Annotated in this window: 44 protein-coding genes and 2 pseudogenes (2 of these 46 running past the window's edge); 27 read left to right on the top strand and 19 right to left on the bottom strand. The window is 62.9% G+C overall.

Going from position 1 to position 57,671, the window contains the following annotated elements; translation table 11 throughout:
• The 5 genes from RA167_RS06930 to RA167_RS06910 all read right to left on the bottom strand — a co-directional run.
• On the bottom strand, positions 1-888 hold the 5' portion of the coding sequence (locus RA167_RS06930) for a glycosyltransferase (RefSeq protein ID WP_076784993.1). Its footprint begins 168 nt before the window's first position; only the first 888 of its 1,056 coding nucleotides appear in the window; it begins with the start codon at positions 886-888; its stop codon lies off the left edge, out of view.
• Positions 885-2,033: a DegT/DnrJ/EryC1/StrS family aminotransferase gene (locus RA167_RS06925; RefSeq protein ID WP_076784992.1), complete on the bottom strand. Its 1,149-nt coding sequence runs from the start codon at positions 2,031-2,033 to the stop codon at positions 885-887. Before RA167_RS06925 ends, RA167_RS06930 begins: the two co-directional genes overlap by 4 nt.
• Positions 2,034-2,072: 39 nt before the next feature.
• Entirely contained in the window at positions 2,073-2,444 is a 372-nt protein-coding gene (locus tag RA167_RS06920) for an SMR family transporter (RefSeq protein ID WP_076784991.1), read from the bottom strand.
• Positions 2,445-2,455: 11 nt separating this feature from the next.
• Complete coding sequence (locus tag RA167_RS06915) at positions 2,456-4,225, bottom strand: glycosyltransferase family 39 protein (protein WP_083705951.1); 1,770 nt, start codon at positions 4,223-4,225, stop codon at positions 2,456-2,458.
• 111 nt (positions 4,226-4,336) lie between these two features.
• Positions 4,337-4,726 carry an Mth938-like domain-containing protein gene (locus RA167_RS06910; protein WP_076784990.1) on the bottom strand — a complete coding sequence of 130 codons (390 nt, stop codon included), beginning with the start codon at positions 4,724-4,726 and terminating at the stop codon, positions 4,337-4,339.
• A 325-nt stretch (positions 4,727-5,051) separates the two neighbouring features.
• On the opposite strand from RA167_RS06910, the gene RA167_RS06905 reads away from it, so the two are divergent.
• The 6 genes from RA167_RS06905 to RA167_RS06880 all read left to right on the top strand — a co-directional run bounded on the left by RA167_RS06905 (position 5,052) and on the right by RA167_RS06880 (position 11,431).
• Positions 5,052-6,278 (top strand): pyridoxal phosphate-dependent aminotransferase, encoded by a 1,227-nt coding sequence (locus RA167_RS06905; RefSeq protein ID WP_175972455.1) that lies wholly within the window; start codon positions 5,052-5,054, stop codon positions 6,276-6,278.
• A gap of 53 nt (positions 6,279-6,331) precedes the next feature.
• Complete coding sequence (locus RA167_RS06900) at positions 6,332-7,663, top strand: homoserine dehydrogenase (RefSeq protein WP_076787176.1); 1,332 nt, start codon at positions 6,332-6,334, stop codon at positions 7,661-7,663.
• A 52-nt stretch (positions 7,664-7,715) separates the two neighbouring features.
• On the top strand, positions 7,716-9,167 hold the full coding sequence (thrC, locus tag RA167_RS06895; protein WP_076784988.1) for a threonine synthase: 1,452 nt from the start codon (positions 7,716-7,718) through the stop codon (positions 9,165-9,167).
• A gap of 153 nt (positions 9,168-9,320) precedes the next feature.
• On the top strand, positions 9,321-10,577 hold the full coding sequence (glp, locus tag RA167_RS06890; protein ID WP_076787174.1) for a gephyrin-like molybdotransferase Glp: 1,257 nt from the start codon (positions 9,321-9,323) through the stop codon (positions 10,575-10,577).
• A 64-nt stretch (positions 10,578-10,641) separates the two neighbouring features.
• Positions 10,642-10,899 carry a molybdopterin converting factor subunit 1 gene (gene moaD, locus RA167_RS06885; protein WP_076784987.1) on the top strand — a complete coding sequence of 86 codons (258 nt, stop codon included), beginning with the start codon at positions 10,642-10,644 and terminating at the stop codon, positions 10,897-10,899.
• Positions 10,900-10,936: 37 nt separating this feature from the next.
• Positions 10,937-11,431, top strand: coding sequence for a molybdenum cofactor biosynthesis protein MoaE (locus RA167_RS06880; RefSeq protein ID WP_076787172.1), 495 nt, complete (start codon positions 10,937-10,939; stop codon positions 11,429-11,431).
• Here RA167_RS06880 and RA167_RS06875 read toward each other — a convergent pair.
• The gene (locus tag RA167_RS06875; RefSeq protein WP_076784986.1) at positions 11,425-11,898 is read right to left on the bottom strand and encodes a group III truncated hemoglobin; all 474 of its coding nucleotides are present in this window, start codon (positions 11,896-11,898) and stop codon (positions 11,425-11,427) included. The genes RA167_RS06880 and RA167_RS06875 overlap by 7 nt on opposite strands.
• 215 nt (positions 11,899-12,113) lie before the next feature.
• Here RA167_RS06875 and RA167_RS06870 point away from each other — a divergent pair, with 215 nt between their 5' ends.
• The 5 genes from RA167_RS06870 to RA167_RS06850 all read left to right on the top strand — a co-directional run bounded on the left by RA167_RS06870 (position 12,114) and on the right by RA167_RS06850 (position 20,347).
• Positions 12,114-12,563 (top strand): Rrf2 family transcriptional regulator, encoded by a 450-nt coding sequence (locus RA167_RS06870; RefSeq protein ID WP_338876570.1) that lies wholly within the window; start codon positions 12,114-12,116, stop codon positions 12,561-12,563.
• A gap of 52 nt (positions 12,564-12,615) precedes the next feature.
• Complete coding sequence (clpB, locus tag RA167_RS06865) at positions 12,616-15,210, top strand: ATP-dependent chaperone ClpB (RefSeq protein ID WP_076784985.1); 2,595 nt, start codon at positions 12,616-12,618, stop codon at positions 15,208-15,210.
• A gap of 389 nt (positions 15,211-15,599) precedes the next feature.
• Positions 15,600-15,773, top strand: a complete 174-nt coding sequence (locus RA167_RS06860) for a hypothetical protein (protein ID WP_175972394.1) — start codon at positions 15,600-15,602, stop codon at positions 15,771-15,773.
• Between the two features lie 369 nt (positions 15,774-16,142).
• A complete protein-coding gene (locus RA167_RS06855) occupies positions 16,143-17,963 on the top strand; it encodes a VRR-NUC domain-containing protein (protein ID WP_076784983.1) in 1,821 nt (606 codons plus the stop codon).
• Positions 17,963-20,347 (top strand): ATP-dependent DNA helicase, encoded by a 2,385-nt coding sequence (locus tag RA167_RS06850; protein WP_076787170.1) that lies wholly within the window; start codon positions 17,963-17,965, stop codon positions 20,345-20,347. Before RA167_RS06855 ends, RA167_RS06850 begins: the two co-directional genes overlap by 1 nt.
• 154 nt (positions 20,348-20,501) lie before the next feature.
• Here the strand turns inward: RA167_RS06850 and zwf are convergent, their stop codons facing one another.
• Positions 20,502-21,986 (bottom strand): glucose-6-phosphate dehydrogenase, encoded by a 1,485-nt coding sequence (zwf, locus tag RA167_RS06845; RefSeq protein WP_076787168.1) that lies wholly within the window; start codon positions 21,984-21,986, stop codon positions 20,502-20,504.
• 286 nt (positions 21,987-22,272) lie between these two features.
• Here zwf and pcaD point away from each other — a divergent pair, with 286 nt between their 5' ends.
• On the top strand, positions 22,273-23,064 hold the full coding sequence (gene pcaD, locus RA167_RS06840) for a 3-oxoadipate enol-lactonase (RefSeq protein WP_076784981.1): 792 nt from the start codon (positions 22,273-22,275) through the stop codon (positions 23,062-23,064).
• 159 nt (positions 23,065-23,223) lie between these two features.
• On the opposite strand, the gene RA167_RS06835 is transcribed toward pcaD, so the two are convergent.
• Complete coding sequence (locus RA167_RS06835) at positions 23,224-25,527, bottom strand: hybrid sensor histidine kinase/response regulator (protein ID WP_175972393.1); 2,304 nt, start codon at positions 25,525-25,527, stop codon at positions 23,224-23,226.
• A 234-nt stretch (positions 25,528-25,761) separates the two neighbouring features.
• Here RA167_RS06835 and RA167_RS06830 point away from each other — a divergent pair, with 234 nt between their 5' ends.
• Positions 25,762-26,643 (top strand): cytochrome c oxidase assembly protein, encoded by an 882-nt coding sequence (locus tag RA167_RS06830; protein WP_083705950.1) that lies wholly within the window; start codon positions 25,762-25,764, stop codon positions 26,641-26,643.
• Between the two features lie 152 nt (positions 26,644-26,795).
• The gene (gene bamC / locus RA167_RS06825) at positions 26,796-27,971 is read left to right on the top strand and encodes an outer membrane protein assembly factor BamC (RefSeq protein ID WP_076787166.1); all 1,176 of its coding nucleotides are present in this window, start codon (positions 26,796-26,798) and stop codon (positions 27,969-27,971) included.
• 283 nt (positions 27,972-28,254) lie between these two features.
• Here bamC and RA167_RS06820 read toward each other — a convergent pair whose 3' ends face one another.
• The 3 genes from RA167_RS06820 to RA167_RS06810 form a co-directional block, all read right to left on the bottom strand.
• A complete protein-coding gene (locus RA167_RS06820; RefSeq protein ID WP_076787164.1) occupies positions 28,255-28,515 on the bottom strand; it encodes a DNA-binding protein in 261 nt (86 codons plus the stop codon).
• Between the two features lie 145 nt (positions 28,516-28,660).
• Entirely contained in the window at positions 28,661-28,933 is a 273-nt protein-coding gene (locus tag RA167_RS06815) for a hypothetical protein (protein ID WP_076784978.1), read from the bottom strand.
• A 202-nt stretch (positions 28,934-29,135) separates the two neighbouring features.
• The gene (locus tag RA167_RS06810) at positions 29,136-29,855 is read right to left on the bottom strand and encodes a YdcF family protein (RefSeq protein ID WP_083705949.1); all 720 of its coding nucleotides are present in this window, start codon (positions 29,853-29,855) and stop codon (positions 29,136-29,138) included.
• Positions 29,856-30,006: 151 nt separating this feature from the next.
• Between RA167_RS06810 and RA167_RS06805 the strand changes: the two genes are divergently transcribed.
• Positions 30,007-30,369 carry a hypothetical protein gene (locus RA167_RS06805; protein WP_370642937.1) on the top strand — a complete coding sequence of 121 codons (363 nt, stop codon included), beginning with the start codon at positions 30,007-30,009 and terminating at the stop codon, positions 30,367-30,369.
• Between the two features lie 94 nt (positions 30,370-30,463).
• Here the strand turns inward: RA167_RS06805 and RA167_RS06800 are convergent, their stop codons facing one another.
• Entirely contained in the window at positions 30,464-30,688 is a 225-nt protein-coding gene (locus tag RA167_RS06800; RefSeq protein ID WP_076784976.1) for a hypothetical protein, read from the bottom strand.
• A gap of 321 nt (positions 30,689-31,009) precedes the next feature.
• Positions 31,010-31,405 (bottom strand): annotated as a pseudogene (locus RA167_RS06795) (transposase); the annotation flags it as partial.
• Positions 31,406-31,874: 469 nt separating this feature from the next.
• Here RA167_RS06795 and RA167_RS06790 point away from each other — a divergent pair.
• The 8 genes and pseudogenes from RA167_RS06790 to truB all read left to right on the top strand — a co-directional run bounded on the left by RA167_RS06790 (position 31,875) and on the right by truB (position 42,342).
• Positions 31,875-32,777, top strand: a complete 903-nt coding sequence (locus RA167_RS06790) for a LysR family transcriptional regulator (protein WP_076784975.1) — start codon at positions 31,875-31,877, stop codon at positions 32,775-32,777.
• Positions 32,778-33,066: 289 nt separating this feature from the next.
• Positions 33,067-33,636: pseudogene (gene scpB / locus RA167_RS06785) on the top strand (SMC-Scp complex subunit ScpB); the annotation flags it as partial.
• A 256-nt stretch (positions 33,637-33,892) separates the two neighbouring features.
• Entirely contained in the window at positions 33,893-35,593 is a 1,701-nt protein-coding gene (rluB, locus tag RA167_RS06780) for a 23S rRNA pseudouridine(2605) synthase RluB (protein ID WP_076784974.1), read from the top strand.
• A gap of 385 nt (positions 35,594-35,978) precedes the next feature.
• Positions 35,979-36,437 (top strand): ribosome maturation factor RimP, encoded by a 459-nt coding sequence (gene rimP, locus RA167_RS06775; RefSeq protein WP_076787158.1) that lies wholly within the window; start codon positions 35,979-35,981, stop codon positions 36,435-36,437.
• Positions 36,434-37,909 (top strand): transcription termination factor NusA, encoded by a 1,476-nt coding sequence (nusA, locus tag RA167_RS06770; RefSeq protein ID WP_076784973.1) that lies wholly within the window; start codon positions 36,434-36,436, stop codon positions 37,907-37,909. Before rimP ends, nusA begins: the two co-directional genes overlap by 4 nt.
• Before the next feature lie 105 nt (positions 37,910-38,014).
• Positions 38,015-40,942, top strand: a complete 2,928-nt coding sequence (gene infB, locus RA167_RS06765; RefSeq protein WP_076784972.1) for a translation initiation factor IF-2 — start codon at positions 38,015-38,017, stop codon at positions 40,940-40,942.
• Positions 40,943-41,007: 65 nt separating this feature from the next.
• A complete protein-coding gene (gene rbfA / locus RA167_RS06760) occupies positions 41,008-41,376 on the top strand; it encodes a 30S ribosome-binding factor RbfA (protein ID WP_076784971.1) in 369 nt (122 codons plus the stop codon).
• A 21-nt stretch (positions 41,377-41,397) separates the two neighbouring features.
• Positions 41,398-42,342 (top strand): tRNA pseudouridine(55) synthase TruB, encoded by a 945-nt coding sequence (gene truB, locus RA167_RS06755; protein WP_076784970.1) that lies wholly within the window; start codon positions 41,398-41,400, stop codon positions 42,340-42,342.
• Positions 42,343-42,352: 10 nt separating this feature from the next.
• Here the strand turns inward: truB and RA167_RS06750 are convergent, their stop codons facing one another.
• From RA167_RS06750 to RA167_RS06725, 6 genes are all read right to left on the bottom strand, one after another.
• Positions 42,353-43,546: a hypothetical protein gene (locus tag RA167_RS06750; protein ID WP_139336948.1), complete on the bottom strand. Its 1,194-nt coding sequence runs from the start codon at positions 43,544-43,546 to the stop codon at positions 42,353-42,355.
• A gap of 338 nt (positions 43,547-43,884) precedes the next feature.
• A complete protein-coding gene (locus RA167_RS06745; protein ID WP_076784968.1) occupies positions 43,885-45,252 on the bottom strand; it encodes a hypothetical protein in 1,368 nt (455 codons plus the stop codon).
• Between the two features lie 647 nt (positions 45,253-45,899).
• The gene (locus RA167_RS06740) at positions 45,900-47,456 is read right to left on the bottom strand and encodes a DHA2 family efflux MFS transporter permease subunit (protein ID WP_076784966.1); all 1,557 of its coding nucleotides are present in this window, start codon (positions 47,454-47,456) and stop codon (positions 45,900-45,902) included.
• A gap of 9 nt (positions 47,457-47,465) precedes the next feature.
• Positions 47,466-48,728, bottom strand: a complete 1,263-nt coding sequence (locus RA167_RS06735) for an efflux RND transporter periplasmic adaptor subunit (protein WP_076784965.1) — start codon at positions 48,726-48,728, stop codon at positions 47,466-47,468.
• A gap of 68 nt (positions 48,729-48,796) precedes the next feature.
• The gene (locus RA167_RS06730) at positions 48,797-50,275 is read right to left on the bottom strand and encodes an efflux transporter outer membrane subunit (protein ID WP_076787156.1); all 1,479 of its coding nucleotides are present in this window, start codon (positions 50,273-50,275) and stop codon (positions 48,797-48,799) included.
• A gap of 171 nt (positions 50,276-50,446) precedes the next feature.
• Entirely contained in the window at positions 50,447-50,758 is a 312-nt protein-coding gene (locus tag RA167_RS06725; protein ID WP_370642943.1) for a MarR family winged helix-turn-helix transcriptional regulator, read from the bottom strand.
• A gap of 445 nt (positions 50,759-51,203) precedes the next feature.
• Here RA167_RS06725 and typA point away from each other — a divergent pair, with 445 nt between their 5' ends.
• The 4 genes from typA to lpdA form a co-directional block, all read left to right on the top strand.
• Positions 51,204-53,030 carry a translational GTPase TypA gene (gene typA, locus RA167_RS06720; RefSeq protein WP_076784963.1) on the top strand — a complete coding sequence of 609 codons (1,827 nt, stop codon included), beginning with the start codon at positions 51,204-51,206 and terminating at the stop codon, positions 53,028-53,030.
• Positions 53,031-53,366: 336 nt separating this feature from the next.
• Complete coding sequence (locus tag RA167_RS06715) at positions 53,367-56,222, top strand: 2-oxoglutarate dehydrogenase E1 component (protein ID WP_076784962.1); 2,856 nt, start codon at positions 53,367-53,369, stop codon at positions 56,220-56,222.
• Positions 56,223-56,335: 113 nt separating this feature from the next.
• Positions 56,336-57,640: a 2-oxoglutarate dehydrogenase complex dihydrolipoyllysine-residue succinyltransferase gene (gene odhB, locus RA167_RS06710; RefSeq protein WP_076787154.1), complete on the top strand. Its 1,305-nt coding sequence runs from the start codon at positions 56,336-56,338 to the stop codon at positions 57,638-57,640.
• 15 nt (positions 57,641-57,655) lie between these two features.
• Positions 57,656-57,671, top strand: the 5' portion of a protein-coding gene (gene lpdA / locus RA167_RS06705; RefSeq protein ID WP_076784961.1) for a dihydrolipoyl dehydrogenase. Its footprint extends 1,415 nt past the window's final position; the window shows 16 of its 1,431 coding nt (coding positions 1-16); its start codon is at positions 57,656-57,658; its stop codon lies beyond the right edge, outside the window.

Raw genomic sequence — 57,671 nt, 5'->3', positions numbered from 1 at the left:
CACTTGCTGGTAGATCCGGCCGATGTATTCACCGAGCAGGCCGAGCGCGAAAATGATCACGCCGAGCAGAAAGAACGTGATCGCGAACAGCGTGAACACGCCTTGAACTTCCGCGCCAATGATGAAGCGCCGCACCAGCAGCAGCAGGAACAGCGCCGCGGAGCCGCTGGACAGGATCACGCCGACGAACGACAGCCATTGCAGCGGCACCACCGAGAAGCCGGTGACCAAGTCGAAGTTCAACCGAATCAAGCTGTACAGCGAATACTTCGATTCGCCGGCGAAACGCTCCTCGTGCGATACCTCGATCTCGACCGGATTTTGCGCGAACGTGTAGGCGAGCGCCGGGATGAACGTGTTGATCTCGCCGCACAGGTTGATCGTGTCGATGATGCGGCGGCTGTACGCGCGCAGCATGCAACCTTGGTCGGCCATCCGGATCCGCGTGATGCGCTCGCGCAACCGGTTCATCGCGGCCGACGCCTTGCGGCGGAACAGGCTGTCGCGCCGCTGCAGCCGGACCGTGCCGACGTAGTCGTGGCCCTCGCGCATCTTGGCCACCAGCTTGCCGATTTCCTCCGGTGGATTCTGCAAGTCCGCATCGAGTGTAATCACGATGTCGCCGCGCGTCTGCTCGAACCCGGCGAGGATCGCCATGTGTTGCCCGTAATTACCGTTGAGCAGCACGACACGGGTGGTGTCTGGGCGCGTGTGGTACTGCTCGGCCAGCATCGCGGCCGAGCGATCACGACTGCCGTCGTTAATGAAAATCACTTCGTAGGTCAAGTCCAGCGCGTCCAGCGCCGGATAGAGCCGCGCAAACAGTGCGGCCAGGCCCGCCTCCTCGTTGTAGACGGGGATCACGACGGACAGTTCAGGTTTATTCATTGTTGATGACGGTGAATAATCTCGTTGACGGCTTGCACGACGCGCGACACGTCAGCCATTGTCATTTGCGGAAACAGCGGCAGCGTGACGATCGCCCGCCCAACGCGCTCTGCGTGTGGGAACATGCCTGGGCCGAAGCCCCGTTCCCGGTATAGCTTAAATAGGTGGATCGGCGGATAGTGCACGCCAGTGCCGATACCGCGCTCCTTCATCTGCGCCATGAAATCGGCGCGCTCGATCGTAAGCCGCTCCAATGGCAGCACGATCTGAAACATGTGCCAATTTGAGTTCGTGAAGTCTGCGGGCGGCAACTCCACGCCGGCGGCCATGGCCGCGCCGCCGGCGAAATGCTCAAAATACGCGCGCGCCAGCGCGCGGCGCTGCGCGGTGATTTCGTCCAGGCGGGCCAGCGAGCCCAACCCGACACGCGCAGCGACATCAGTCAAATTGTACTTGCCGCCGAGCACGTCGCATTCCATTCCGTCAAAGCCGGTGCGCGTGATGCCCTGCAGCCGATACTTTTCGGCGAGCCGTGCTTCGTCATCGTGGTTCATCACCAGCGCACCGCCCTCGATCGATGTGATGTTCTTGTTCGCATGGAAGCTGAATGACACGAAGTCGCCGCACGTGCCGACGCGCCGGCCGTTCCAGCTTGAGCCGAGCGCCTGTGCGGCGTCCTCGACCACGCGCAACCGGTGCGTGCGCGCGATCGCATGGAGCCGCTCCAGGTCCATCGGCATCCCGGCCAAATACACTGGGATGATCGCGCGCGTGCGCGGCGTGATGGCGGCCTCGAGCTTGTCCAGATCCAGGTTTCGGGTGATCGGGTCGATGTCGGCGAATATCGGGGTCGCGCCCACCTCGCAGATCACGTTGCTGGTGGACACCCATGACAGCGGCGTGGTGATCACTTCGTCGCCGGTCCCGATGCCGGCGATGCGCAGTGCGATTTCCATCGTGCAGGTGCCCGAATTGAAGGTTCGCACCGGCCGGCCGCAGTACTTGGACAGCGCTGCTTCGAAACGGGCGTTTTGCGGGCCGGTCGTGATCCAGCCGCTGCGCAGCACATCGACGACGCCGGCAATCGTCTCCTCATCGACGTGCGGCCGCACGAACGGCAAAAAGGGCAAGGAGGTTTCGCTCATGGTATGTATGATCTAGTTCTCTCAGGAGGCTGGATGGGCTCAACCGCGCGCCAGCACGACCACGCCGAATAGAATGATACCGATGCCGACGAGGCGCTGTACCGACATGACCTCGCCGAACAGGTACCAGGCCGCTACCGCATTGACCGCGTAGCCGAGCGACAACATCGGGTAGGCGATCGACACGTCTACGCGCGACAGCCCGAGGATCCAGACGACGACGCTGACGACATAGCATGCCAACCCGCCAATGATCGGCCACTGCGTGACTAGTCGCACGCTGATCGGCACGATGTTTGCCGCCGAGAATTCAAAATGACCGACCGCATTCACCCCGGCCTTGAGCAACAGCTGCGCGCACGTGTTGAGCAGCACGCCGGAAAGAATGCACGCAAGGGAAATCGGATTCATCTAGGCTCGGCTTACAGTTGAGGTTTGGCGACGACGACGCGCCGCGTGTCGCGCGCAATCACCTGCATCGGCACGCCGGCGGCGGCCAGTTGCCCGTACAGCGATGGCGGCAACAACGCCAGTGCGGGTCCGGGCTCATGCCACCGGGCGCGCCACTGGTCAATCGTCGGAATCCACTTGCTTGGCTCGATCGTTGCGCCGAACCATAGCTCATCTGCGTGCTGGACCATGATGGTCGTGTGGCGGACATAGAACGGCAGCGTATGGTCGAGCATGTCCACCGAGTAGAACGGCGTGTCGGCCGGCAGCTTCGCCAGCTCTGCCCGGACCGCCGGTGCGAGCAGGGCGCCGCTGCTTTGTCGTCCGAACACCTCGTGGCCATTGCCGCCGATGGCGCCGAGCAGGAACCAGCCGATGCCGAACACAACGATGCTCGTTGCCGTTGGCGCGGCATGCGGTGCGGCGCCGGGCGGCAGCGCGCGCCGCCGCACGAGCCAGCTGGCAAGCAGCGTCAGCACGAGGCCGACGCCGATGGCGATCTCAACCCAGACGATGAATTCGCGATACAGCGCGTTCGGCGTCTTCGCGTCGCCCTGTCCGATCAGCGCGAAGTACGCCGCCACAGCCGCTATGGCCAGGAGCGCTGCGTAGCCGAGCAGGTGCCGCTGCCATTGCGCGCGCGTGATCCCCGGCAGGTACAGGCCGATCACCAGGGCCAGCGCCGGCGCCACGGGCAGCGTGTACGAAATCAGCTTCGAATGCGACGCGCTAAAGAACAGGAAGATGAACGCGGACCACACCAGCAGCAGTGTGACTGGCGCGAAGCCGTTCTGCTGGCGCGGCATCCGCCAACCCTGGCGCACGCTCTGTGCGGCGATCGAGACCCAAGGTAGGAAGCCCGTAAGCAGCACGCCAGCAAAATAATAGAATGGCCCGGGCCGGTTTTGCGCGGGTGTCAGGTAGCGCTCGAACTGCTGGACGATGAAAAAATAATGGAAGAACTCTGGATTGTTGCGTTGCACGAGCACGAACCATGGCAGCACGATCCCGGCAAAGACCAGCGCGCCGCTGATCAGGTAGAGCCGTTTCCACACCGCCCAGTCACGCGCCACCACGGTGTAGACCACCAGCGCCGCGCCCGGCAGGATCAACCCAACCAGGCCCTTGGACAGGACCGCCAGCGCCATTGACGCCCAGCACAGCCACATCCAGCCACGTCGTGCGCGGGCCGGCAGGTGCGCGCGTTGGGCCAGCAGTAGCGAGCACAGCGTCAGTGCCATCCAAAACGCCAGGCCTGTGTCTAGCACGTTGAAGTGGCCCATCAGATTCCAGTATGGCGACGCGGCCAGCACCAGTGCCGCCATCAGCCCGGCAGCCGGATTGAACACGCGCGCGCCGGTGTAGCCCACCAGCAGGATGCCGGCAAAACCGCATAGCGCCGTATAGAGCCGCGCCTGCCACTCGCCCAGGCCGAACCAGGCGAACGTGATGGCGTTGAACCAGGTTTGCAGCGGCGGCTTCTCGAAATACTTATACCCGTTGTAGCGCGGGGTGATCCAGTCGCCGGTGACGAGCATCTCGCGCGCCATTTCCGCGTAGCGTCCCTCGTCGCTCGGGATCAGGTGGCGCCAGTTCAATTGCAGGAACCATACGAGCGCGAACAGCAGCATGAGCGGCAGCAGGGCCGCTGGCGACAGCGGCAACGCGCGCGTGTTGCTGGAGGCGCTGGGCGGGACGGTCGATGGCGCCGTCGGCCGCATCGGGTCGAGCAAATCTTGCATCAGCTATCCGTTTTTCAGAGAGTGTGGAGTCGTAGTAGACGCGCGCATGGGCACGCCCGCTTGTCATGGACCGTGGTGCGGGTTAATGGGCCGCCGCATGGTGGCTCGCGCTCATGGTTTTTCGATCAGCAGCACGAGCGCGACCTTGCGGCCCTCGGCCATCAGAATGTTATAGGTGCGGCACGCGGCCTGGAAATCCATCGCCTCAATACCGATGCGCCGGCGCGACAGCGCCACGGTCAGCCGCGGGTGCACGAAGCGCAGCCGTGCGCCGGTCCCAAAAATCACGACCTCGACACCGGATTCGCCGGCGGACTCAACCAGTGAGTCAAAATGCTCGGGCGTGAGTGCATCGAACGAGGACACTGGCCACGGCGCGACCGGCGCCTGCGGGAAGACCAGAATGCTGTGCTCGTAGCGTTGCAGATTGACGTCGACATAGTCAGCGCCATAACCGGTTACGGTATTCAGGGCGTCGGCAGAATCCTGGTGTAATTTCAATGCAACGTTCCATGTGCGCCCGCCGTATGCGGCAGGCGAGACGGTTGGTGCGAGTTATGGGACAATGGCAACGACTCGCGCAGGCCCGGCGAGTTCCGCGCGCGGCACGTGCGGCCGCCACGGGCGAGTCACCCGCGATCTTTTGATGCATTGCGGAACTACGCCAGAATCCGCTAAATTATACCCTTTGTGTCCGTTAAGCCCGCTAGATCGCGCGAGCGGCGCCGCGCCAGCGGGCGATGTGCGGCCCGGCGCCCCGGCCGCCATCCGGCGATGGCCAAGTTCTAGCGTGAGCGCCGATTCCTCTCTTACCGAAGCGTTGGCCGTGAAGCCCATCCTGAAATCGAATAAGTTGTCAAACGTCTGTTACGACATACGCGGGCCCGTGCTCGACGAGGCCAAGCGCCTCGAGGAAGAGGGGCACCGGATCATTAAGCTGAACATCGGCAATCTTGCTGCGTTCGGCTTTGACGCGCCTGAGGAGATTATCACCGACATGATCCGCAACCTGCCGGAGTCGTCCGGCTATTCGGATTCGAAGGGTGTGTTCGCAGCGCGTAAATCCATCATGCACTACACGCAGCAAAAGGGTATCGCCGGCGTCAAGCTCGAAGACGTTTTCATTGGCAATGGCGCGTCCGAGTTGATCGTGATGGCGATGCAAGGCTTGCTCAATGATGGCGACGAGGTGCTGTTGCCAGCGCCGGACTACCCGTTGTGGACCGCGGCGGTCAGTCTGTCGGGCGGCACGCCGGTTCACTACCGGTGCGACGAGTACAACGGCTGGCTGCCGGATCTGGACGATATGCGTGCGAAGATCTCGCCGAATACGCGCGCCCTGGTGATCATTAACCCGAACAATCCGACCGGCGCGCTGTACCCGGACGATCTCTTGCAGGCGATGCTCGAGCTTGCACGCCAGCACCAGCTGATCGTGTTCTCCGACGAGGTCTACGACAAGATCGTCTACGACGGCGGTGTGCACACGTCGGTCGGCGCGCTCTCGCAGGACGTGCTCACCGTCACGTTCAACAGCTTGTCCAAGAGCTACCGGTCTTGCGGCTACCGGGCCGGTTGGATGGTGGTGTCCGGCGACAAGCGGCATGCGAGCGACTATCTGGAAGGGCTCGGCATCCTCGCATCGATGCGGCTGTGCGCGAACGTGCCGGGCCAATATGCGATCCAGACCGCGCTGGGCGGCTACCAGAGCATCAACGAGCTGATCCAGCCGGGCGGGCGCCTGTACAAGCAGCGCGAGCTTGCCTACGATATGCTCAGCGCGATTCCAGGCGTGTCGGTCGTCAAGCCGAAGGCGGCCTTATACATGTTTCCCAGGCTGGATCCGGCTGTCTATCCGGTGCGCGACGACCAGCAACTGATTCTGGAACTGTTGCAGCAAGAGCGGGTGCTGCTGGTGCAGGGCACCGGATTCAACTGGCCCGCTCCTGACCATTTCCGGGTCGTATTCCTACCCAGCGTCGATGACCTGAGCGATTCGCTGAGTCGTGTCGCACGGTTTCTCGACGGCTACCGCAAGCGTACGGGCGCGTGAAGCGCGTCGCGCGCGTTGCGCCCCCTTTTAATGACCATGACACACGCGGGATGATGGAACCGATCAAAGTAGGATTGTTGGGCTTTGGCACGGTCGGCAGTGGCACGTTCAACGTGTTGCGCCGCAACCAGGAAGAAATCAGCCGTCGGGCCGGCCGCGGAATCGAAATCACGCGCGTCGCGGTGCGCAATCCGGCCAAGGCGCAGCAGGTGCTGGGCGATGCGCTCGGCACGGTGGCGCTGACGTCGGACTTTGCCGCGGTGGTCGACGATCCGTCGCTGGACATCATTGCGGAAATGATTGGTGGCACTGACATCGCCCGCGAACTCGTGCTGCGTGCGATCCACAACGGCAAGCATGTGGTGACGGCCAACAAGGCGTTGCTCGCGGTGCATGGAACCGAAATCTTTGAGGCGGCGCGCGCCAAGGGCGTGATGGTCGCGTTCGAAGCGGCGGTAGCCGGCGGCATCCCGATCATCAAGGCGTTGCGCGAGGGTCTGACGGCGAACCGTATCCAGTATATCGCTGGCGTCATCAACGGCACCACTAACTTCATCCTGTCTGAGATGCGCGAGCGCGGCCTGGATTTCACGACCGCGCTGGCTGACGCTCAGCGGCTCGGCTACGCGGAGGCCGACCCGACATTCGACATCGAGGGGATTGACGCCGCACACAAGGCCACGATCATGGCGGCGATCGCATTCGGCGTGCCGGTGCAGTTCGAGCGTGCCTATGTCGAGGGCATTACCCGGCTGGACGCGCTGGATATTCGCTACGCGGAGGAACTTGGCTACCGGATCAAGCTGCTCGGCATTGCGCGGCGCACCACGCAAGGCATCGAGTTGCGCGTGCATCCGACGCTGATTCCGGCCAAGCGGCTGATCGCGAACGTGCAGGGCGCGATGAACGCGGTCCTGGTCTACGGCGATGCGGTGGGCGCAACACTGTACTATGGCAAGGGGGCGGGTGCCGAGCCGACGGCGTCGGCCGTGGTTGCCGACCTGGTCGACGTCACGCGGCTGCACACGGCGGATCCCAACAATCGCGTGCCGCATCTGGCATTCCAACCGGACCGGTTGGCGACCACGCCGATTCTGCCAATCGACGAGGTCACCAGCAGCTACTACTTGCGGCTGCGTGTCGCGGACCAGACCGGCGTGCTTGCTGACATCACGCGCATCCTCGCGGCCCTAGGCATCTCGATCGATGCGCTGCTGCAAAAGGAGTCGGAGGTCGTCGACGCAAACCGGGCGGGCGAGACCGATATCATCCTGATCACGCACGAGACGCGGGAGAAGAACATCAATACGGCGATTTCTCGTATCGAAGCGTTGTCCACGGTGCGCTCGGGCGTGACCCGGCTGCGCATGGAAGCGTTGAACTGACGCCGACGCTAATCGCTTCGGCCGGTAGCCGGAGCGCCAGGAGCCTTCCCGAATGAACTACATTTCCACACGCGGCGCCGGGCTCGGCGAGCGCCATTCGTTTTCCGACATCCTACTCGGCGGTCTTGCGAAGGATGGTGGCCTGTATTTGCCGGCGCATTATCCGCGTGTGTCCGACGCCGAGTTGTCCCGCTGGCGTACGCTGTCCTATGCGGACCTGGCATTTGAGGTCCTCGCGAAATTCTGCGATGACATGCCGGCTGACGACTTGCGGGCGCTGACGCGGCGCACCTATCGTGCCGACGTATACTCAAATGTGCGCGACGGCAGCGATGCGCAGCGCATCACGCCGCTTAAGACGCTGGGTATCGAGGGTGGCGCGCCGCTGGCGCTGCTCGAGCTGTCCAACGGCCCGACGCTCGCGTTCAAAGACATGGCGATGCAGTTGCTCGGCAACCTGTTCGAGCACGCGTTGGCGCGTCAGGGCCAGCAATTGAACATCCTTGGCGCGACGTCTGGCGACACCGGCAGCGCCGCCGAATACGCGATGCGCGGTAAGCGAGGTGTGCGCGTGTTTATGCTGTCGCCGCATCGCAAGATGAGCGCGTTCCAGACCGCGCAGATGTTCAGCCTGCAGGATCCGAATATTTTCAATATCGCGGTCGAAGGGGTGTTCGACGATTGCCAGGACATTGTCAAGGCCGTCTCAAACGACCACGCGTTCAAGGCCCGCTACCAAATCGGTACGGTCAACTCGATCAACTGGGCCCGGGTCGTCGCACAGGTTGTCTACTATTTTCGAGGCTATTTCGAGGCGACGCGCGGCAACGATCAGCGCGTGTCGTTTACAGTCCCGTCGGGCAATTTCGGCAATGTGTGCGCCGGTCACATCGCGCGGATGATGGGCTTGCCGATCGACAAGCTGGTGGTTGCCACCAACGAGAACGACGTGCTTGACGAGTTCTTCCGCACCGGTAATTATCGCGTGCGCGCCGCGGCTGAAACCCACCATACGACCAGTCCCAGCATGGACATCTCAAAGGCGTCGAACTTCGAGCGCTTCGTCTTTGACTTACTGGACCGCGATTCGGCGCGCGTGTTGCAGTTGTTCCGCGACGTCGAGGCCAAGGGCGGGTTCGACTTGGCTGCGTCGGGCGATTTTGCCCGCGTGCGCGAGTTCGGTTTCGTGTCCGGTCGCAGCACGCACGCGGACCGAATCGCGACGATCCGCGACGTCCACCGTCGCTACCAGGCGATAATCGACACGCATACGGCGGACGGCGTGAAGGTGGCGCGCGAATACCTGGAGCCGGGGGTGCCAATGATCGTGCTCGAGACCGCGCAACCGATCAAGTTCGGCGCTACGATCCGCGAGGCGCTGGATCGGGATCCTCCGCGTCCGTCGGCCTTTGACGGACTGGAGGCGTTGCCGCAGCGTTTCACCGTGTTGCCGGCCGACGCTGCGCGCGTGAAGGACTTCATTCGCGCGCAGATCGACGGCTAGGCGGCGTACCGGTGCGGCGCCGGGGCTACAATACGTTTTTATCCGTCAACATCCGGCCCGACTCCGATGTCGATCCCGAACGATACTGCGCCGGTGGTGGGCGCTAGTCAAACGGCCTGCACCGCCACGACTACGGGCGCTGCTCGCCCGCCACTGCTGGCCACGCAGGACGCACTTGCGCAACTGCTGGCCGCGGCATTTCCATTATGCGCGCAGCCCGACGCAATCGAGACCGTACCGACGCAGGACGCGCTGAACCGCGTGTTAGCCACTGACATTCACTCGGCGCTCGATGTGCCGCCGGCCGACATCAGCGCGATGGACGGCTACGCAGTGCGGGCCGGCGACGTCGTGGCTGGCCGGCCGATGCGCGTGTCGCAACGCGTGCCAGCCGGGTATGCGCCCGGTGGCGCGCTTGAGGCCGGCACCGCCGCGCGCGTTTTCACCGGAGCGCAACTACCCGCGGGCGCTGACACGGTCGTGATACAGGAGCAGGCACAGGCACAGGCGCACGGCGAGACGGTCGCGTTCGATGCAGCGCCGCCAATGGGCGACTGGATCAACCGGCGTGGTTCGGATATCCGCAAGGATGCGGTGATTTTGCCTGCCGGCATGCGGCTAACGCCGCAGGCGTTGGGCCTGGCCGCGTCGGTCGGCTATGCGACGCTGCCGGTCGCGCGCCGGCCGAGGGTCGCGATAGCCTTCACCGGCGACGAGTTGACGATGCCTGGCGAGCCATTGCGTGAAGGCGCAATCTACAATTCGAGCCGGTTCACGCTCGGTGGGCTGCTGGCCGCACTCGGCTGCGACGTGACGGACCTGGGCATCGTGCCGGACCGGCTCGATGCGACGCGCGACGCGCTGCGCGAGGCGGCGCTCGCGCATGACCTGATCCTCACCTCCGGCGGCGTATCGGTGGGCGAAGAGGATCACGTGCGGGCCGCGGTTCAAGCTGAAGGTTCGCTGCACCTGTGGCAGATTGCGATGAAGCCGGGCAAGCCGTTTGCGTTCGGCACGGTGCACCGACCAGCGGCCGCGGGATCGCTGGGCGCCGATGCGCCGCACGACGCAGCGTTCTTTATTGGCTTGCCCGGTAATCCGGTGTCCAGCTTCGTGACATTCCTGTTGTTCGTGCGCCCGTTTATCCTACGCCTGGCCGGCACAGGATGCGTCGAGCCTCGTGTGCTGCATATGCGCGCCGATTTTACGCAAAAAAAGGCGGATCGCCGCAATGAATTCCTGCGCGCACGGATCAACGACGCTGGGGGACTCGACCTGTTCCCAAACCAGAGTTCGGCGGTGCTGACATCCACGGTGTGGGGGGACGGATTGATTGACAATCCGCCCGGGCACGCGATTCAGGCGGGCGAGATGGTGCGTTTCCTGCCCTTCTCGACGCTGCTGGCGTGACGGCGTGGCAGAGCGACGGTGAGGGACCGCGCGGCGGAAACAGGATTTTCAACGGTCAATGGCAATGAAGATCGAACTGAGGTTTTTTGCAAGTGTGCGCGAGGCGGTCGGCACGGACGCGGAAACGGTTGACGTACCGGACAGCATCAACACGGTCGGCGACGTGCGCGCGTGGCTATGCTCGCGCGGCGGCGCGTGGGCAAGCGCACTGGCGGGCACGCGCCCGTTGCGCATGGCGTGCGACCACGTCATGACCGATCCGTCGACGCGACTGACTGACGGCTGCGAGGTGGCATTTTTTCCACCTGTCACCGGTGGGTGACATGGCAGCGGCCGGGCGGGGTAACGTGGAGGATGGGATGACAGTCAGCGTGCAAGCGCACGATTTCGACGTGACGACGGAACTCGCCCGGCTGCGTGCGCGCCATCCACGCATCGGCGCGGTGGTCAGCTTCGTGGGTACCGTGCGCGAGTTGAGCGACGGCGAGTCAATCAGCGCGTTGGAACTCGAGCACTATCCGGGCATGACCGAACGGGCGTTGGAGGCCATTGTTGCCGAAGCCGAGCGCCGCTGGGCGGGCATTGACGTGCGTGTGGTGCACCGGCACGGGCGGCTCGACGCGGGTGAGCAGATCGTGCTGGTCGCGGTCGCGGCTGCGCATCGCGGCGACGCGTTTGCCGCCTGTGAGTTCGTGATGGACTACTTAAAATCTAACGCGCCTTTTTGGAAAAAGGAGTGCACTGGGCAAGGCGAGCGCTGGGTCGAGGCGCGCACCGACGACGACGCGGCGCTCGCGCGCTGGGGCATTGCGTCGCACAACGCGGCGAAGGGTCCACTTGCCGACGATCAGTGAACGGCGCCACGCTCGCCGCGGCGCGGCGCGATTCGCTCGAGCAGCGCCTTCTGCTCCGGCGGCACCTGATATTGCCAGCCGAAGCGGCCCAGCTGCAGGCTTTCCGCGATGCGCAGCGCCGGCTCCATCAGCTTGAGCGCCGCGGCGGGCTCGAACAGATGCTCGACCGTGTCCAGGAACAGGTACAGCCAGCGGCTGAAGTGCTCGGGCTCGATATCTTTCAGTGGCAGGTGGGCCAGTTGCACATTGCCCTTGTAGCGCTTGGCGCCCAGCGCGATGCTGGCCCAAAAGTCGCACATTTTTGCTAGGTGCGGGTCCCATGCGTCGCCGATCGCCTGCGCGAAGATCGGTCCCAGCATGTCGTCCGCCCGCACGCGTGCATAGAAGCGGTGGACCAGCGAATGGATGCCTGCTTCGTCCAAGATGGCAAGGTGGCTCGCTACGGCGTCGGATTCGGGATTGACCATGATGTCATGTTGTCAGCAGAGGGATCGCATTGTGGCAGCGCAGCGGATCAGCGGCGCAACGCGGCCGGCACGACATGGCACAGCATGGCATGGCATGGCGCGCAAACCCGTGCCTGTGGCAGTAAGATACCGGAGGCGGTACCGGGGCGGCAGCATGTTGCTGCGCCAGCCCTTATTTTGCACCATGGAGCATAAGCCGGGATACTCGTTTGCGATTGACCGATTTCACCGACTATGCGTTTCGCGTGATCCTGTACCTGTCGGTGCACGACGACGGATTGTCCACGATTCAGCAGATATCCGATGCGTACCAGGTGTCGAAGAACCATTTAATGAAGGTCGTGCAACTGCTCGGCGAGCGAGGCTGGTTCGACATGGTGCGCGGGCGCAACGGTGGCTTGCGGCTGGCGCCCCATGCTCGGACGCTAACGGTCGGCACAGATTGTGCGCGCCACCGAGAACGATTTTGCGCTGGTTGCCTGTTGGGGGCCGATGTCCGTCATGCATGCGCCATTGAGCCGCATTGTCAACTCAAGGTCGTAATGGTCGCAGCGCTTCAGGCGTTTCTAGCCGAGCTTGACAAGCACACGGAGGCTGAGTGGAGTCAGTCGAGTGCACCACTCGCGCACGCGCTGGGCTTGATCACGCTCACCCCGGGCGCTTGAAAAGCCCCATCCGGACCTCAAGTTATGAGGCAACCAAGCATTGGAGGTCTTCATGAGGATCGACAAACTGACTACGAAGTTCCAGGAGGCGCTCGCGGACGCACAAAGCCTTGCTGTAGGACGCGACAACCAGTATATCGAGCCGCTGCACGTACTTGCGGCGCTGCTCGCGCAGCCCGATGGCGCGGCCCGCTCGCTGTTGTCGCGCGCCGGTGTGCATGTGCAGGCGCTGCAGGCCGCGCTTGGCGCGGCGTTGGAGCGGTTGCCGCAGGTGCATGGCACCGACGGCAATGTGCAAGTGAGCCGCGAGTTAAGCGGCTTGTTGAACCAGGCGGACAAGGAAGCGCAGAAGTACAGCGACGCGTATATCGCCAGCGAGATGTTTCTGCTCGCGCTCGCTGACGACAAGGGCGACGCCGGCCGGCTCGCGCGCGAGCATGGCCTGACCCGCAAGGCGCTGGAGGCTGCCGTCGCGGCGGTGCGCGGCAACGCGCAGGTCAACAGCCAGGATGCCGAGAGCCAGCGTGAGGCGCTAAAGAAATACACAGTGGACCTGACCGAGCGTGCGAGCGCCGGCAAGCTGGATCCGGTGATCGGCCGCGATGACGAGATCCGCCGCGCGATCCAGATTCTGCAGCGCCGCACGAAGAACAACCCGGTGTTGATCGGCGAGCCGGGGGTGGGCAAGACCGCGATCGTCGAAGGTCTCGCGCAGCGCATCGTCAATGGTGAGGTGCCCGAGACACTGAAAGACAAGCGGGTGCTGGCGTTGGACATGGCCGCGCTGTTGGCCGGCGCCAAGTATCGCGGCGAATTCGAGGAGCGGCTCAAGGCGGTGCTCAGCGACATTGCGAAGGATGAGGGGCGCACGATCGTGTTCATCGACGAGATTCACACGATGGTCGGCGCAGGCAAGGCGGAAGGTGCGATCGACGCGGGCAACATGCTCAAGCCGGCACTCGCGCGCGGCGAGTTGCATTGCATCGGTGCAACGACGCTGGATGAATACCGCCGATACATCGAAAAAGACGCGGCGCTTGAGCGGCGCTTTCAGAAGGTGCTGGTCGATGAGCCGTCGGTCGAGGCAACCATTGCGATCCTGCGAGGGTTACAGGAAAAGTACGAGCTGCATCACAAGGTCGAGATCACGGATCCGGCCATTGTCGCGGCCGCCGAGCTGTCGCACCGCTATATCACCGACCGTTTTCTGCCGGACAAGGCGATCGACTTAATCGACGAGGCGGCGTCCAAGATCAAGATGGAGATCGACTCGAAGCCCGAGGCGATGGACCGGCTCGACCGTCGGCTGATCCAGTTGAAGATTGAGCGCGAGGCGGTGAAGAAGGAAACGGACGAGGCATCGCAGAAGCGGCTTGGGTTGATCGAGGACGAGATCGCGCGGCTCGAGCGCGAATACGCAGATCTCGAGGAGATTTGGACGGCGGAGAAATCCGCCGTGCAGGGCGGCGCGCACCTGAAGGAAGAGATCGACAAGACCCGCGCAGAAATCGTGCGGCTGCAGCGCGAGGGTAAGCTGGATAAGGTCGCCGAGTTGCAATACGGCACGTTGCCGCAGTTGGAGGCGCAACTGAAGGCCGTTACCCAGGCCGAGGCCGGTACGTCCAAGAGCGACAAGCCGCGGTTGCTGCGCACGCAAGTGGGCGCCGAGGAGATTGCCGAGGTCGTATCGCGCGCCACCGGTATCCCGGTCGCGCGGATGATGCAGGGCGAGCGCGAGAAGCTGTTGCAGATCGAGGTGAAGCTGCATGAACGCGTGGTCGGCCAGGACGAGGCGATCAGTGCGGTGGCCGACGCGATCCGCCGTTCGCGGGCAGGCTTGGCCGACCCGAACCGACCGTATGGTTCGTTCCTGTTCCTTGGCCCGACGGGGGTTGGCAAGACCGAGCTGTGCAAGGCGTTGGCGGCGTTCCTGTTCGATGCCGAGGACCACTTGATCCGCATCGACATGAGCGAGTTCATGGAAAAGCACAGCGTCGCGCGGCTGATCGGCGCGCCGCCCGGTTATGTTGGCTATGAGGAAGGCGGCTACTTGACCGAGGCCGTGCGGCGCAAGCCGTACAGTGTGATCTTGCTCGATGAAATCGAGAAGGCGCATCCGGACGTGTTTAACGTGCTGCTGCAAGTGCTCGACGACGGCCGCATGACCGATGGCCAGGGCCGCACGGTGGATTTTAAGAACACCGTGATTGTGATGACGTCGAATCTCGGCTCGCAGCAGATCCAGTCGATGGTCGGCGAGCCTCATGCGGCGGTGCGCGATGCGGTCTGGGAAGAAGTCAAGCAACATTTCCGGCCCGAGTTCCTGAATCGGATCGATGAGGTCGTCGTCTTCCACGGCCTGGATCGCAGCCATATTCGCTCGATCGCGAAGATCCAGTTGCAGCGGCTCACCGAACGACTGGCGAAGATGGACATGCAACTGGACGTGTCGGATGCGGCACTCGAGCACATCGGCAAGGTCGGCTACGATCCGTTGTTCGGTGCGCGGCCGCTCAAGCGCGCGATCCAGCAGGAGATTGAGAACCCGATCGCCAAGCTGATCCTCGGTGGCCGGTTTGGTCCGAAGGACCTGATCCCGGTCGACTTCGAGGATGGCAAGTTCGTGTTCGAACGGGTCGTGCACTGATGGGGCGCTGATGCGGGGGCGCTGGCGCTGTTGCTCAGCGCCAGCGCCCAGCCCAGCCCAGCCCAGCCCAGCCCAGCCCAGCCCAGCCCAGCCCAGCCCAGCCCAGCCCAGCCCAGCCCAGCCCAGCCCAGCCCAGCCCAGCCCAGCCCAGCCCAGCCCAGCCCAGCCCAGCCCAGCCCAGCCCAGCCCAGCCCAGCCCAGCCCAGCCCAGCCCAGCCCAGCCTAGACTAGACTAGACTAGACTAGGCAAGGCAAGGCAAGGCAAGGCAAGGCAAGGTTTTCAGGCCAGCCAGCTTGAGTCCGCGTTGTGATTTTGTGGCTCGGGTAGCTACGTGAAGCGCTATGCGCTGGAAAACGGCGCTCACCGGCTGATATGGCCGACGCAGACGATGGCCGAATGCACGACTGCGGCCGATGTTGATGCTCAGGGCCAGTTCATCGCCGTGCAGCAGAGGCTGCAGAACAGCGAGTTTTACCAGGAGCAGCAGCCCGATGAATGGACAAAGCAGCGCGTGCTGGTCTATTTTGGCAAACCTGCGGAAGACCGCGTACTTGTCCGTTGATGAAGTGAGAGGTTTGGTGCTACTGATACCTGGAAGATGGGTAGGGTACTCACTGTTCCATTTGGTTTTGATGACGACGGCGCGCTGCGCAGCATGCAGAAAAGCCCTGATCCGCCGCACGAGCAGAACGGCGACAACCGCCCATTCTGAGCGGCCATCCGCGCACCGTACGTTAGTCCTCCGTTGCCGGACCAGGCGTAATGACGCGGTACTGCCGCTGTGCCACTGTGCGGGCTGTTCGATTTAACCCCACGTTACCACACCACATTCGCCAGCTTCCTTAAATTGGTCGCATCGAGGGGACGCGGGTGACTCAACGCAGCCGACGCTGGTATCATCTCGTACTGTATATCTATACAGGATTAGACGATGGACGCGATTCTCGCCGGCGGCGTGGACCCGTTCTACTATGTCGCAAACTTTCGCCGCGCTATCGCATGGTTGAGCGATCGATGCGATGACCTGCTTGACGGGCAAGAACGGGCCTTCATCGACGCGTTCGAGTCGTTGCCCCACGCGTCGCGCGCGCTGCTGGTCCGGATGTTGATGCGCAAAGGACCATTGTTTCGCACGGACAAGCTGCGGTATGCCGAGATCGGTGAGCCACTTGCCGCATGCGAGCCATTGATTACGCGAGGCTGGGTCGAACTCGATCCGCCGATGTCAATCGACGAACTGTTCACTGTGGCGACCAAAGCCCAGCTCGAGCGCCGCTTCGTGGCGGCAAAGGCGGCGCGCGGCACGAAGGCGGCGTTGCTTGACGCGCTGCGCGCTGCGTATCCCGGTGTACAGCATGCGTATTCGGTCTGGTGCCCGGACGAGCCAGCAAAGGTCGTCCACTTCCTGCTGGGACCCCTGTGTGATCGCCTTCGATTGATGTTTTTTGGGAATCTATGGCAGGACTGGTCGGAGTTCGTGCTAGCCGATCTGGGTGTCTTCCGCTACGAAGCCGTGCGCTTGGATGGATCGTCTCGCGCATTCCAACAGCGCGAAGATGTCGATGCCTATTTCTCGTTGCATGCTTGTCGCCAGGCGCTGAACGCGGCCCCCGATGACGCGACGTTGGACACATTGCTGGCGCAGGCGCGCGCATGTCCGACTGGTAATCTTTGGCTCGACATGCGTCGCGCCAAAGTGTTGTTTCGGATCGGCCAGCACTGCGAACGGCGGCGCGATTGGCCACGCGCGCTGCATGCGTACGAGGCGAGTACATATCCGGATGCCCGCTATCGGCGAGTGCGTGTGCTCGAGACACTCGGTCGCCGCGATGACGCATTGGCGCTTGCTGCGCAAGTCGTACGGACGCCGGTCAGCGAGGGCGAGGCACAGCGCGCCGCGCGTACCCTTGCGCGGCTACAGCGCGTGCCGCGTGCCGCACGGCAGCAGTCACCTTTGACGGTGCAATCGGCATGTGGCGAACGGCTATCCGGCCGGAACCGCACACCTTCATCGCAATCTGATTTATCGGCATCGGCAATGCCGATCTCGCGCAGCGACTGGCTCTTGCCCATGCCCACCGCACCGATGCGGGTCGAGCACGTATTGCGCGCTCATCTGCATCGTCCGGAGGCGCCGGTATTTTATGTCGAAAACGCATTAATCAACACTTTGTTTGGCCTGTTGTGCTGGCAGGTGATATTCGCGCCGATACCCGGCGCGTTCTTTCATCCGTTCCAGCGCGGGCCAGCGGACCTGGACACGCCGATGTTCGTCGCGCGTCGTCAGGCGCTGTTCGATGCCTGCCTGCAACAACTCGACGATGGTCGCTATCGACGCACGATCGAGGATAATTTTGCCGCGAAGGCTGGGATTCAGTCGCCGTTCGTGGCTTGGGGCGTGCTCGATCCTGCGTTGTTGACGCTCGCGCTGGACTGCATGCCGGCCGCCCACCTGAAGCTGTGGTTCGAGCGGTTGCTGCGGGACATCTCGCGAAACCGCTCCGGATTGCCGGATCTGATCCGATTCGTGCCGGCCGTGCGTTCGTATGAATTGATCGAAGTGAAAGGGCCCGGTGACCGGTTGCAGGACAACCAGGTGCGCTGGCTAGCTTACGCACACGAAAAAGGGCTGCCGGTCAGCGTTGCGCACGTGCGATGGCTTGCCGGTGGGGGCAGCAGGCCGGCGCCGCCCGCCGCTGTCAACCATGCGATCCCGGACAGCGTCAGCGCGCCGGCGCAATGGACGGTGTGATGCGCTATGTGATTGCCGTGCGCGCATTGTGCGAGTTCACGGCGAAGCAAGGCGACTTGGATCTGCGGTTCACGCCGTCTCCCAGCGCCGAGGAGGGCAGGATCGGCCATCGCGTCGTTGCAAGCCGCCGCCACGCGGACTACCAAACAGAAATCAGCGTCACGGGCGAGTTTCAAGAACTGACGGTGCGCGGTCGCGCGGACGGCTACGATCCGCAACGGGGTCGGCTCGAGGAGATCAAGACGTACCGCGGCGAATTGGACACGATGCCAGACAATCACCGCGCGCTGCATTGGGCGCAGTTGCGGGTGTACGGCTGGCTGTTCTGTCAGCAGGCGCAAGTGCCGTCGATCGAACTCGCGCTCGTGTACTATGACATCGCGGCTGGACACGAAACCGTGCTGACCGAGACGGCGAGTGCCGCTGAGTTGAAAGCGGCGTTCGAACAGCAATGTGCGCGCTTTATCGAGTGGGCGGTGCAGGAACGGGCGCACCGCGCCGCGCGCGATGCGATGCTGCACGGTCTGCAGTTGCCCTTTCCAGCGTTCCGTGTTGGCCAGCGCGAGCTTGCTGAGGCAGTCTATCGCGCGGCGCGCGGCGCCCGTGTGTTGCTCGCGCAAGCACCAACAGGCATCGGCAAGACGCTCGGGACGCTGTTCCCGTTGCTCAAGGCCTGTCCGCGTGCCTCGATCGACAAAGTGTTTTTTTTGAGTGCGAAGAGTCCTGGACGGCAACTGGCATTGGATTCGCTGCAGTCCTTGATGCGTGGTGCAGCGGGCTCGCCACGATCAACAGAATCAGCAGCAGAATCCACGCGGGCCGGATCCGGGATGGTCGGGCGCACAGGCATCGACATGCGCGTGCCGGGGTCTCCCCCCGCGCTGCCGCTGCGCGTGGTTGAACTGGTCGCGCGCGACAAGGCGTGCGAGTATCCGGGTAATGCGTGCACCGGGCAAGCATGCACGCTCGCGCAAGGTTTCTATGATCGGTTGCCGGCTGCACGCGAGGCGGCGTTGGCAACGTACTGGCTTGATCGTGGCGCGCTGCGCGAGGTGGGCTTGACTCATCGCGTGTGTCCATACTACCTGGGCCAGGAATTGGTGCGCTGGGCTGATGTGATCGTCGGCGACTACAACTACTATTTCGACACCGGTGCCCCCTTGTTTGCGTTGACCGTGCAAAACCAGTGGCGGGTCGCCGTACTGGTGGACGAGGCGCACAATCTGCCCGAACGGGCGCGGGCAATGTACTCTGCCACGCTCGAGCAGGAAGAACTGGCGCAGCTGACTCGTGGCGCGCGCGGCATGCTGGGCACCGCACTGCGTCGCTTGCAGCGGTGCTGGAATACGCTGAATCGCGCGCAGGCCGAACCGTACCGCGCTTTTGACGTGCTACCCGATGCATGGCTATGCGCGCTGCAGCGCACCGTTGGTGCGATCGGCGAGCATCTGGCCGAGCCGCAACTGGTGCCGAACGTGCGCCTGGAGCGCTTCTATCTCGATGCAATTCACTTCTTGCGCATCGCCGAGCGTTTCGACGAGCATTGGATGTTCGATGTCACACTGACCACGCTGGAGGGGTCCACGGCGCGCGCCACGTCACGCTCGACGTTGTGCATCCGCAATGTCGTGCCGGCGGCGGCATTGCGCGCGCGCGTGGTGGCCGCTCATTCGATGACGCTTTTTTCCGCGACACTGTGGCCCGCGCGCTTCTACCGCGACGTGCTCGGACTACCGGACAGTACCGTTAATGTCGACGTCGACAGTCCGTTCAGCAAGGAACAACTCGCCGTGTACGCGACGTCGTCGATCTCGACCCGCTATCGTGACCGCCAGGCGTCGCTTGGTGCACTGGTTGAGCGGATTGCCTCACAGTATGCGGCGCTGCCTGGCAACTATCTGTGCTTCTTCAGTAGCTTTGAATACCTAGAACAGGCGGCAGCGCTGTTCAGCGCTACGCATCCATTGATTCCGGTGTGGCGGCAAGCCAGAGCGATGGACGAGCCGGCACAGCGCGCCTTCATTGCCCGCTTCGAGCCGCACGGCCGCGGTATCGGATTCGCTGTGCTCGGCGGTGCATTTGCCGAGGGTATTGATCTGCCCGGCACGCGGCTGGTCGGCACGTTTATCGCCACACTCGGAATGCCGCAGATCAATGCGGTGAACGAACAGTTGCGCGAGCGGATGCAACGGTTGTTCAGTGCCGGATTCGACTATACGTACTTGTTTCCGGGGGTGCAGAAAGTGGTGCAGGCCGCAGGCCGCGTGATCCGCAGCGAGACGGATCGGGGTGTCGTGCACTTACTGGATGACCGCTTTATGCGACGCGACGTGCGCGCGTTGCTGCCACGCTGGTGGAAGGTCGAGCCGGAGAGCCGCCGCTAGGCAGCGGCCCGACTACCAGCCGGGCAGCGGGGCGACCCCTCGCGGCGCAGCGGGTCAACTACCGGCGGGGCAACGGGTCAACGTATCGGCCAGGCACCAGTCCAACCACCCGTCCGGAATACCGGTCCGAAACACCCGGCTGCCGCCCGCTGCGTCATATTTCTTCGGCCCACGACATATTTTCGTGTGCCATCAGCGCGGACGAAGCGGTGGGCCCGTAGGTGCCGGCCGTGTAGGTGCGCGGGCGCTCATCTAGTTCGCGCCAGCCTGCCAGGATCGGCTCGACCCAGGCCCAAGCGGCTTCCAATTCATCGCGGCGCATGAAATGGGTCAGGCGTCCCCGGATCACGTCGATCAACAGCCGCTCGTAGGCTTCGGCGCGGCGCCCCGTGAACGCCTGCTGTAAGCCCAGGTTCAAATTGACGGGCAGCATGTGCATGCCGCTGCCCGGCTCCTTCGCAAGCATTTGCAACTGGATCGATTCCTCCGGCTGTAGTTGAATGACCAGCCGGTTACCGTAGTTGCGCGGTCCACTCGGGATGATTGAGAAAGGCAAGTCGGCGAAATCGATGACGATCTCGGAGCGCCGCTTTGGCATCCGCTTGCCGGTACGCAGGAAGAACGGTACGCTGGCCCAGCGCCAGTTGTTGATGTGCGCACGCAGCGCGACGAACGTCTCCGTGCGGCTGCCTGGCGGCACGTTATCTTCCTCGAGATAGCCCTTGACTGGCTCCCCGCCGATCGCGCCCGCGGTGTACTGGCCGCGCACCGTGTTACGGGCGATGTCCGAGACCGTCATCGGACGCAACGAGCGCAGCACCTTAAGCTTTTCGTCCCGTATCGCGTCAGGATCGAGCGACACAGGCGGTTCCATCGCCACGATGCACAGCAATTGCAGCAGGTGGTTCTGCACCATGTCGCGTAGCGCGCCCGTTTGGTCATAGAAACCGGCCCGGCTGCCGACTCCCACGGTCTCGGCGACTGTGATTTGCACGTTCTTGATGTACGGTGCTTGCCACAACGGACCGAAAATCGCGTTGCCAAAGCGCAGCACCATCAGGTTCTGCACGGTTTCCTTGCCCAGATAATGGTCGATTCGGTAAATCTGCGATTCGGCAAAGTACTGGCCGACCGACGCGTTAATCGCACGTGCCGACGCGAGGTCGTGTCCCAGCGGTTTTTCGAGCACGACGCGCGATTGTTCGTTGACCAGCCCGCACGCGGCGAGGTTGTCGCAGATCGTCGTGAATAGCTCGGGTGATGTGGCTAAGTAAAACACGCGTTGCGCTTCGGGCCGGGACGCCGCGACGAGGTTGGCGTAGTCGGGTGACGAGCCAACATCGATCCGCACGTAGTCGAACAACGCTAGAAAACGATCCCACGCCTGTTTGTCCAGCGCACTGCTGTCGACGAACGGCCGCGAGTGCTCGTCGATGAACGCGAGGTACTGGTCGCGCGAGAAGTCCTTGCGGCCGATCGCGATGATCCGCGTGTCGGCCGGCAGGTTGCCGTGCAGATGCGCCATGTACAGCGCCGGGAGCAACTTGCGGGCCGACAGGTCGCCGCCGCCGCCGAAGATGATCATGTCCAGTGCGCAGGCGGATGCGGCAAAGGCTGCGGAAGAAGCCGTGGTCGTCATGATGCGTGCGTGTCGCGGGCCGGTTGAGTAACCCGTATGGTGCATGGTTATACGGATTTTTGCACGCTCCCGCGCATTGCGCGCTTAACGTCGCCGCGCAATCAACTCGCAGACGCGTTGTGCCGCGTCGAGCAGTGGTGCAAGCCACGATTGGATCATCTGCGTTCTGGTGACACTAACCGGCTTACTTGCGCTCGAGCGCGTGTGAAGTGGGCGTGCTTCAATGTGCCGTAGCGGTCGTGTAGCCCGCCCGCGCATTATCTGAACGACTGACGAGGGATCCATCATGCCATTTGCGTCGATCGACGGAATTCACCTGCATTACCGTATTGACGGTGCCGAGCATACCGATGCACCGTGGGTCGTGCTGTCCCATTCGCTGGGCACGCGGCTCGCGATGTGGGATGCCCAAGTCGTGGCGCTGAGCGCGCATTTTCGCGTGTTGCGTTACGATACACGCGGACACGGGCAGTCGGATACGCCACCGGGGCCCTATACAATCGGACGGCTGGCCGATGACGTGGTCGCGTTGCTTGACACGTTGGGCATCGAGCGTGCGCACTTTTGCGGTTTGTCGATGGGTGGGCAGACTGGCATTGCGCTCGGCGCTTGCCATGGCGATCGGCTGATCCGGCTGGTGTTGTCGAACACGGCATTCAAGATCGGCTCGCCGCAGGTATGGAACTCGCGCATCGCGAAAGCGCGCGGCGAAGGCATGGCCGGCTTGGCTGACGCGATCATTGAGCGCTGGTTGACGCCGGGATTCCGCGAGCGGCAAGCCGCACAGGCTGAGCTGTTGCGGGCGCAATTGGTGGCCACCGACCCCGATGGGTATGCCGCAAACTGCGAGGCGGTGCGCGATGCACACTTGCGCGACGCACTGGGCCGCATCACTGTGCCGACGTTGGTCATCGCCGGCACGCACGACGTTGTGACGAGCCCGGAGCAGGGCCGGGCGATGGCCGCAGCGATCCAGGGGGCGCAGTATCTCGAACTCGACGCATCGCATATCTCGAACATCGAACAGCGCGACGCGTACAACCGCGAGTTGGTGGCATTCCTGCGGAGCGCCGCATAATAGGGGCTGCTGGCATAAGCCATCGTCATGCCGCGTGAGGAAGCGCGGAGCGCAGCACGTCAAAATTGACCGGCATCGAACAGCGCGACGCGTACAACCGCGAGTTGGTGGCATTCCTGCGGAGCGCCGCATAATAGGGGCTGCTGGCATAAGCCATCGTCATGCCGCGTGAGGAAGCGCGGAGCGCAGCACGTCAAAATTGACCGGCTTGGGTAGCACCAGCAGGCCTTCACGTTGCGCCAGACTCAACTTGTCGGTGTGCCCGGTGATCAGGATGACGGGCAAACTGGGGTCCGCGTCGCGCAGCGCGATGGCCAGGTCGATGCCGTTCATCGGGCCGGGCATGGTCACATCACTGATTACCGCATCGTATCGCGCGTGCCGACGGTAGAGCTGCAGGGCTGAATGGGCGTCCGGCGCGGTGGTGACTCGATGACCGTCCAGGTTCAGCACCGCCGCCGTTGCTTCGGCGACCTCGTTATCGTCCTCTACCAACAGGAGTTCAAGCCCAGTCATGCCGGTCAAGGCGTGGCGCGCGCGCGCCGCGCGGCTCGGCCGGCCGTCGGGTACCACGTTGGCGTCCGCCGGCACCGTGGCGGGCGATTGCCGCGACAATGGTTCACCGGGCGCCGGTGCGGGAATCTCGCCGTCAGACGCCAATGGACGCGGGACAGCCCCGTCGCGTTCGGCAGCGTGCGGCCCGGCGTGGGTGGGTGCCTGGGCTTCGGCGGCGGCCGCCGGCAGGAACAAGGCGACCGTCGTGCCCACGCCAGGATGGCTAATGATTTGCGCATCGCCGCCGGCCTGCTGGCAAAAGCCGTAGACCTGCGGCAGTCCAAGCCCGGTGCCTTTGCCAAGTTCCTTGGTCGTGAAGAATGGCTCGAACGCGCGCGCCGCCACGTCGGCGCTCATCCCGCAGCCATTGTCGCTGACCGCAATACGCACCCGATCCGGTTCGGCTATTGACGCTGCGCCGGCGTGCTCGTGCGTCGCCTGGTGGTTGTTGGCCGAAATGGCGATCCGGCCGCCGGCCGGTAGCGCGTCGCGCGCGTTGGCCACCAGGTTGATTAGTGCAAGCTGCAGGTCAGTGGGGTCCGCCAGTACGGGCCATACGCTGTCGGGCACCGCGATGCGCACGTCGCACTGCGGGCCGGCGCATGCCTCGATCAACCCCTTCCACTCGGCCAAACGGCTGCGCAGGTCGATCCGTTCGGCCCGCGTAGGCTGCTTGCGCGAGACGCTGAGCAAACGACGGGTCAGGGCTTCGCCAGTGTGCACGGCCCGTTCAATGGCCCGCCACTGCTTTGCCATGTTGCCCTCACCCATCTTCAGGCGGATCAGCCGCGCATTCGCGGACAGCACCATCAGCAGGTTGTTGAAGTCGTGCGCGACGCTGCCGGTCAGCCGGCCCAGCGATTCCATTTTCAGTGCGTGCCGATAGTCTTCCTCAGCCGCACGCCGCAGCGAAGCCTCCGCCTGCCATTGGCGCCATGCTTTTTCCTCGTTATCAAGGCGGCGCAGTGCGATGAACGCCACCAAAAACAACGCGATGCTGGGCACGACTGAAAAGCCGGTGACGATTGCGGTGCGAGCGAGCCAACGCGAGAACACCTGGTCCAGCCGTAAATAGTCGGTGACGTAGACGTCGCGCGAGCCCACGCGCCGGTAGCCGATGATCGCTTGCGTATCGGCCAGGTGGACCCGCTCGGTGCCGCCCAGTTGCGCGGCTAGCACGCCGCGCGGCACCGGCGGCTCGATGTCGCCGGGCGCCGGCGCCGGATAGCGGGCGAGCAACGTGCCATCATTGCGCATCAGCGCGAGCTGGCCGATGTGGCTGCCGGTCACGAGCTCACGATAAAAGTCTTCGAAGTACGATGCGCGGATCGACAGGGCGACGACACCGGCAAATGAGCCATCGCTGAGATGGCGCGGCGTGATGACATCAAAGATGCGGTCACGGTGTCCCCGTAAAGGGATCGCCTCGGTCACGTAGTCGCCCTGGTTCCACCGGGCGGCGTTGCGGAATGCATCGGTCTGCGCAAGACTGCGCGGCACGCCCAGATAGGGATCGTTGGTGACCACGAGCCGGCCGCTTGCATCGTACACGCTGACCGCGGCCAAGTGATCAAAAGGTGCGGCAATTGAGCGCAGCTTGGTGGTCATTGCGTAATCACCCAACGCACCGCCATGGGATTCGGCTTCATAGATTGCCTGCAGGACCCTGTCCCGGATCACTTCATTGAGCTCGAACACCTTCAGCGCTTGCTCTTCGGTGATCCGGGACGAACGTGTGGCAAATCCACTGGCGTCATCCAGCGCCTTGTGCCAACTCGTTATGCCGTAGTACAGCAGGAACCCCGCCGGTAGTACGACGGTGGCGATCAGCAGCACGACCAATGCGCGGCGCAACGTGACGAAGTCGCGCACCGGCGCGTTGGGCTCGGCATGTCCGGATAGCGGCAAGGGCCAGTCCGCCCCGACGGTTGCACGATTGTCGGCGGTTGCTGGTTCGCTCGGCCCTGCAGGTCTTTTCGCAGGCGTGCGCATCTCAAATAGGGACACCCTTGTCGACGAAAGATCCTCTATTTTAGGACCATCGCGTGAACTCGGGCCGGCCCTGGTTCGCTTTGCTGTTAAGATGGTGCCGCTTTTTACCGGCCGGCGCCGCTGGAGTGCGCCGCATCGCTCCACCTTATCATGTCCTCGTTGCTTCGTTTCCTGGAACCGTGGGAGCCCTCATTCGGGCTGGTGTTAGTCTTTGTCGCGGCCGCCGTGCTGTTCGCGCGCGGCACGCTGCACCAACGCGTGGGCATCGCGCGCCAGGCGGCGTTCTGGACAGGTCTCGTGCTGCTGTATGTCGCGCTGCACACGCGAGTGGACTATTACGCAGAGCATCAATTCTTCGTCCACCGGCTTCAGCACCTTGTACTGCATCACTTGGCGCCGCTGCTGGTCATGTCTGCCTATCCAGGCAGCGTGATGCGTGCCGGCATGCCGCCACGCTGGCGCGGCATGCTGCATCGGGCGGCCCGGCGGCGTGCGTCGCGTATGGCCGGCGCCGTGCTGCTCAACCCGGCGTTCATCTCGTTGGCGTTCGTGATCTCGGTGCTCTTCTGGCTCATTCCGTCCGTGCAATTTATTTCGATGCTCGACTGGCGCATCTACTTGTTCATGAACTGGTCGGTGACGATCAGTGGTCTGCTGTATTGGTGGATGCTGCTGGATCATCGCCCGAGCCCGCCCAGTCGGGTAAAGCCGGGCATGCGGGTGTTGTCGCCGGTGATCACGATGACGCCACAGCTCTTGGCCGGTGCGATCATCACGTTCTCCTCGCGCGACCTGTACCCGATCTTCACGTTGTGCGGTCGCGCCATGGACCTGTCGCCGGCGCTGGATCAAAGCCTGGGCGGACTGATCATGTGGGTGCCCGCGGCCATCATTGAAACGATCGGCGGCCTGATGGCGCTGCGGCACATGATGCGCCTGTCAACGCTGCCGCCGCGTCGTCCCCCCGCGCAGCGCGCGTGGGCCGCCATGTCGGCGGGCGTTGCTCCTCCATCGCAAGCAGGCCGTTCATAGCGCGGGGTCGCTGTGCACCACTGACGCGTCGAGCCGGTGGCACGGTTCGCGCGTCATGGTTCTCGCGTCATTTTTGCACCTTGCAAAAAGAGATCGGTACAATGTTCGGTTGTTTGCCGGGCATTGGTCCGGGCGCATGCGGAAAGGATTCCATGAAACTGATTCAAACCCGTCTCAACTCGCGCTTTGTTGCTGGTGCCCTCATTGCCGGTGCCGTGGCGGCCTGCAGTTCGCCCCATCCGCAGGCTATCGATTACAAGAGTGCCACGCGGGCAAAGGCATCGTCGCTGGCCGTGCCCCCGGACATGACCAACGAGATCGCCGACCAGCGTTCGCTGCCGCCTCAAGGCGGCTCGGCGTCGTTGTCCGGATTGCAGCAGGTGCAGCAATCGGCGCCTGTGCCGGTGGGCGACGCGGTGCTGCCGCCGGTGCAGGGCATGCATATCCAGCGCGAGGGCACGCAGCGCTGGCTAGTGATCGACAAGCAGGCGCCCGCACAAGTGTGGCCCCAGGTGCGGCGTTTTTGGCAGGAGCAGGGCTTCGTGCTGTCGCTGGACGCGCGCGATCGCGGGATCATGGAGACGGACTGGTACGAAACCCATCCGCATGTGCCGGATGGCCTGATCCGCAATACATTGTCCAAGGCGCTGGGCACCGGCTATACGACTGGCCTGCGCGACAAGTACCGCACGCGGCTTGAAAACGCGCCGGACGGCGGAACGTATGTGTTCATCAGCCAGCGCGGATTGCATGAACAGTTGTTCGGCTCGAACAATGAGCAAAGCCGATGGGAAGATCGGCCAAATGATCCGGCGCTGGAGGCCGAGTACCTGAAGCGGTTGATGCAAGCGTTGGCGCGTAATCAGCAGGGCGGTGCGGCGACGGCCGCCGAGCCGGTGGTCGCATCTGCGCCCAAGGCCACCGACGCGACGGCCAGTGCGTCGCAGGCAGCGCGCAAGGCGTCGGAGGCCGCCGCGGCACCGACCGGGCCGACCTATATTACGCTTGCCGAGCCTTATGACGACGCGTGGCTGCGGGTTGGCGTGGCGTTGGACCGGAACAATTTCACGGTCGATGACCGCGATCGCACGCGTGGCCTGTATTTTATTCGTTACGTAGATCCGAACGACTTAAGTTCGGCCAAACAGGGCTTTTGGAGCCAAGTATTCCATGGCCGCAAGGAAAAGGCGGCGAAGCAATACCGTGTGAATGTGCGCGCGCTGACCGAGACGCAGACGAGGGTCGCGATTGTGGACGAGAGCGGACAGATTGACGATTCGAAACAGGCACGCCAGATTCTGTCGCTGCTGATTGACCCGCTGCGCTGACCCTGTGGCTGTTGATCGACTGGTTGCGCTGGCCTTGTCGCTACCGATCGACCCGTTGCGGCTGGCCTTGTCGCTGTTGATTGACCGGTTGCGCCGGCCCTGCTGCTGCTGATCGCCCGCGCTGACTGCCAAGCCCGGCGCCTTGCCCGTGCCGAGGCGGGCCCGGTGACTCCGTTGCTTATCCTCGTAGGGCGATGGGTTGGGTCCCTGCCTCGTGCTGTGAAGCAGGGGCGCTTTTTCCGCGTTGATCGGGGTCGCGTTGACCGGGGCGGCGGCACACGCGTCAGTGTGCGTCGACGACGTCCAGAATCAGGATGATTGTCCAGTCCGCTTCGCCCTCGTGGTGATACTGTCGCTCCGCGACGATGAACGGCTGCTGTTTGCCCGGCGGGCCCAGAAACAACACGTCACCCTCGACGGGCAGGCATTCGATCGGTGGCAGCGCGATGTACGGTTCGTCGCCGCGTGCGGTGCGCGGCATTAGCTTCTCGACCTTTTTCGAGGCTGCCTCAGTCCATTCGATTTCGAGTTCTATATTACTCACCCTATCCTCCATGTCGTTACGCTCGTGCATCGGGCGCGGGACTGTAACACGAAACCGACGCCCATAAAAAAGCCGAAGCCTGCGAGGCTTCGGCCCGATGGCGCCTTAGCGCGCGGCATGCCGCACCGCCCGCCGATTGCAGCCGTTACTGGCTTGTTGCTGACAGTGCGGTAGCCTCGGCCTCGGAGGCGTGCTGCGCGTGCCCGCCCTTATGCTGCTTGGCAGCCTTGTGATGCTTGGCCGGCGCGTGCGAGGGTGTTGCTGGAGCTTCCGATTGGGCAGCTTCCAGTGCCTGGGCGCGCTGCTCAATGTCGGCCGCCTTGGCCGGGTCGGTACTCATCGTCACGCCGCGATCGGTCTGCGCATATGCCGTTGCGGCAAATAAGGAAACGAGCAATGCCAGGGACACTTTCTTCATTTTTACCTCCGTAGAGTGACAGCGTTCTCGGGCCCACGGCCGGAAGAGCCGCAGAGTACGCATTCTAGCCAGTAAATGGGCTACTCGCAGCGACAATGTAACGACCTTGCCGCGACGTGACATTTTGTTGCATATCGCGGAAACAACAAATTTTATTCAGCGGTCATTTTACGCGCATACTGTCGGATCGGTCTGGGGGGTATCAGAACCATCCGATTTGCCGGTAGACGTGAAACTGCGCAAGGCCGATCCATTCGTGCCATGCGAGGCTGGTATTGATGACATGGGCGAGGTGAGGCCTCCAGCTTGGGCGTCGCCATCTGTGGTTGGCTGCGAACGGCACGACGTTGATGTCGAAGTGGTGAAAGTCGAGCAGCGCGCGCGGCAGGTGGTACGCTGACGTGATCAGCACGATCTGATCATAGTGGTGCTGGCGCAGGATCGCACCGGTGTTGCGGGCGTTTTCGTATGTGTTCAGGCTATCGGGCTCGAGCACGATGTTGGCTGCCGGCACCCCGCGCGATACCAGATGCGGTTGATAGTTGGCCGCCTCGCTTTGCTCGTGTTTTTGGGGATTGCCGCCGCTCACCACCAGCGTGCACTGCGCGCGCTGCGCACGGCATAGCGCGAATTGCGCGGCTGCCGCGTCGATGCGTCGCCACGCGTCGAACTTCGGCACCAGCCGATACGCATCGTCATATTCCGTGCCGCTGCCAAGCATCACGATCGCGACGTGGCCGGCGTAGCGCAGGGAGCTCGCGGTTGGCACACGGGTTTCCAGTGCGTGCAGCGCCGGTTCGCCGAGCCATCCGGCGCACAGCAGGTAGGCGAACAACGCCGCCGCGACGCAGATCATACGGTGGTGACGGCGTGATACGGCGAGGGCGACGAGCCAGAGGAGCACAACGAATGCAACGAGCATGGAAGTATTGTTTCAGACGTCGCCCCGGCCGACTGCGTGCCGGTTGAGGCGACCGAGTTCAGGCGGTGAGTGTCAAGGTTTGCTGTCCGCTGGGTCGAGCCGTGCTGGTAACGGTGCCCAGCCGGTCGCGGCGCGACGATTATAAGCGGACATGTCGAATGCACCGGCCACCCTGGCCGGTGCCAACGTGGAGGGCGAGATGGATTATACGAACGAGGCCGTGCTGGAGGGCCTGCGGCGCGCGCAATACCGGCAGGTGCCGTGGCCGCGTCGTCCGCGAGTGTTTGAGTTCCTGCGCGAGCAAGGGCTGATTGGTACTGCACGGCAACCTTCGCCGCTCGTGCCAGGCTACCATGCGCCCGTGGATATTGCGGTGCTTAGCGCTCAGGGCAAGACGGAGTTGGGTCGACTGGAGCGCCGTGCGCGCCTGCCTGCGTGGTCTGTCGAGCGCGAGCTTCGTTATGCGTGCGACGCGGCCGCGTCGCTGCTCGCGCGCGCCGAGCCTCAACCGTGAGGGTGCGCAGCATCGCGCAGGGCGGCCTGCCGCGGAGGCAGGGCAACGGAAAAAGCCCGTATCCGTGCGGATACGGGAACATACCGGATGTTACTCATTGCCACGCTGTGCTCATGGCATAGCGTCGGACAGGATGGGTGCGCGCAGGTTCCCGCGCGTTGCTTTCGATATCGCTGCGCAGATCGCCCCGCGGGACCGGCGCAGTCAACGCTCCGCGTACATACGCGCTGCGTTCGACGCGCTCGGCACGGCTGGCGCGCGCGGTTGCGCCGATTGACGATACCGCTATGCCGCAGACGATCCGGGCCTTCACGCTCATTGTTGCTCCCTAGGGCCGATCGAGGTGACGTCTATTGCTTCGATTCCACGATAAGCGCGGGGGAGAAAAGCCGCTGTAAATAAAAGTAAATGAATGTTTCCCCGTGCCAGCCGGGTAATGGGGCGCGCTGTCGGGCCGGCGTACCGATGGCGCCACCTCGGACCGCCCAGTGACGGGGGATGATTGCGCGAGTAGCGACCAGTGACGTGAAACGCACTGAAACAAGCTGCCGCTTCGCGCTCCGAGCAGGCGTGTGCGTGCTGCCTCGGTAAAAGCGCTTCGCCCGGCACGCGAGCGGATCTGCGAGTGTCAGTCAAGTCAGGCCATCTTCACCGGTGCGTGCCACGACTCGGGATTAGTCCAGAACGCGCCACGCAGCCGGTCGGCGCTCGGTGGTGTGGAGGGCTTGATGGCCGACGCGCCGATGCGGCCGCGCAACGTGATTTGGCGCCCAGTGCCGGCGAGGCGGCGCACGACCTCGGCCAGTGTGCCGTCAGCCTGCCACTCGTCAAAGCGCCGGCGACAGGTCGGCGGTGACGGATAACGACCGGGTAGCTTGGACCATCCTTCTCCGGTCGACAAGACCCAGAGTACGGCATTGACCACGGCGCGCGGCTCCACGCGTGGCCGACCGCGACGTTCGACGCGCGCCGGCTCCTCGCAGAACAGCACCTCGACCAGTGCCCACTCGTTATCTTTTAAATCGTCGAACAGCATCATCATTTCACCTCAACGAAGCAAACCCCGGCGCACCGCGCCGCGCCGCGCACCTCGATCGCGACCCTGGCAGCGGGTCGCCGGTCCCCGGGAAGCAGGCGTCGCTTGGGTTGCCGCCTTGGCCAGGTTTGTGCGCATGGCAAACGCAGGATCCGTGCCATTGGTCCGGCATGCAGAGGCTGCAGCGCCAGCCAGGGTGGCCGGTGGCGGCGGCAGCTGGCGTGCATGTCCGGTTAGTTGTGTATCTCAATACGGAATGGCCTGATAAGAAATCGGGACAATCACCAATCGCGTGCACGTGGTGCTACGTCGGTGTGCATCGATGCCTGATGGTGCACCGCCGCGGTATATCGCGTCGCGCAACAGGGCTCGCTGCGCCGCCGTCGTGGCGGCGACGCAGCTTGCGCAACGCAGCAGCGTGCAAGTTCGGCGTATGATGCATCATTAAACGTATTGATGAATTCTGTAAATGAATGTAACGCTCAGGCAACTCCGGGTCTTCATCGAAGTTGCGCGTCGGCAAAGTTTCAGTCGGGCAGGCGATGAAATCGGCTTGACGCAATCGGCCGTCAGCCGCTGCGTGCGCGAGTTGGAGATCGAACTGGGATTGAAGCTGGTCGACCGCACGACGCGCGAGGTACGCCTGACGGACGCGGGCGCCAACCTGCTGGGCGGCGTGTCGCGGCTGCTGTCTGATCTAGACCAAGCGCTGCGGGAGATACGGGAGATTGGCGAGCAGCGGCGCGGCCGGGTGATCGTGGCCGCTAGTCCGACCCTTGCATGCCGGCTGATGCCTCGCGTCGTTGCCCGCTGTCAACAACAATTTCCGTATATCCAGCTTGGCCTGCGCGACGATGTGCAAAGCGATGTGGTGCGCAAGGTGAAGTCCGGCGAAGTGGACTTTGGCGTGATCGTTGGCGGTCTGGTGGCGGACGAACTGGTTGGTGAGCCATTGATGACCGACTCGTTTTGCGTCGTCTGCCCGGCCAATCACCGGCTGGCTGCCAGCTTCCAGGTGCAATGGGGCGCTTTGGCCGGCGAGTCGCTCGTGCTGCTCGGCCCGGAGTCGGGCAGCCGGCCGATCATCGACCGGGCGCTGCGCGAGCATGGCGTCGTCTCGCCGGTCGTGCAAGAGTTGGGACACTCGGCGACGGTGTTCGGATTAGTCGAGGCCGGCGTGGGCATTAGTGTGCTGCCGTGGCTGTCGCTGCCGTTGCCGGCCAATTCCGGACTTGTCGCGCGTGCGTTGCTGCCACGCGCGCAACGCACGGTGGAACTCGTGCGCCGCCGCGATCGTTCACTGTCGCCGGCTGCCCAGGCGGTATGGGAACTGGCGCGCACGCTGCCCGCCCGGGCTGAGGATCTGACATGAGTGGGCCTCGCGACACGCTGAGCGTGGCACACGGCACACGGCGGCTCACGCGCGTGCCTTGATCTTTACGCGTTGCGTTTTTTTGCGTACTATAACGTTCAGTCACGTGATTCCTTATGGAATTCCTCTGGCTACCCGGCGCGGTGTGGTCCGTGGTCATCTTGCCAACCCCCGGGCGTGCTCGCATCAATATGATCGATCAGAAGCGGGCGAGCGCGGTCTTTCGTCATGCGCGCTGTTCAGGCGCTTTTGATCCGGTTCATTGACCAAACAGGTCTGGTCCAGCTGAATGAATACCCAAGAGGCGAAAATCGTCCTCGAGACTGCTTTGATTTGCGCACAGGAGCCGCTCAGGGTCAGTGACATGCGCCGACTATTTGCCGACGAGATCTCGGCTGATACGATCCGGGCGCTGCTTGAAGACCTGCGGATGGACTGGCACGATCGGGGTGTCGAGTTGGTATCGGTAGCAACGGGATGGCGATTCCAGAGCCGTCCGGCAATGCGTGCGTTCCTGGATCGGCTCAACCCGGAGAAGCCGCCAAAGTATTCGCGTGCAGTACTCGAGACACTCGCGATCATTGCGTATCGTCAGCCGGTCACGCGTGGCGATATCGAGGAGATTCGCGGTGTCACAGTTAATACGCAGGTCGTCAGGCAGCTGGAGGACCGTGGATGGATCGAGGTGATCGGGCATCGTGACGTGCCCGGGCGGCCGGCGCTGTACGCGACGACTAAGCAGTTCCTGGACGATCTTGGGATGGCCACGCTGGACGAGTTGCCGCCGCTGTCTGACCCGAGCCCACCGGGACAGGCCGATCGGCTGGCGCAGCGCGCCATCGAGTTTGCCGAGAGCGACGAGGAACTGAACTGCGCTGCGGTGATCGGTGAGGAAGTTCCGCCCGCGCACGATCCGGTAGATGGGCTAGCAGCGCATGGCAATACCGACGGGGGGGACGGGCACGCACACCCAGCAGCGACGGCCGCAACTGGCGACGTCGAAAAGATTGATGAGCAGGCGCCGAGCGACCCGATATCGCACGACGTTTGACACGTACACCGACCCCGGCGCAGCCGAATGGCGCATGCCGGCATTCTGACACTCAGAGGTTGTTTTGAACGAGAACCACGATCCCGATTCTCCCGAGTCCGGTCCTGCCCGCGTGGCGGCCGTGGACGATCGCGATGCGGGCCAGCGCGCCTTGCCGGTGCTGCCGGTCGCGGAAGGCAGCGACGGCCAAGAGCGGCCACGGCGAGGTTTGCGCCGCGGGCCGCGCAGCCTGATCGCTCGCCGTCGCGCGGCGGCCAAGTCGAAGGCGATCGATGTTATCGATGCTGCGCCGGCTGCGGTGACCGAGGCGCCGCCCGACGGCGCGATGGTCGCGCATGTGCGCATGCCCCGCAAAGATCCCGCCAACAAACGCCAGGGCAAGGGCGCCAAGCGTGACCTTGAGGCGCGCCGCGATGCCGACGCCCCCCGTCGCGAGCCGCGCGCCAGGCGTGACGCCAGCGTGGCGCCGGCCGGCGGTTTCCAGAGAGGCGGGGGACGCGACGAAGGCCGGGGGCGCGACGACGACGTATTCGCCTATGTCACGTCGCCGGCGTTCGATGCCGATAACACGGGTGCGGGCGGTGTGCGCGCGCCAATGCTGCGGCGCGGCCGCAAGGGCGGCGTGCCGGCCAGCAAGCGCGCGTTGTCGGCCGACGACGACGCGCCAAAGCTGCACAAGGTGCTAGCCGAAGCCGGCATGGGCTCGCGTCGCGAAATGGAGGAATTGATCATTGCTGGGCGCGTGTCGGTCAATGGCGAGCCGGCGCACATTGGCCAGCGGATCATGCCAACTGACCAGGTGCGCATCAATGGCAAGCCGGTCAAGCGCAAGCTGCCGAACAAGCCGCCGCGCGTGCTGATCTATCACAAGCCGGCAGGCGAAATCGTCAGCCATGCGGATCCGGAAGGTCGCCCATCGGTGTTCGACAAGCTGCCGCCGATGAAGACGGCGAAATGGCTGGCCGTCGGTCGGCTGGATTTCAATACCGAAGGCTTGTTGTTGCTGACCACATCCGGTGACCTCGCGAACCGTTTCATGCATCCGCGCTACCAGGTTGAGCGCGAATATGCGGTGCGGGTCATCGGCGAATTGGCCGAGAGCGCGCGGCAGAAGCTACTCAGCGGCGTCGAGCTAGACGACGGTCCGGCGAGCTTCCTGCGTATTCAGGATGGCGGTGGCGAAGGCACCAATCGCTGGTACCACGTGGCGCTTGCAGAAGGTCGCAACCGCGAGGTGCGCCGCATGTTCGAAGCCGTGGGCCTGACCGTCAGCCGGCTGATCCGCACGCGCCATGGCCCGATCGTTCTGCCGCGTGGTCTCAAGCGTGGCCGTTGGGACGAACTCGAGGACAACCAGGTGCGCGCGTTGATGTCAGCCGTTGGGTTGAAAGGACCGGGCGAGGACAAGGCGGAGCGCAGCAAGGCGACGCCGCGTCGCCAGCCCGATCCGATGCAGACGGCGCTCGGCTATATCGGCTACGATGCGCCGGGTCCGCAGCGGCGATTTGGCCGCGGTGCGCGCAGCGGCGCGAACTGGACTTCGTCCACGCCGCCGGTGCCCGGGTATACCGGCTTTGCCGCCGCGCACGGGCACGGCAATATGACGGGTGGTAACCGCGATAACCGTGACGCCAATGGCAACCGGGCACCCGGCAAGGGCGCGCAAAAGAGCAATTCGCATGGGGGGCGCGGCGCGCAGACGGCGCCGCGCCAAGGTGGTGCGCGGCAGGGCGGTGCACCGCGGGGGCGTCCGCGCGGTCGTTAAGCGTGCTCTTGCCGGAGGTGTCTCTCGTGCGTGGCATAGTGTGCCGACGCGCCGCGCGCGTACCACCGCGTGGTCACGTTTCGGTTTCGATATGCCCGTGGATTGCGGGTCGCGGCGAAAAACGCTATAATTTCGCAGTCGCTGGGCACACGTTTTATCAGTTAAGGTGCGGCTCGTGGCGCGACCACCGGTAAAAAGAAGATGGGCGTGTTGGCGCCCATTTTTTTTTGCCGTTGCCGCAGTGCGTCGTTATCGTGGCGGAGGTGGCTCGATGACGCTGCTTCGCAGTACTGCCGCTTCCGCGCGCCGCGTTGCGCGAGCGTGCCCGGTACCGCGAAACAGGAAGCCGGACGCGCGTGGTCCGTGCTGCATGAGGTTAAACAACGTGCAATTGTCGGAACTGATTGAAAATACTGTTACCGGGCTCGGATACGAGCTTGTCGATTTGGAGCGCTCCGGCCGCGGCATGCTGCGCGTGTTTATCGACCAACCGGCGGGCATCGCGATAGACGATTGTGAGAAGGTGACGCGCCAACTTCAGCACGTGCTGACCGTCGAAAATATCGACTATGAACGTCTCGAAGTTTCGTCGCCGGGGCTAGACCGGCCGCTGAAGAAACGGGCGGATTTTGAACGTTTCGCCGGTAGCGAGGCGATGGTGACGCTGAAGCAGCCGCTGGACGGCCGAAAATCGTTCCGTGGCATCCTGTACGCGCCTAATGGCGACACGATAGGTTTGGAATTTGAAGGAAAAGACGGCCCGGCGAGGCTCGATTTCACGCTCGCTGACATAGACCGTGCTCGTCTTGTTCCGCAAGTCGATTTTAGGAGCCGCAAACAATGAGTCGCGAAGTGTTGATGCTGGTGGATGCGCTGGCGCGCGAGAAAAACGTCAACAAGGATGTGGTATTCGCCGCGCTCGAGGCCGCGCTCGCTTCCGCCACGAAGAAGCTCTTCGACGAGGATGTCGACATACGCGTGTCAATCAACCGCGAGTCTGGCGAGCATGAGACTTTCCGCCGCTGGCGCATCGTGCCGGACGAGGCGGGCTTGCAGCAGCCGGACCAGGAAATCCTACTGTTTGAAGCGCGCGAGCAGGATCCGGATGCGCAATTGGACGGTTATATCGAAGAGCCGATCCCGTCGATTGAGTTCGGTCGCATCGGCGCGCAAGCGGCCAAGCAAGTGATTTTGCAGAAGGTGCGCGATGCGGAGCGGGAGCAGATCCTGAACGATTTCCTCGAGCGTGGCGAGAAGATCATGACCGGCTCGGTAAAGCGGCTCGACAAGGGCAACCTGGTCGTCGAATCGGGGCGGGTCGAAGCGTTGCTGCGCCGCGATCAACTGATCCCGAAAGAGAATCTGCGCATTGGCGATCGCGCGCGCGCGTATATCGCCAAGGTCGACCGCACGGCGCGGGGGCCGCAGATTGAGCTGTCGCGCACCGCGCCCGAATTCCTGATGAAGCTGTTTGAACTCGAGGTGCCGGAGATCGAGCAGGGCTTGCTCGAAATCAAGTCGGCGGCGCGTGACCCCGGCGTGCGGGCGAAGATCGCAGTGGTGGCCTATGACAAGCGCATCGACCCGATCGGCACGTGTGTCGGCATTCGCGGTTCGCGCGTGCAGGCAGTGCGCAACGAGTTGGGTGGCGAGAACGTCGATATCGTGCTATGGTCGGAAGATCCTGCCCAGTTCGTGATCGGCGCCCTTGCGCCGGCTGCCGTGCAATCGATCGTCGTTGACGAGGAAAAGCACGCGATGGATGTCGTCGTTGACGAAAACGAGCTGGCTGTCGCGATCGGCCGAAGCGGCCAGAACGTGCGGCTCGCCAGCGAGCTGACCGGCTGGCAGATCAATATTATGACGCCGGACGAGTCCGCCGAGAAACAGTCGCAAGAACGCAAGGTGCTGCGCGACCTGTTCATGGAGCGGCTGGATGTTGATGAGGAGGTCGCCGACATCCTGATCGACGAAGGTTTCACGAGCCTCGAGGAGATCGCGTACGTGCCGCTCAACGAGATGCTCGAGATCGAGGCGTTCGACGAAGACACGGTGCACGAGTTGCGCAATCGCGCGCGCGATGCGCTGCTGACGATGGCGATCGCGAATGAGGAAAAGGTCGAAAACGCGTCGCTTGACCTGAAAAGCCTCGATGGGATGGATCGGGAGATACTCGCTAAGCTCGCCGAGCACGAGATACACACGCGTGACGATCTGGCCGAGTTGGCCGTCGACGAGTTGGTCGAGATGACCGGCATCGACGAGGAGGCCGCGAAGGCGCTGATCATGAAGGCGCGCGAGCACTGGTTCCAGTGACGGGCGCGAAGCGAGATTATGATGGCGCATTGAAATGACGCGGCCCGATAGGCCGCACCGGGATGTCAACTGCAAGGACCGCTGTCCTTGCCTCAAGAGGGATGAATGGCGAGCAACAACGTAGCCCAATTTGCCGCGGAACTGAAGATGCCTGCAGGCCTTCTGCTCGAACAGCTTCAAGCTGCGGGTGTGCAGAAAGCTAGCGCTGACGACGTATTGTCCGAAGCGGACAAGGCGCGTTTGCTGGATCACTTGCGCAAGTCGCACGGCAGCGCTGACGGCGACAAGCGCAAGATCACGCTGACGCGTCGGCAGACGTCGGAAATCAAGCAGGCCGACGCAACCGGCAAGGCTCGCACGATCCAGGTCGAAGTCCGCAAGAAGCGGGTGTTTGTCAAGCGCGACGAGCCAGGTACCGAAGCGCCGAATGGCGAGGACCAGGACAGTGCGACTGCCGAACTCGCGCGTCGCGAGGAGCAAGCGCGCCTCGAAGCCGAGGCACTGGCTCAGCAGGCGCGCGAATTGCGTGAGCGGCAGGAGCGTCTCGAGCGCGAGGAGGCGGAGCGGCGCGCCCGCGAGGAGGCCGCGCAGGCGGAGCGGCGTCGCGCCGAAGAGGAAGCGGCGCGGCGCGCGGCGCAGGCGGCTCAGGCTCAGGCTCAGGCTCAGGCTCAGGCTCAGGCACGCGCTGCTGCCCAGCAGGTGGCCGCGCAGCAGCGCAATCACGATGTGCCACAACCGGCCGGCCAAGCCGCCGCCGACGACGCTCGTGCGGCGGCCGAGCGCGCTGCCGAGCGGGAGGCGGCGAAGAAGGCCGCCGACGATGCCCGTGCCGCCGCCGATAAGGCACGCCTGGAGCAGGAGGCCATCCGCAAGCGACGGGAAGCGGCGGAAGCCGAGGCACGGGCGATCCGCGAGATGATGGCGACGCCGCGCAAGGCAATGGTCAAGGTGCCTGAGCCGCCAAAGCCGGTCGAACCGGCCAAGACCGCTGAGGCGAAGGGCACGCTGCACAAACCGGCTAGGCCGGCGGGCGCGGCAGCGCCGGCCCGACCGGCCGCTGGCGCGAAGAAACCGGTGCCGGCACCGACGGCTGCACCCTCCGGCGACAAGAAGAAAGTCCCGGGCAAGAGCGGCTGGCAGGACGATGCGGCCAAGCGCCGTGGCATCAAAACGCGCGGTGATTCGAGCGGTGGTGTCGACCGTGGTTGGCGGGGTGGTCCACGCGGCCGTGGCAAGCATCAGGATGCGCATACGAATTTCCAGGTGCCGACCGAGCCGATCGTGCGCGAAGTGCACGTGCCGGAGACGATCACCGTAGCCGATCTCGCGCATAAGATGGCCGTCAAGGCCTCCGAGGTCATCAAGGTGATGATGAAGCTCGGCCAGATGGTGACAATTAACCAGGTGCTGGACCAGGAAACCGCGATGATTGTCGTCGAGGAACTGGGCCATCATGCGGTTGCCGCGAAGCTTGACGACCCGGAAGCGTTGCTGATCGAAGGCGAAGTGGCCGATGTCGACGCGCTGCCACGCCCACCGGTCGTCACGGTGATGGGCCACGTCGACCACGGCAAGACATCGCTGCTCGACTATATCCGTACCGCGAAGGTCGCTGCGGGCGAGGCGGGGGGCATCACTCAGCACATCGGCGCATACCACGTCGAGACGCCGCGTGGTGTGATCACGTTCCTCGATACGCCGGGCCACGAGGCGTTTACCGCGATGCGTGCGCGGGGCGCGAAGTCGACCGACATCGTGATCCTGGTGGTCGCGGCCGACGATGGTGTGATGCCACAGACGAAGGAGGCGATTGCGCATGCGAAGGCGGGCGGCGTGCCGATCGTCGTGGCGATCAACAAGATTGACAAGCCCGACGCGAATCCGGATCGGGTAAAACAGGAATTGGTCGCGGAAGGTGTGGTGCCGGAAGAGTACGGCGGTGATGCGCCGTTCCTCGAGGTGTCCGCCAAGACCGGACAGGGCATTGACGACCTGCTCGAGAACGTGCTGTTGCAAGCCGAGGTGCTCGAATTGAAGGCGCCCATTGAGGCGCCTGCCAAGGGTATTGTGATCGAGGCGAAGCTGGACAAGGGCAAAGGCCCGGTCGCGACGATCCTGGTGCAGTCCGGTACGCTGTCGCGTGGCGACGTCGTACTGGCGGGCTCCGCGTATGGCCGCGTGCGGGCGATGACCGATGAGTTTGGCAAGGCGGCGAAGTCGGCAGGGCCATCGATTCCGGCCGAGATCCAAGGGCTGTCCGAGGTGCCGAACGCCGGCGAGGAAGTGATCGTGCTGCCGGATGAGCGCAAGGCGCGTGAAATCGCGCTGTTCCGGCAAGGCAAGTTCCGCGACGTGAAGCTTGCGAAGCAGCAGGCTGCGAAGCTTGAAAGCATGCTGGAGCAGATGGGTGCTGGCGAAGTGCAGAACCTGCCGCTGATCGTGAAGGCCGATGTACAGGGCTCGCAGGAAGCGTTGGTGCATGCGCTGCAGAAGCTGTCGACCGACGAGGTGCGCGTGCAGATTGTGCACAGCGCGGTGGGCAGCATCAGCGAAACGGACGTCAACCTGGCGACCGCGTCCAAGGCCGTCATCATTGGTTTCAACACGCGTGCCGACGCCCAGGCGCGCCGGCTGGCCGAGGCGAACGGCGTCGATCTCCGATACTACAACATCATTTATGATGCGGTAGACGAGGTGAAGGCTGCGATGTCTGGCATGCTGGCGCCGGAAAAACGCGAGGCGGTGATCGGCACGGTCGAGGTGCGGCAAGTGTTCAAGGTACCGAAGGTCGGTGTGGTTGCCGGCTGTATGGTGACCGACGGCATCGTCAAACGCGCGGCGTCGGTCCGGGTGCTGCGCGATAACGTGGTGATCCATACCGGCGAGCTTGATTCGCTCAAGCGCTTCAAGGACGACGTGAAGGAAGTGAAGCAGGGCTTCGAGTGCGGCTTGTCGCTGAAGAACTTCAACGACATCCAGGAAGGTGACCAATTCGAGGTGTTCGAAGTTACCGAGGTGGCGCGCACGCTGTAATTTAATGCGCCGGCGCTAGGGGCGGGGCCGTCAGGCTCCGCCTTTTTTGTTGGCAGGAGTGAACTATGCCGAAAAAACGCAGCAGTGGCGATCGCAACGTGCGGATCGCTGATCAGATTCAGCGCGATTTGTCGGAGTTGATCGCGCGCGAAGTCAAGGATCCGCGAATTGGCCTGGTGACGATCCAGGCGGTCGAGCTGACCCCGGATTACGCGCATGCAAAGATATTCTTCACGACACTGACTGGAGACCCCCGGCAGACGCAAGAAGCGCTCAACCATGCGGCCGGCCACTTGCATAACTTGTTGTTCAAACGCCTGCACATCCATACGGTGCCGACGTTGCACTTTGTGTTCGATGAGTCGATCGAGAAGGCCGTACACATGTCGCGGTTGATCGACGAGGCGAACGCGACGCGCGCCAAGGACGACTGACCCCTGGAGCGCGATATCGATATGACGCAACGACGTGATCCGGCACGGCCGCGCCTTGTCCGGCGCCCCGTGGACGGTGTGTTACTGCTGGACAAGCCGGTCGGGCTGTCCAGCAATGATGCGCTGATGCGCGCCAAGCGCCTGTTCAACGCGAAAAAGGCCGGGCACACCGGAACGCTGGACCCGCTTGCGTCCGGTCTGTTGCCGCTGTGTTTCGGCGAGGCGACCAAGTTTTCGCAGGATCTGCTTGATGCGGACAAGACCTATGACGCGACACTGAAGCTTGGCGTGCGCACGACGACCGGTGACGCGGAGGGTGACGTGCTGCAGACACGGCCTGTTATGTGCGACCGGGCGGCGCTCGACGCGGCGCTTATCGCGTTCCGTGGTCCAATCATGCAGGTGCCGCCAATGTACTCGGCGCTCAAGCGCGACGGCAAACCGCTCTATGCATATGCGCGGGCAGGCCATACGCTCGAGCGCGAAGCGCGTGCGGTGACGATTCACGCATTGGAATGCATCACGTGCGCATTGGACGGTGCAGCGTCCGTGACGATCCGCGTTACGTGCAGCAAAGGCACCTATATTCGCGTACTGGCCGAGGACATTGGCGAAGTGCTGGGTTGCGGCGCGCATTTGACGATGCTGCGCCGCACCGGTGTGGGAGCATTAACGCTAAACGACGCTGTAACGTTGGACGAACTGTCCGATGCGGACGAGCCGCGACGTTTGGCCTGTTTGCAACCGATCGACGCGTTATTATCAACGTTTGTGCCAGTCGAGCTGGATGCCGAAATGGCCCGGCGCTTCACGCACGGCCAGCGGTTGCGGTTGGGGAGTGAACCGAACGTGGGTGACGGTGTCAGGGTCAGGGTATATGATGCTGACGGGCGTCGGCTGCTTGGACTCGGCCGGTGGCAGCGTGGTGTGCTGTTGCCAGAACGCCTGATTGCCCCCCGCAGTTAACGCCGGTTCGTTACGCGATTTCGTTGAATTGACTCTCGAGCCACGCCGTCGTCCTTTGTCGCTGTTCGGCGGGCAGCGTTTCCGATATCGATTCGAGCAGCGAAAGTGCGGCGCTAAACTGTTCGAGCGTCATTTTGCCTGAGCGCCACAGCGTGTGGCTTAGCGCTTGCACCCGATCCCATCGATTCTGCTGCGCTGCCGCCGATGGCGGCGCGGCCTCATTGGACCATGCTGTGTCGGCATTGGCAACGTCGTGGTGCACCGCCGCGGTGGCGGCGATCAGCGGCTCGACTGCGTCCGCGTCGCCATGCTGAGTAGCAATCAATATTAAGTTATCCAAACGGCCTTGCTGTTCGGTGCTTTCCAGCCATTGCAGGTATGGCACGAGTTTCGCGATCGGAGTGGGTGGTTCTGCTATCGCGGCATGCACCAATGCATCGAAACTGGCTGCGCGTTCGTCATCGGGCAAACGGTTCAACAGCGATGCCATGACCTCAATGGCGTCCACTTTGTCTGGTCCGTGCAACTTCCTAATCGCGTTGAGTCCTACATTGAATGCCGCTCGCCGCGCAGAGTGCTCCGGTACGATTGCGTTGTGGGGGCCGTCGGGACTGTAACACATGTGATTAAAGCACCTGGGCAGCACGTCGATCAATGCCCGGTACGGGGCGGCACTTGCCTGTGCCGGTTGCCGCTCGAGCTTGGATAGCGTCCAATGAATTGCGTCCAGGTGCCCGTCCTGCATCCATGGGATTTGCTCGATTACGTGTGCTTGAAGCTTCGTCTTATCCATAGGCAACCGGCAAGCGGCGTCGAAGATGTCTTCGAATTCCTGCAGCGGCGCTTGCTGCTCATCGCTGCCCAGGTCCATCGCACGCGCGTGGAGCCGCGCTGCACGGATTGGCAACCACGACGCTTGCCACGCGTGGGACGACGCGGTCGCGAACGACCATAGGTGACGATAAGCGGTTGTTTGTTCGATGTCCGTCGTGGGTTCAGCGACTCGACAGGCGATGATTTCAAGCACCTCTAGCGGCAGCTTCGTCAGCGTCGGCGTGTGCTCTAGCACTCTGCTCGCGCGATTGCACGTCGGCGGAACCTCCGAGGCCGCGCTGCGCGGCAGTGACGCCAATGCGTCCAATCGATAGTCGCGTGACGTCGCCGGCATCTGGCGTGACGTCGGCATCTGATCGGATGCAACCAATGCGCTCTCGGCGTCCGGGACCTCAGGAGCGCAACATGCGCCCGTCATGCAAGGCAAATAGGTGAACAAGTTTATTGACATCGTGTATTTTCATTTTAAGCCGTTTAATCCAGGGGCTGGCGGCGCACGCTGCGTTGATCATGCCGCCCAATGCGATGGGGTTGTATCGCATTGGCCAATGTCCGCTAATCGTGGCGGATTGCCATGTGATGCACAGCATAGTCATTACGCCAGCGCCGGAGCTGGTAAGGTAGACGTAATCCACAGGGAAACGAAATTTACCCGTGCGCGACGCAGCCTACGTTGTGCCAGTGCCGTGCGGGTGGGGTCAGCGGCTGCTATGCGAAGGGGAATGCGATGCGTGCCAAACGCGACTGGGTAGGATCCGTGCACCGCTTGCGCCATTGGTCTATCCAAGGTTGCGAGGAGGGCGAAAAGTTGACGGAGCTGCCTCGGAGTCGAAATGGGTCTTCAAGCGCTGCCTGCGCGTCGCGACTATTGTGTGGCGTGGCGCAATCTAGCATACGGGCCAGCATGTCGAAAACTTCGCGCTTTTGTTCATCTGGCGAACGGTGTATCTGTGCAACGAGGCAGGAAAGGAGTTCGACTCTCGAGCGCAATTGCGATCGTTTCAGTATCTGACTTTGTGTCGGAAACTCGCTAACTTTACGAAGTAGCCACTCGTACATCGGCTGTTGCTCTGTCTGGGGAATGGCACTTAGCTGACTAGCAACGGCGGCTAATATCGTGTTTGCGCTCCGGTCTCTAGATGGGTCCAACGATTGGTCTGCAAGGCGGCGAACGGCTACGCACGCCGCGCCAACATCTTCGCCGGGAAGGTTGACCGCGGCATTCAGTAAAGGCTTGATCATGTCTGCGATGCGGTGTTGTATTGCCACTTGCAGCAGCGCGTGCCAGCGTGCAGGCCTGTCGTTATTGGAAAGGACATCGAGGTGAGTCGCGAGCGTTGTTGCCGACGCACCGTCATGCTTCTGTACAACGGACAGTAAGTTATCGAACTTCGCAGCACGCTCTTCTGCTGGAAGCTTTGAAAGGACTGACGCAAGCGTTTCCACCAACTTCGAATTAATGACATGCGCTGTGTTCACTAGCGCATCGAAACGAGGCGCCAAGTCCGGCGCATCCAGCTGGGGCAGTACGGCCGCTAGCATAGCCTCAGTCGCTGTCTTCTTAGCGATTTTCTCGTCGACACTATTCGAGTGCGGCGGAAGCTGGGATGCGGCGTCGACCAGTTGGAGCAGCAATGTGTGCAGGTTGGCATGAGTGTCCACGTTGGGCCGCCAGTCGCCGACGATGCGCGGTATTTCGTCAAATAACGCAATATATTGTGCGTGGCACGGGTTACGATCGGACTGCTTGAGTTTGGCGACGACGTCTTGTGCCGCACGATACGCGTCGTATGTCGGCAGGCATCGCATTTGGCCGATGATATAGGCTTCCACCCGAGGGCGCCGAGGTCGCAGTGCCGTCGCGCTCGCGAAAATTTCGTTGAACTTGCCAATTCGCTCCGACTCCTTGAGTCGCTTTAGGTCACTGGCCTGCTGCGCTAGCTTGGCGACCTCAAATTCAGGCGCTAGCCAGTTGGACGAACCGGGTATGACCGACGAATACCGTTGCAGACTGTTGAAGTGGGATCTGTATGGGCCCGTCCGATCCGGTTCGGTGATCATCTTCGCGATGGTCATGTGAATTTCTTTGGGCAACCTCAGCAAGTGCGGTGGCGAGGTTGTGACGTCCGTTTTTAACGTACTCGCACTCGTGACATCCGTTTTAGGCGTACTGGCGCGAGAAGCGCGCGACGCGTTGCCCTTATGCCACGGCGGTCGCCGGAGTGCCTTGAGTTTTGTCAATGCGTTGGCTCGATTCGATGCAGAACCGACCGATGGTGACGAGTGTTGCGGTTTGCGGTCCATGACGTCGGGTTTGACGCAAGCCGCCAAGTAACGAGAACAGTTTTTAAACCATGCGTTTGGCACGTTGCCCCCCGTAGATCGATTTTGGACGCAAATGTTAAATCGTCGCCATTAATTTGCTGTGCAAATTATCGAACTGGGCATTTGAATTACGAACGGCTTATGTGCGGCCAGTATTGGAATGACGAGAATGTTACTAAAACGGACATTTGCCACGGGCTGCATGCAACAAGCGCGTTTGCCGAAACCACGACTCGGTATGATCAGAGCGCCGAGACCGCATTGGTTGCACCCAATCAGATGCCAGCGACGTCACGCCAGATGCCGGCGATGTCACGCGAGGCGAAGTTGCCAATGTGCTGGAGCGGGGCGCGGTGGGTGGTCTGCAGGCGGGCCACCCGTCGCGCCCCGCTCGGCGTTCAATGTGCGGCTGATGCCGCGGCCCCCGCATCGCCGCCGCCGCGCTCAGGCTTGGTGATCCAAATCAACGTAATCAACGCGATGAAGATCGCGGCGGACAGGTAGAACAGGTCGTTGACGCCCAGTTGCGCAGCCTGTTGCGTCATCAAGTTGTTGACGAACCCATATGACTGCGCTTCGCTCATGCCGAGCGCCCGCATCTGCGCGACCGATTGCCCGAATGCCGGGCTGAATTGACTGGTTTGTTCGGCCAATTGCGCATGATGCAGGATCGTGCGATGGTCCCATGCGGTCTGAAAGATCGAGGTGCCGATGCCGCCGCACATGATTCGCACGAAGTTGGACAGACCCGAGGCCGCGGCGATCCGATGCGGCGGCAAGCCGGACAGCGTGATCGACACCAGCGGGATGAAGAATCCAGCCATGCCGATGCCCTGGATAAACGTGGGCACCATCAGCGCAAACGTATCGACGCCGGTCGTGTACCGCGAGCGCAGGTAGAAACACAATGCGAACACGGTGAACGCCGCGGTCGCGATGTAGCGTGGATCCGTCTTGGGCATGTATTTGCCGGTTAGCGGCGACAACAGAATCGCGAAAATGCCGACCGGCGCCATGACCAGGCCCGCCTGCGTCGCGGTATAGCCGATGTGCGTCTGCAGCCACAAAGGCAGCAGCACCAGGTTACCGAAGTACAATCCGTAGCCGACCGACAGCGCCACCGTGCCGCCGGTGAAATTGCGCCGCTGAAACAACGACAGATCGACGACCGGATGCTTGTCGGTCAACTCCCATACGACAAAGAACGCGAAGGTGATGATCGCAATCAGTGCCAGCACGATGATCGTTGTTGAGTTGAACCAATCGAGGTCCTTGCCCTTGTCGAGCATGATTTGTAATGAGCCGACCCACAGCACGAGTAGCACCAGCCCGACGCCGTCGATTGGCGCGCGCTTGACCTCGGAGTCGCGCTTGCGGAAGATCACCCACGTCGCGATCGCGGCGCCGATCCCAACCGGGATGTTCACGTAGAAGATCCACGGCCACGAATAGTTATCGGAGATCCACCCGCCCAGGATTGGGCCGAGCACGGGCGCGACGAGCGTGGTCATGCCCCATAGCGCGAGCGCCATCGCGGACTTGGAGCGCGGGTAGCTCGCCAGCAGCAGCGTTTGCGACAGCGGAATCATCGGACCGGCCACCGCGCCCTGCAGCACGCGCGATGCCAGCAGGAATGGCAGCGATGGCGCCAGCCCGCACAACCACGAAGAGATCACGAACAGCACGATCGACGTGAGAAATAGCCGGACCTGGCCAATCCGCTCGGTCAGCCAGCCGGTCAGAGGCACGGAGATTGCGTTGGCGACGGCAAACGAGGTGATGACCCACGTGCCCTGATCCGACGACACGCCAAGGTCACCCGAAATAGTCGGGATCGCGACATTGGCGATCGACGTATCCAGTACATTCATGAATACGGCGAGCGAGACTGCGATGGTCCCGACCACCAGTTGCATGCCCGACAGCGGCGGGTGAGACGCTTGTGTCTGGCTCATGGTATAGCCCTATCGTGTGGCGTGCCGGGCTGCGACCGGGGCCAGCCTAGCCGCCGTGTTCGCCGCCGGCCTAGCCGTGTCCGCCGCAGCGACGGCAGTGCCAACGCTGCCGTCGTTCTGGCTGATGATGCGTTGGATTTCAGCGTCGGCCTGCTTACCGTACTCGTCGAATACGTCGGTCTGATACACCGTGGTCGGTGCGTTGCCGAGTTCGCCGCCTTGCTCGTCCTTGATCGACACGTTGGCGGTCATCGACAGGCCGATGCGCAGCGGATGCTTTCTCAACTCCTCGGGATCGAGCTGCACGCGCACCGGCAGGCGCTGCACGACCTTAATCCAGTTGCCGGTGGCGTTTTGCGCGGGCAACAGCGAAAAGGCCGAGCCGGTACCGGCTGAAAAGCCCTGGATCTTGCCGTGGTACACGACCGATGAGCCGTAGACGTCGGAGACGACCTCGACCGGTTGGCCGATGCGCATGTGCTTGAGTTGGACTTCCTTGAAGTTTGCATCGACCCAGACTTCGTTCAGCGGCACGATCGCCATCAGCGGCGTGCCGGGCGAGACGCGCTGGCCCACCTGCACGCTGCGCTTGGCGACGTAACCGGTCACCGGTGCAGGTAGTGTGTTGCGCGCGTAGTTCAGGTAGGCATCTCTGACCTTGGCTGCGGCCGCCAGTACGTTCGGATGCTGTGCAATCGCGACGTTGGCAGTTAACGCGCGGTTGGACGCCAACTGTTGACGCGCGATGTCGAGAGCGGCCTGCGCAGCCTTGACCGCATCACGCGCATGAGAGATTTCCTCCTGCGATACCGCGCCGGTCTGGGCAACCGTCAGACGGCGGCGCAGGTCATCTTGCGCGCGCGATAGGTCGGATTGGCGCTGCGCGACCGCGGCCTGGTACTGGTTGTTGTTCACGTACAGCGTACGGACCTGGCGCACGGTCTGCGCCAAGTCCGCTTCGGCCTGCTGTAGCGCGACGCGTGAATCCGCCGGATCAAGCAGCACCAGTGGTTGGCCCTTCTGCACGACCTGAGTGTCGTCCGCCTTCACTGCGATCACGGTGCCGGTGACCTGCGGCGTGATCTGCACTACATTGCCGTTGACGTACGCGTCGTCGGTTTCTTCGTGAAACCGCGCGATCAGTAGGTAGTACGCGCCATAGGCGATCGCGGCAAGCACAATCACGATCGTCACCAGCGTCATCAGGCGCCGGCGTTGGCCGTTGCTTGCGTTTGCGTCGGGCGTGGCGCCTTGTTGTTGGGGGCTGCTCATCAATCGCTCCGTGTCTTCAAGTCTGATTCATTGCATGGCCGGGCGGCCGGATGTGCGGGAGTGGCTCATCATTGGGCCGGCTCGGTGGCGCCGAGCACGGTGCCGTTCGCGTCGAAACCGCCGCCTAGCGCCTTGATCAGGGCCAGTTGCAGGTCGCGTCGACGCATGGTCAAATTGACTAGGGTCTGTTGTTGCGCCAACTGCAGGCTGTCGGCGGAGAGCACTTGCAACTGCGGCGCCAAGCCGGCCTTGTAGCGGATCACTGCCAACTCGTACGCGCGTTTGCTCGCGTCGTATGCGGCTTGCGTGTCAACGAGTTGCTGGTCGACCGAGCGGATCGCGGCCACCTGGGTCGCGACATCGTTCAGTGCGCCGATCAGCGTCTGGTTGTAGTTCGCCACCGCGCTGTCGTAGTCGGCAAGCTTGCCTTTCAGGTTTGCGCGCAGCGTGCCACCGTCGAAGATCGGCAAGTGGAGCGCTGGCCCGGCCTGGATCTGGCGGCTGCCAGACTGCAGGAATCGGCCCCAGCCGAAAGCATCGAAACCGAAACCGGCGCTCAGATTGATGTCCGGGAAAAACTCGGCCTTGGCCACCTTGATGTCGTGCGTAGCGGCCTCCACTTGCCAACGTGCGGCGACAATGTCCGGGCGGCGAGCCAGCAGGTCCGCTGGCAGGTTCGCCGGCAGCGCGACGCTGCCACCCCCGCCCAGCCGCGGCATCGCAATACGCAGCCCGCGGTCCGGACCCTTGCCGAGCAGTGCGCCGAGTTGGTATCGCGTCGTGGTGATTTGTCCATCCAGGTCAGTCAATGCGGTCTGGCTTGTTGCAAGGTTGCCCTCAGCGGTGCGACGCTCAACCTCGGTATCCAAGCCTGCGGCAAGGCGCCCTCGCGTGATGGCGCCTACATTGGCGCGGTTCGAGATCTCACGCTGCGCGACCTCACGCAGCGCGTACTGTTGCGCGAGCTGGTTGTAGGCGCGTGCCACCGACGTCGCCAATGTCAGCCGCGCCTGCTGCGCCTCGGCCGCGGCGACTTTTTCCTGGGAAATCGCCGAGCGCAGCGCTTCCCGATTTTTGCCCCACAGGTCCAGTTCGTACGTCGCGCTTGCTAGCACATTGTTCTCGCTGTACCACGCGCCGCCATATGGCGGCGGGAAGAGCGCATTGCCCGAGTAAAGTTCGCGCGTCCACGTGTATTTCGCGTCCGCCTTGGGCAGCGTACTGGCGTTGGCGCCCTGCACATATGAGGCGGCCTTGGCTAACCGCGCCTGCGCTTGGGCAATGGTCGGACTGTCGGCTAGCGCCTCGTCGATCAGTTGCGGCAATTGTGGATCGCCGAACTGAGCAGCCCAATCCAGCGCGGGCCAGGTACCACCTTCAGTGGGCAGGCTTTGCGCGCTGTCGAAGCTGTCGGCCCGTGCCAGCTGCTTGTCGCTGCGCAGCCCGATAGAGTTGGCGCAGCCGCCGAGCACCAGGGTGGTCGCCACCAGCGCGGCGGCGCACCGGGCCAGCCGTGCCGGCGGGGCGGAGAATGAAACGACTTTCATCGATCGGTCCTTCGGATAGCCCATATATTGGTGGACATTGCAACTAAATCTTTACTATCAGCCAACAAAAAGTCAACTAAAAAGCTTGCCAATACAACTGATTGCACACGGCATAACCGGATTCGTTAGCGCGATCTGGCCGCCGACTCGGGCAGCGGGGTCGCCTGACGTTTAGCTGGGCGTTTCGTCGCAGTTGATCAGGATGCGGCGTAGCATGCTTTTGAGGAAACCAACTTCCTCGGGGGTGAAGCCGGTCAGCAGCTTATCCAGTACTCGGTTGTATATCGCTGGCATCCGCGCGGCCAGCGCGGTCCCTTCGTCCGTCAGCTTGAGGCGCACGACACGACGATCTTCTTCACTGCGCACCCGGCAGAGCAGGCCGCGTTTCTCCAGCCGGTCGATGAGCCGTGTCACCGCGCTCGCGTCGATGCCATATTCGCGTGCGAGTTCGGCCGCGGCAAGGCACCGACCACTGCCGAGCATGAATAGGATGCTTGCCTGCGTACTGGTAATGCCTAGTTCGGCCATCGTTTGCTGAGACACCATGTTCCAGATGTTCGAGCGGACCCGCGCGAGCAGATAGCCGACGCTCTCGTCGAAAGGGTAATTGGCGATTTCGGGCGGCAATCCGGCGTTCGGACTCGACATAAAAGGTGTACCGGCAATAGTTGACTTGACATGAATTATAGGAGCCGCCGTGAGGCATCGCAACGGGATTTTCCGCAAAACTGCTTAAAATCGTAGGGTGGTTCGCCATGCGCACCGCGTACGCATGGCGCGGACGCCACAGCGTGGTAGAATCTTTGGTTTCCAATTTGGCGCCCGTGCCTGCGTCGCCCGCCGCTGCGGTGCGATCTCCGGGCTGCGTGCAGCCGCTTTGCCTTGCGTCGGCCCGCTTCGCCACGCACCGCGTTAGAACGACTCCTCTATGACACGCCCGCTCCGCAATATCGCCATCATCGCGCACGTCGACCATGGCAAGACCACGCTCGTGGACCAGCTGCTCCGGCAGTCCGGCACGTTCCGTGAAAACCAGCAAGTCGCCGAGCGCGTGATGGACTCGAACGACATCGAGAAGGAGCGTGGCATCACGATCCTCGCGAAGAACTGTGCTGTTGAATACGAAGGCACGCACATCAATATCGTTGACACGCCGGGGCACGCTGACTTCGGCGGCGAAGTCGAGCGCGTGCTGTCAATGGTGGACTCGGTGCTGCTGTTGGTCGACGCGGTCGAAGGGCCGATGCCACAGACGCGCTTTGTCACGAAGAAGGCGCTGGCGCTCGGGCTCAAGCCGATCGTGGTCGTCAACAAGATCGACCGTCCGGGCGCGCGGCCGGACTGGGTGATCAACCAGACGTTCGATCTGTTCGACAAGCTTGGCGCAAACGACGAACAGCTCGATTTCCCGGTGGTTTATGCATCGGCGCTGAACGGCTATGCCAGCTTGGACGCGCAGGTGCGCGAAGGCGACATGCGCCCGTTGTTCGAAGCGGTACTGCAATACGTGCCGGTGCGCGCGGCCGATCCGGACGCGCCGCTGCAGTTGCAGATCACGTCGCTAGACTATTCAACCTATGTCGGTCGCATCGGCGTGGGCCGCATCACGCGCGGGCGCATCAAGGCCGGCCAGCCAGTCGTGATGCGTTTCGGCCCGCAGGGCGAGCCGTTGAACCGCAAGATTAATCAGGTGCAGGTCTTCAAGGGGCTGGAGCGCGTGCAGGTGGACAGTGCCGAGGCTGGCGACATCGTGCTGATCAACGGCATCGACGATGTCGGCATCGGCGCGACGATCTGCGCGCCGGACGTGCCGGACGCGCTACCGATGATTACCGTCGATGAGCCGACACTGACGATGAACTTCTGTGTGAACACGTCGCCGTTGGCGGGCAAGGAAGGCAAGTTCATTACCAGCCGCCAGATCCGCGAGCGACTGAACCGGGAGCTGAATCATAATGTCGCGTTGCGGGTCAAGGATACCGGCGATGAGACGGTGTTCGAAGTGTCCGGTCGCGGCGAGCTGCATTTGACTATCTTGATCGAGAATATGCGTCGCGAAGGCTACGAACTCGCGGTATCGCGTCCGCGTGTGGTGGTGCGCGAGATTGATGGTGTTAAGCACGAGCCGTACGAGTTGCTGACCGTGGATCTCGAGGACGGTCATCAGGGCGCCGTGATGGAGGAGCTGGGTCGCCGCAAGGGCGAGCTGCTTGACATGGCGTCTGACGGCCGCGGGCGTACACGGCTGGAATATCGGATTCCGGCGCGTGGACTGATCGGCTTCCAGAGCGAGTTTCTCACGCTGACGCGCGGCACGGGCCTGATGAGTCACATCTTCGATGCATACCAGCCGATGCGAGATGGCACGATCGGCGAGCGGCGCAACGGCGTGTTGATCTCGCAAGATGACGGCGCCGCGGTCGCGTACGCGCTGTGGAAGCTGCAGGATCGTGGTCGCATGTTCGTGTCGCCGGGCGACGCGCTGTACGAAGGGATGATCATCGGCATCCACAGCCGCGACAATGACCTGGTGGTCAATCCGATCCGCGGCAAGCAGCTGACGAACGTGCGCGCATCGGGGACCGACGAGGCGGTGCGCCTTGTTCCGCCGATCCAGTTGACGCTCGAGTACGCGGTCGAGTTCATCGACGATGACGAGCTTGTCGAGGTCACGCCGCAGTCGATCCGACTGCGCAAGCGACACCTAAAGGAGCACGAGCGCCGGCGCGCGAGCCGCGAGGCTGCGGCCGACTGACGTGCGTCGCTGTAGCGATGCCGCCGGCGGGCGAAGTCCATTGTGCCGTATCGGCGTCATGCCCGCATGAGCCGGTGTGGCGTTTTTGTATCGGTGTGGTGGTGGTGTGGTGCGGGCGATCCGTCCTCGATCCGCTCCGTTCAGGTCCGGCATCGGCCCGCTTGCAAATGAGGCAAATAGCCGCAATAGGCTAAACGTGATAAGCTTCGCCGATGCATGTTTTAGGTCCTTCCCAGCAGACTTGATTCGCGCAATCCGCTACACGGTCAGGCCGTCGCGCGGAAGGTTTCGTAACCCGCTATTTCTCGAGAAACTCGAAGAAAGGTGAGCGTCAAAATGATGAAGCAATTCCAGCTGAACTCGTATTTGTTCGGCGGCAATGCTCCGTACGTCGAAGAATTGTACGAAGCATATCTCGATAATCCGGCGTCCGTGCCCGAGAACTGGCGCAGCTACTTCGATGCCTTGCAAAACGTACCTGCGTCGGACGGCTCGAATGTGAATGACGTGGCCCACGCGCCGATCGTCGAGTCCTTCGCCCAACGAGCCAAAGCGAACGCATTCATTCCACGTGGCGGCAACAACGACCTGTCCACTGCGCGAAAGCAAGTCTACGTTCAATCGCTGATCGGCGCCTATCGCTTCCTCGGCTCGCAATGGGCCAACATCGATCCTCTAAAGCGCCGCGAACGTCCGCATATTCCCGAACTCGAACCTGCGTTTTACGATTTCACCGAAGCCGACATGGACCAGACGTTCCATGCGACGAACCTGTACTTCGGTTTTGAGCAAGCATCGTTGCGCGACATCGTGAAGGCGCTGCGCGACACGTATTGCGGCACGATCGGTGCGGAATTCATGTACATCAGCGATCCAGAGCAGAAGCGCTGGTGGAAGGAGCGGCTGGAGTCCACGCGCTCAACGCCGAATTTCTCCACCGACAAAAAGAAGCACATTCTCCAGCGGTTGACCGCGGCCGAAGGCCTGGAGCGCTACCTGCACACGAAGTACGTCGGTCAGAAGCGTTTCTCGCTCGAAGGCGGCGAGAGCTTCATCGCGGCGATGGATGAGGTCGTGCACCATGCAGGCAGCAAAGGCGTGCAGGAAATCGTGATCGGCATGGCCCACCGTGGGCGCCTGAACGTGCTCGTCAACACGCTCGGCAAGATGCCGGCGGACCTGTTCGCCGAATTCGAAGGCAAGCACGTCGACGATCTGCCGGCTGGCGACGTGAAGTACCACAAGGGCTTTTCGTCCGATGTCTCGACGGCTGGCGGCCCGGTGCACCTGTCGCTGGCGTTCAATCCATCGCACCTGGAAATCGTCAACCCGGTGGTGGAAGGCTCCGCGAAGGCGCGCATGGACCGTCGTGGCGACCTGGACGGTCTGCAGGTGCTGCCGGTGCAGATTCATGGCGATGCGGCCTTTGCCGGCCAGGGTGTCGTGATGGAGACGCTGAATCTGGCGCAAACGCGTGGCTATGGCACGTACGGCACGCTGCACATCGTGATCAACAACCAGATCGGCTTTACCACGTCCGATCCGCGCGATGCGCGCTCGACGCTGTATTGCACCGACGTCGTGAAGATGATCGAGGCGCCGGTGTTGCATGTGAACGGCGATGACCCAGAGGCCGTCGTGTTCGCCACGCAACTGGCGATCGATTTTCGGATGCAGTTTCACAAGGATGTCGTGATCGACATCGTCTGTTTCCGTAAGCTCGGTCACAACGAACAGGATACGCCGGCGGTCACGCAGCCGCTGATGTATAAGAAGATCGCGCAGCATCCCGGCACGCGCGCGCTGTATGCGGAGAAACTGCTAACGCAGGGCGTGATCGGTGCCGACGAAGCCGATCAGTATGTGAAGACATACCGTAAGGCGATGGACGAGGGGCATCACACGGTCGACCCGGTGCTGTCGAACTACAAGAGCAAGTATGCGGTCGACTGGGTGCCGTTCCTGAACCGCAAGTGGACCGATGCGGCAGATACTGCAGTGCCGCTGGCCGAGCTCAAGCGCCTGGCCGAGCGGATCACGACGATCCCGGAGAATTTCAAGCTGCACCCGCTGGTTGAGCGCGTGGTCAACGACCGTCGCAAGATGGGCGCCGGTGAACAACCGCTCGACTGGGGCATGGGTGAGCACCTCGCGTTTGCATCGCTGGTCGCCTCCGGCTACGCGGTGCGCTTGACCGGACAGGACTCGGGCCGTGGCACCTTCACGCACCGCCATGCGGTGCTGCATGACCAAAATCGCGAGCGCTGGGATGATGGCACGTATATTCCGCTGCAGAATGTCGCGGACGGGCAGGCGAGCTTCACCGTCATCGATTCGGTGTTGTCCGAGGAAGCGGTGCTCGGCTTCGAGTATGGATATTCGACGGCCGAACCCAATACGCTGGTGGCATGGGAGGCCCAGTTCGGTGACTTCGCCAATGGCGCACAAGTCGTCGTTGACCAGTTCATCTCGTCCGGCGAAGTTAAGTGGGGCCGCGTGTCCGGGCTGACGATGCTGCTGCCGCACGGCTACGAAGGGCAGGGTCCGGAACACTCGTCGGCGCGCATCGAGCGGTACTTGCAATTGTGCGCGGAGCACAACATGCAGGTCGTGCAGCCGACGACGCCGGCACAAATGTTCCACCTGCTGCGTCGCCAGATGATCCGGCTGTTCCGAAAGCCGCTGATCGTGTTGACGCCGAAGTCATTGTTGCGCCACAAGGAAGCGGTGTCGGACCTGTCCGAGTTGGCGAGCGGCGCGTTCCATCCGGTGCTCAGCGAGACCGATGCGTCGATCGATCCGAAAAAGGTCAAGCGTGTGCTCGTTTGCTCAGGGCGTGTCTACTACGATCTGATCGCCCATCGCCGCGAGGCAAAGAACGCCGACGTCGCGATCTTGCGTATCGAGCAACTTTATCCGTTCGCGCACAAGCAGTTCGAAGCCGAGCTGAAGAAGTACGATAACGCGACCGAGGTCGTCTGGGTGCAGGATGAACCACAGAATCAAGGACCCTGGTTCTACATCGAGCACCACCTCGCCGAAGGGATGCGGGACGGTATGAAACTCGCGTACAGCGGGCGTCCGGCGTCCGCGTCGCCGGCGGTCGGCTACTACGCGAAGCACTACGAGCAGCAGAAGGCGCTGGTCGAGGGTGCGTTCGGCCGGCTCAAGAGCGCGACGCTGATCAAGTAATTACGCAACGATGAAGCCGAGGGGGGCGAATGCTCGTCCCCCCGGGGACCGTGCGCCGCGTCTCCAGCGCCTGGTCGCCCGATACGGCACGATACGTATTCAGGATAATGACGATGGCTATTGTTGAAGTTAAAGTTCCGCAGCTTTCGGAGTCGGTGTCCGAAGCTACGATGCTCCAGTGGAAGAAGCAACCGGGGGAAGCGGTTGCGCAAGATGAAATACTGATTGAGATCGAGACCGATAAGGTCGTGCTCGAAGTGCCGGCGCCGGCTGCGGGCGTGCTCGCTCAAGTGATCAAGCACGATGGCGACACAGTTGTTGCCGATGAGGTGATCGCCAAGATTGATACCGAAGCGAAGGCTGGCACTGCGGCGGGCGCGACGGCGACAGAAACAGCTGCCGCCGCCGCAGGCGCCGAAGTGAAGCCGGCGCCGCAAACCTCGCCGACTCCCGCAGCGCAACCGGCTGCGGCCGGCGGCGCCAGCAGCGCAATCGCGTCGCCGGCCGCCTCGAAGCTGCTCGCGGAGAAGAACCTGAGCGCCGGCCAGCTGAGCGGCACCGGCCGCGACGGTCGGGTGACCAAGGGTGACGTGCTAGCAGCTGGCGCGTCGCCGGCCGCCAAGCCGGCCGCGCCGGCCAGTGTCGCCGCGAAGGCGGCGCCGTCGCGTGCCGCGTTGCCGCAGGTCGCTGCGCCGGGTGCGGACACCTGGCTGACGGACCGCCCGGAGCAGCGTGTGCCCATGTCACGGCTGCGCGCGCGGATCGCTGAGCGCCTGCTCGAGTCGCAACAGACTAACGCGATCCTGACCACGTTCAACGAAGTGAACATGGCGCCGGTTATGGATCTGCGCAGCAAGTACAAGGATCGCTTTGAGAAGGAACACGGCGTGAAGCTCGGCTTCATGTCGTTCTTTGTGAAGGCGGCCGTGCATGCGCTGAAGAAGTTCCCGCTCGTGAACGCGTCGATTGATGGCAACGACATCGTCTACCACGGCTATTTTGACATTGGCATCGCGGTCGGCTCGCCGCGCGGCCTGGTTGTGCCGATCTTGCGCAACGCAGATCAGATGAGTCTTGCGGACATCGAGAAGAAGATTGCCGAGTTTGGTGCGAAAGCCCGGGACGGCAAGCTGTCGATCGAAGAAATGACTGGCGGCACGTTTTCTATCTCGAACGGCGGCGTGTTTGGCTCGATGCTATCGACGCCGATCATCAATCCGCCGCAATCGGCGATCCTCGGCGTGCATGCGACGAAGGAGCGGCCGGTCGTTGAGAACGGCCAGATCGTGATCCGTCCGATCAACTATCTTGCCCTGTCGTACGATCACCGGATCATCGACGGTCGTGAGGCGGTGCTGTCGCTCGTCGCGATGAAAGAAGCGCTGGAAGATCCGGCACGCTTGCTGCTCGACCTTTAAGCGAGGAATGTCTTCATGGCAAAAGAATTTG

The sequence above is a fragment of the Mycetohabitans endofungorum genome (assembly GCF_037477895.1).
In the GTDB taxonomy this organism is placed as follows: domain Bacteria; phylum Pseudomonadota; class Gammaproteobacteria; order Burkholderiales; family Burkholderiaceae; genus Mycetohabitans.
This window is presented reverse-complemented; position numbering and strand designations above follow the sequence as displayed.

Bases quoted from the DNA above. Each gene is read 5' to 3' on its own strand.
- RA167_RS06735 (WP_076784965.1), bottom strand. From the start codon at position 48,728: ATGAGCAGCCCCCAACAACAAGGCGCCACGCCCGACGCAAACGCAAGC.
- odhB (WP_076787154.1), top strand. From the start codon at position 56,336: ATGGCTATTGTTGAAGTTAAAGTTCCGCAGCTTTCGGAGTCGGTGTCC.
- RA167_RS06715 (WP_076784962.1), top strand. From the start codon at position 53,367: ATGATGAAGCAATTCCAGCTGAACTCGTATTTGTTCGGCGGCAATGCT.
- truB (WP_076784970.1), top strand. From the start codon at position 41,398: ATGACGCAACGACGTGATCCGGCACGGCCGCGCCTTGTCCGGCGCCCC.
- RA167_RS06850 (WP_076787170.1), top strand. From the start codon at position 17,963: ATGCGCTATGTGATTGCCGTGCGCGCATTGTGCGAGTTCACGGCGAAG.
- RA167_RS06805 (WP_370642937.1), top strand. From the start codon at position 30,007: ATGTCGAATGCACCGGCCACCCTGGCCGGTGCCAACGTGGAGGGCGAG.
- bamC (WP_076787166.1), top strand. From the start codon at position 26,796: ATGAAACTGATTCAAACCCGTCTCAACTCGCGCTTTGTTGCTGGTGCC.
- RA167_RS06830 (WP_083705950.1), top strand. From the start codon at position 25,762: ATGTCCTCGTTGCTTCGTTTCCTGGAACCGTGGGAGCCCTCATTCGGG.
- clpB (WP_076784985.1), top strand. From the start codon at position 12,616: ATGAGGATCGACAAACTGACTACGAAGTTCCAGGAGGCGCTCGCGGAC.
- RA167_RS06790 (WP_076784975.1), top strand. From the start codon at position 31,875: ATGAATGTAACGCTCAGGCAACTCCGGGTCTTCATCGAAGTTGCGCGT.
- zwf (WP_076787168.1), bottom strand. From the start codon at position 21,986: ATGACGACCACGGCTTCTTCCGCAGCCTTTGCCGCATCCGCCTGCGCA.
- pcaD (WP_076784981.1), top strand. From the start codon at position 22,273: ATGCCATTTGCGTCGATCGACGGAATTCACCTGCATTACCGTATTGAC.
- RA167_RS06800 (WP_076784976.1), bottom strand. From the start codon at position 30,688: ATGAGCGTGAAGGCCCGGATCGTCTGCGGCATAGCGGTATCGTCAATC.
- RA167_RS06855 (WP_076784983.1), top strand. From the start codon at position 16,143: ATGGACGCGATTCTCGCCGGCGGCGTGGACCCGTTCTACTATGTCGCA.
- moaD (WP_076784987.1), top strand. From the start codon at position 10,642: ATGAAGATCGAACTGAGGTTTTTTGCAAGTGTGCGCGAGGCGGTCGGC.
- RA167_RS06915 (WP_083705951.1), bottom strand. From the start codon at position 4,225: ATGCAAGATTTGCTCGACCCGATGCGGCCGACGGCGCCATCGACCGTC.
- RA167_RS06815 (WP_076784978.1), bottom strand. From the start codon at position 28,933: ATGAAGAAAGTGTCCCTGGCATTGCTCGTTTCCTTATTTGCCGCAACG.
- RA167_RS06810 (WP_083705949.1), bottom strand. From the start codon at position 29,855: ATGCTCGTTGCATTCGTTGTGCTCCTCTGGCTCGTCGCCCTCGCCGTA.
- RA167_RS06875 (WP_076784986.1), bottom strand. From the start codon at position 11,898: ATGGTCAATCCCGAATCCGACGCCGTAGCGAGCCACCTTGCCATCTTG.
- nusA (WP_076784973.1), top strand. From the start codon at position 36,434: ATGAGTCGCGAAGTGTTGATGCTGGTGGATGCGCTGGCGCGCGAGAAA.
- RA167_RS06745 (WP_076784968.1), bottom strand. From the start codon at position 45,252: ATGACCATCGCGAAGATGATCACCGAACCGGATCGGACGGGCCCATAC.
- RA167_RS06730 (WP_076787156.1), bottom strand. From the start codon at position 50,275: ATGAAAGTCGTTTCATTCTCCGCCCCGCCGGCACGGCTGGCCCGGTGC.
- RA167_RS06925 (WP_076784992.1), bottom strand. From the start codon at position 2,033: ATGAGCGAAACCTCCTTGCCCTTTTTGCCGTTCGTGCGGCCGCACGTC.
- RA167_RS06740 (WP_076784966.1), bottom strand. From the start codon at position 47,456: ATGAGCCAGACACAAGCGTCTCACCCGCCGCTGTCGGGCATGCAACTG.
- RA167_RS06725 (WP_370642943.1), bottom strand. From the start codon at position 50,758: ATGCTCGGCAGTGGTCGGTGCCTTGCCGCGGCCGAACTCGCACGCGAA.
- RA167_RS06920 (WP_076784991.1), bottom strand. From the start codon at position 2,444: ATGAATCCGATTTCCCTTGCGTGCATTCTTTCCGGCGTGCTGCTCAAC.
- RA167_RS06880 (WP_076787172.1), top strand. From the start codon at position 10,937: ATGACAGTCAGCGTGCAAGCGCACGATTTCGACGTGACGACGGAACTC.
- RA167_RS06900 (WP_076787176.1), top strand. From the start codon at position 6,332: ATGGAACCGATCAAAGTAGGATTGTTGGGCTTTGGCACGGTCGGCAGT.
- typA (WP_076784963.1), top strand. From the start codon at position 51,204: ATGACACGCCCGCTCCGCAATATCGCCATCATCGCGCACGTCGACCAT.
- thrC (WP_076784988.1), top strand. From the start codon at position 7,716: ATGAACTACATTTCCACACGCGGCGCCGGGCTCGGCGAGCGCCATTCG.
- infB (WP_076784972.1), top strand. From the start codon at position 38,015: ATGGCGAGCAACAACGTAGCCCAATTTGCCGCGGAACTGAAGATGCCT.
- RA167_RS06860 (WP_175972394.1), top strand. From the start codon at position 15,600: ATGGCCGAATGCACGACTGCGGCCGATGTTGATGCTCAGGGCCAGTTC.
- rbfA (WP_076784971.1), top strand. From the start codon at position 41,008: ATGCCGAAAAAACGCAGCAGTGGCGATCGCAACGTGCGGATCGCTGAT.